Raw genomic sequence first — 55117 nt, 5'->3', positions numbered from 1 at the left:
GGGCACGACAGCGCAGCCGAGTGGACGATCCCGTCCGCCCGCCTTGTCGTTCATGACAGATTTTTCGACGGCAGGTTGCGCCCTGCCGCCATTGATGTTTGCGGCCAGGAGCCGCGTGAAAGAAGATTATTTTGACTAATGAAAACACCGCGGAACTGAACGGTTTCGCAGCACTTGGAATTTCGGGCGCGCTGCTCAAGGCGACCCATGCCGCGGGCTTCAGCGATCCGAAGCCAATCCAGGTCCAGGCAATCCCGCCGCAGCTGGAAGGCCGTGACATTTTCGGCATCGCCCAGACCGGCTCGGGCAAGACGGCGGCCTTCGCGCTGCCGATCCTGTCGAAGATCATCGCGCTCGGCACCAAGCGGCGCGCCAAGACGACCCGTGCGCTGATTCTGGCGCCGACGCGCGAACTTGCGGTGCAGATCGAGGACACCATCAAGATCCTTGCCAAGGGCGCGCATGTTTCGACCGCGCTGGTGCTCGGCGGCGTCTCCCGCTTCAGCCAGGTGAAGAAGGTTGCTCCCGGCGTCGACATCCTGATCGCCACGCCCGGCCGTCTGACCGACCTGGTGCGCGAGGGTGACCTCATTTTGTCCGACACCAAATGGCTGGTGCTCGACGAAGGCGACCGCATGCTCGACATGGGCTTCATCAACGACGTCAAGCGCATCGCCAAGGCGACCGCGCCGGATCGCCAGACGGCGCTGTTTTCGGCCACCATGCCGGACGAAATCGCCGAACTGGCCAAGGGCCTATTGAAGAACCCGGTTCGCATCGAGGTCTCGCCGCAGAGCACCGCGGCAGCTGAGATCGTGCAGGGCGTCGTCTTTGCCCGCACCAAGCAGAAGCGGCAGGTGCTGTCCAAGATGCTCGCCGACGAGGCGATGAAGTCCGTCATCATCTTTTCGCGCACCAAGCATGGCGCCGACAGGGTGACCAAGGATCTCGAGCGCGACGGCTTCAAGGCCGCCGTCATCCACGGCAACAAGTCGCAGAACGCCCGCCAGAAGGCGCTCAACGACTTCCGCGAGGGCTCGGTACGCATTCTGGTGGCGACCGATATCGCCGCGCGCGGCATCGACGTGCCAGGCATCAGCCATGTGGTGAATTTCGACCTGCCTGATGAAGCGGAAAGCTATGTCCATCGCATCGGCCGCACCGGCCGCAACGGCATGGACGGCATTGCCATCACGCTTTGCGATCCGTCAGAGAACAGCAAGCTTCGCCAAGTCGAGCGCATCATCCGCAGCAAGCTGCCGATCGTTGCCGACCATCTCGGCAGCCCCGATCCGCAGCGCAATCCTGCTGAAAAGAACGAGCGCTTCGAGCCGGCCAAGGACCGCGCCGACCACAATGGCCGTCGCGACGGCAGGCGGCCGGGCGGCAACAGCGGTTTCGGCAAGAAGCGGTTCGGCGACAAGCCGGCCGGCGATCGTCCCTTCGTGGCCAAGCCGCAAGGCGAGCGCCCGGAGGGCCGCAAGCCGTTCAAGGGCAACAACAAGCGCCGTTTCGGCGGCAAGCGGCCGGCTACCCGCGCCGCCTGAACCGGCGACGCGGTCGAGCCTGGGCCCGATCGCCGCTGATTGAAAACAAGGGCGATCGAAGCGATGCTTCGGTCGCCCTTTTCGTTTCGGGTCTATTCCGTGAGCGCCTTGACCCAGACGACGATGCGTTGTGCCAGGAAGGTCGTGGTCGATGGCGACAGCGCGTCGCCGGCAATGACGTGGTTGTCCTGGTCGCCGGTGTCGTCGACCGGCACCAGTTCGTGGGCGGCGCCCCAGCGTCCGGCGATCTCGCGCGTGCGGTCGGGCCGCACCACTTTGTCCGAGTCCGAAAAGATGAACAAAGCCGGGATGGCCGCCTTCTCCACCGGCGCGCCGTAGGCAAGCTCCACCAGCGCCTCCATCGGCAGCGTCGCCGCCATCGGATATTTGTAGGTCCAGAATTTTTCGTGCAACGCATTGCGCGTCGGGAAACTGCGCTCCTTGCCGCCGACGAGTTCGGCGATCTGCTTGCCCCACGGCATGGTCAGGATCTCGGCACCGGAAGCCTTGACGCCAAAGTTGGGCGAGATGAATGCGATCGCGGCAACGCCGTCCGAGGCATCCGGCTGCGTCGCCGCCCAGGCCGCCAGCGAGCCGCCGGTCGAGGTGGCAATGACGATCACCTTGTCGCCGATCGCCCGGCCGATGGCGAGCGCTTCCTCATAGTCGTTGATCCAGGCATTGACGCTGCCCTGCGCCATCGCGGCGCTGTCCTGACCATGGCCGGTGAGACGGGTGTAGAAGAGGTTGGCGTCGAGCTGGTCGGCCACGTCATCGGGCAGCGGACGGACCTCGCCCTTCGACGCCGAAAACCCATGGATGTAGACGATCGCCAGCTTTGTCCTGGCGTGAACCATCGGGTCGACCCAGATGATCTCCTTTTCCAGCCCGTCGCGGATATTGGGGACGGCGGCCTCTTCGCGCGCCAGATAGGCCTGCGGATCGTCGCCGATCCCCTTGGGATCGAAGCGGATCGTGGTGTCGACGGGAACGCGCGGGCCAAGCACGAAGGCCATGACAAGAACGACGGCGAGGCCCAACACCGCAAGCACGATCCGCCGCCCCATTAACAGACTCCACGCAATAATTCTCAACCTATGGGCGCGACTGCAAACAGGCAACGGGGAGCTGTGGACGACGCGGTCGCCACTAGTGGACGGCCAGCCGCCACTTGTGGACGACGCGGCCGCGCTGACGATCGCTATTCGCCGGGCGGCTTGCGGTCGAAATTGAGCGGTCGGGCCATCCAGGCGGTCGTCAGGCCGATCACCCAGCGCCCGACCGGCCGCGGCAGCAGACCGAGCAGTTTTAGAGGCCAGCTTATGTGGTAGGGAAAGGTGACTTCGAAGCCGCCGGATCTGATGCCACGCGCCATGCGGCGCGAAGCGCGATGTACAGGCATCAGACCAGGCATCGGCAGCATGTTCTTTTCCGTCAGCGGCGTGTCGACAAAGCCCGGGTTAATCACCTGGACGCGAATGTTCATCTTGTCGAAATCGTACTTCAGCGACTCGGCCAGGATGTTGATGGCTGCCTTGGTGCCGCCATAGGCGGCGGTGGTCGGCCAGCCGGAATAAGCCGTCACCGATCCGACAAGCACAACATGGCCGCGCGAACGCACGCGCATGTGTTCGACGACGGGCACCAGGCCGTTGAGGATGCCGAAATAGTTGACCTCGAAGGACCGCCGGAAATCCCGTACGATCAGGTCTTCGCCAGGGGTGGCGATGTAGTTCCCCGCGTTGAATACGGCCAGCACGATCGGGCCGAGATCCTTTTCGATTGCCGCGACCGTCGCTGCCATGCGCTGCTCGTCGGTGACGTCGCAAGGAAAGGAGGTGACGCGGCCTGGCATCTGCGCCGTTTCGACGAGCAGCGTGTCGACCGGATCGCAGTCCAGTGCGGTCACGGCAACGGCATAGCCTTGCGCCGCGAGGTCCTTGGCCAATGCGCGGCCGATGCCGCTGCTGCCGCCGGTGATCCAGGCGACACCGTGCTTCGGGTTGGCCCGATAGAGAGTCATGCTGCGCCCTGTGAATGTGTCGATAGTGCTCTAGCGGCGGATAAATCGAATGAAAAGAGCGCTTTTCGCGCGATGTGGAAATGAACATTTTGACAACACATCCGTTTTGAGACGCATCCTGGCAATTGCGGTGCCCGAAATGCCGCTAGTCCAGGCAAATTCTTGCCTTGAAACCGAAGCTTCGGGTTTCTAGGGTCTCGCCGCACCTACACAAGGAATCTCCATGCATCGTTCTGTGATCGAAGCGATTGGCAACACGCCCCTGATCCGCCTCAACAAGGCGTCGGAAGCAACCGGTTGCGAGATCCTGGGCAAGGCCGAATTCATGAATCCGGGTCAGTCGGTCAAGGACCGGGCCGGCCTGTTCATCATCCGCGACGCCGAACAGCGCGGGCTTCTGAAGCCGGGCGGCGTCATCGTCGAGGGAACGGCCGGCAACACCGGTATCGGCCTGACGCTGGTCGCCAAGGCGCTCGGTTATCGCACCGTGATCGTCATCCCGGACACGCAGAGCCAGGAGAAGAAGGACACGATCAAAATGCTCGGTGGCGAGCTGATCGAGGTGCCGGCAGTGCCTTACAAGAACCCCAACAATTACGTGAGGCTCTCGGGGCGCCTGGCCGAGCAGATGGCGCGTTCGGAGCCGAACGGCGCGATCTGGGCCAACCAGTTCGACAACGTCGCCAACCGCGACGGCCATATCCGCACCACAGCGCAGGAAATCTGGGCCCAGACCGGCGGCAAGGTCGATGGCTTTGTGTCGGCTGTCGGGTCCGGCGGGACGCTGGCCGGCGTTGGCCTGGGGCTGAAGGCCAAAAGCAACGACGTCAAGATCGTGCTCGCCGATCCGCTGGGCGCGGCACTCTACAGTTTCTACACCAGTGGCGAATTGAAGTCCGAGGGCAGCTCGATCACCGAAGGCATCGGCCAGGGGCGTATCACCGCCAACCTCGAAGGCTTCACGCCGGATTTCTCGTTCCAGATTCCGGATGAGGAAGCGTTGCCGATCGTCTTCGACCTGATCCAGGAAGAAGGCCTGTGTGTCGGCGGCTCGACCGGCATCAACATTGCCGGCGCCATCCGGCTGGCGCGCGAACTGGGTCCCGGCCATACCATCGTCACCCTCCTTTGCGACTACGGCACGCGCTACCAGTCGAAGCTGTTCAACCCTGAGTTCCTGCGCGGGAAAGGACTGCCGGCGCCGGGCTGGATGGACGACCAGAGCAAGATCTCGGTGCCGTTCGAAAAGGTCGCGTGATGGCACACCAGACCGAAGCGCTGTTTCGCGACGACGCCTATCTGAAGACGACTGATGCCACGGTCGTCGCTATCAACGAGCGCGGTGGCATCATCCTCGACCGGACGATCTTCTATGCGACGTCGGGCGGCCAGCCGGGCGACACCGGTGCGCTGGAGCGCGCCGACGGCAGCCGCATCGCCGTTGCCGCCACCATCACCGGCGAGACCAAGGACGAGATCATCCATGTACCGTCGCCCGAGCAGGCGGTTCCCGGTATCGGCGAGCGGCTGAAGCTCGCCATTGACTGGGAGCGACGGCACCTTCTGATGCGCATGCATGCCGCCTGCCATTTGCTCACCGTTGTCTGTCCGTACCCGATCACGGGTGCCGCGGTTTCCGAGGACGACAGCCGCGTCGACTTTGACATTCCGGATGCCGGTTTCACCAAGGAGGACGTGACGGCGGGGCTGATGGAGTTGGTGCGCGCCGACCATCCGATCTTCACCCGGCTGATCACCGACGAGGAACTGGCGGCCAATCCCGGCCTGGTGAAATCCAAGAATGTGCGGCCGCCCGTCGGCACCGGCAGGATCCGCCTGGTCTGCATCGGCGAGAATGCCTCGATCGACAGTCAGCCTTGTGGCGGCACGCATGTGAAGAGCACAGGCGAAGTCGGCGAGATCCATATCGGCAAGATCGAAAAGAAAGGCCGCGAGAACCGGCGCTTCCGTATACGCTTCGGGCCTATGCCGGCGATCTGAAGGTCAGGTGCCGCCACAGGCGAGCAGGAGAAAAAGAATGGCCGAGGATAGTCCTTTCATCGTCGACGCGGACTGGCTGCAGCAGCGCCTCGGGGAGCCGGGCCTGACGATCATCGATGCTTCGTGGTACCTGCCAGCGCAGAAGCGCGACCCGCGCGTCGAATATGAGGCGGCGCATATTCCGGGTGCACGGTTTCTCGACCAGGATGCGATCTCGGACCCGGAGTCCGGCCTGCCGCATACGCTGCCGTCGCCGCAGAATTTCGCGCAATATGTTGGCAGCATGGGCGTTTCGGCCGACGATACGATCGTGGTCTATGACGGCCCCGGCTATTTTTCGGCCCCACGCGGCTGGTGGATGTTCCGGGTCATGGGCGTGTTCCAGGTCTACGTCCTGAGCGGCGGCTTCGACCGCTGGAAGGCGGAGGGTCGCCCAGTGACGGCGGAGCAGACCAAGATCGCAGCTTGCATCTTCCACGCCGATTTCGACGCAAGCCGTGTCGTCAGCCTCGCCGAGATGCGCAGCATCGTCGACAAACGAGAAAGCCAGATCGCCGACGCGCGCTCCGCCGGCCGTTTCGCCGGTACCGAGCCTGAACCTCGTGCCGGCGTCCGTTCAGGCCATATGCCTGGCGCGCGCAATGTCCCGGTTGCAGCCCTTGCCGAGAACGGCGAATTGCTGCCCAGGGATCGCCTGCGCAAGGTGATCGAGGATGCCGGCATCGATCTGTCGAAGCCGGTCGTCACGTCGTGCGGCTCGGGCATCACGGCGGCGGCGATCACGCTGGCGCTGGAGACGCTTGGCCATACCGACAACAGGCTTTACGACGGCTCATGGACCGAATGGGGCGGGCTTGGCGATACGCCGGTGGTGACGGGCAAGGAATGACGGCGATGGAAAACGGAGCGCTGGAAGACATCGACGTCACGGTGACGTTTCTCGAAATGCATGTACCGCCGGCCTATTCGCCTCCGGTGCCGTACAACCGCCAGATCGCGCTGCTGAAGGTCAAGGATATTCCGCTGCATTTCTACCGCTATTTGATGGATCGGGTGGGGCGGAAATGGCACTGGGTCAACGTGCTGAGGCTGAACGATGAGGAGCTTTCGGCCGGCCTGCATCGCGAAGACCGCGACATCAGGGTGCTTTATCTCGACGGTGCGCCGGCCGGTTTCTTCGACCTCAAACCGCATCTGCCGGAAGAAGTCGAGCTCGCCTATTTCGGCATGATGGAGCACGCCACCGGCCAAGGCATCGGCCGCTGGTTCCTGGGCGCGGCGATCGCCGCTGCGTGGTCGCATGGGCCGAAGCGGGTGACGGTGCAGACCTGCACGCTCGACCATCCCGCGGCCCTGCCGCTCTACCAGAAACTCGGCTTTGCGCCGGTGGCGCAAAAGAAGGAGATCGTGCATCCGATGACCTTCGCCGAGCGTTCGGCCAGTGTCATGCGGCCTTAGCTTCTCCCTAAGCTGAACCTACCGTTCATCCGCGCTTCAGACTGTCTTTGCCATGGTGCCTTCAGCATCAATGCGCCCATCACAGAGCGGCGCCGAAGGAGAAGAGACATGCTGACCCGACGCACATTTGCCGTGGCGATGATTGCGGCATTTGCCATGCCGAGCCTGGCATCCGCTCAGGCGACGACACCGTCCGCCGCGACGATCGAACGCCAGCTTGAAGCGCCACCCAAGGTGAAGCTGCGCCCCAACCAGCGCGTCACCATCCGCGAGTTCAAGCGGCGGCCGGATCTCAGGCGCATGGCGCGCTCGATCGACATCCAGTCGATCAATTTCGCCTTCGGCTCGGCCGCCATTTCCAGTTCGCAATACGGCAAGATCGAAAACATCGCCAACGCGCTCGAGCGCATCCTGCGCCGCGATCCTCGCGCCCGGGTGCTGATCGAAGGCCATACCGACGCTGTCGGTTCCTTCCAGTCGAACCAGATCCTGTCCGAACAGCGTGCCGCCTCGCTGAAACGGACGCTGGTGCGCGAATTCGGCGTGCCGGGTCGTGCGCTGGATACCGTTGGTTATGGCGAGGAGTTCCTGCTGGTGCCGACGCAGAACGAGAACTGGCGCAATCGCCGGGTGACGCTGCGCCGCTTCGACGATTTCATCCGCTGAGCCTGACCAGAATTTTGGAGCAATACTGCAAAGAGCCCGGCTTGAACGAGCCGGGCTCTTTGCATAACGCTGATCGTCCAGGGGCCAATGGTGATGGCGAAAGGATCGGATGATGGCGATACGGGTGGTTTTGGCAGGCGCGACCGGCTGGGTCGGTAGGGCGTTGGTGCCGGCGATCGCGGCGCAGGCCGACATGGTGCTCTCCGGTGCGGTGTCGCGCAGCGGTGCGGGGCAAGATTCCGGCCTGCTGGTTGGCGTGCCAGCCAATGGCGTGATCGCGTCCGCCACGCTGGCGCAGGCGCTGCAGGCGCCATCCGACGTGCTGGTCGATTACACCAAGCCGGATGTGGTGAAGGACCACGTGCTGCTCGCCATCGAGAAGGGACGGCATGTGGTGATCGGCACGTCCGGGCTCGGAGCCGCCGACTATGCCGACATCGATGCGGCGGCGCGTGCCAACCGGGTCGGCGTCATCGCGGCCGGCAATTTTTCGATCACCGCCACGCTGATGAAGCGTTTTGCGCTGATGGCGGCGAAATATGTGCCTGATGTCGAGGTCATCGACTATGCCAGCGCCAGGAAGCCGGATGCGCCGTCGGGCACGGCGCGCGAACTGGCGGAAGCGCTGGCTGATGTCCGCAAGGCATCCACCGCGCGGCCGGTGTCGGAGGTCTCTGGCATGCCGGGAACACGCGGTGCTGCTGTCGGCGTGGGCGAGGGGGGTGCAGGTGCATGCGCCGCGTCTGCCGTCCTACATACTGTCCTGCGAGGCGCTGTTCGGCCTGCCCGACGAGCGGCTGACCATCCGCCATGATGCGGGTTCGTCCGCAGCGCCCTATGTCGCCGGTACGCTGCTTGCTGTCCGGCGGGTGCAGGAAGTCACCGGGCTGGTGCGTGGCCTCGATGCGCTGATGGACTGATCCGCCTTGGCAGGAATCGGGTGGGAAGCGGTTTCTCGGCAGCATAATTTCCGGTCAACGACACCGGAGATTTTGCCATGACCATCCAGTTCAAAGCTCTGCCGACGGAAGATGTGAGAGCCCTGCAGCGCGGTGGACCTGACGCTTACGGCCACACGCCAGAGCGGAGCATCTCCGACGGCGACGGCGTGCCGTGCCGGCATTGCCTGAAGAACGTCGCCGCCGGCGATGCCTATCTGATCCTGGCCTACCGGCCGTTTCCGGAACTGCAGCCTTACGCCGAGACCGGGCCGATCTTCCTGCATGCGCAGGAATGCGAGCGTGCCGACGAGGCCGAGGCACTCCCCGATATGCTCGAAAGCAGCGACTATATCGTGCGCGGCTATGGCAGCGACGACCGCATCGTCTATGGCAGCGGCGGCGTCATCCCGACGACCGCCATCGCGGCACGCGCCGAGGCGCTGTTCGAGCGCCACGACATCGCTTACGTCCACGTCCGCTCGGCGCGCAACAATTGCTACCAGTGCCGGATCGATCGCGGCTGACGGTGCGCAAAAAGATGCCCGCCGATAGTCTGGCGGGCAGTTGGGAAAAATAGTCGCGACAGAAGCTGTGGCCGAAGCCGCCGGCAAGCTTGGTATTCGCCGGCGTCTGGGAGCGGCTCGAGCCGTCAGGGAACGACACCTGTGTAGGCATAGTTTTCGAACGCCGAATGTGAAGTGCTTCACACAGGGCGTATTTGATCATGGCGGGGCGAAAGATGGTGACGACTGTCGCACTCCCGTCGCATAAGAGCGCTAAAAGGTAGTCGTCGATCGATTGCCGACCGCGGATGAACCGGCGGCATATCTCGACATCGAGGAAGCGGGGCTTTGGCTCCGCTTTTTTGTTATTTGAATTCCACGCAAAGAAAAAACCCGCCGGGATGAGCCGGCGGGCGACAGGAGGAATTCTTTGCCCGGGTATCAGGCGGCGAGCACGGCCTTCGGCTCGACCAGTTCGTAGCCGAGCGCTTCGGCGACGGCACGGTTGGTGATCTTGCCCTTGTGGACGTTGAGGCCATTGCGCAGATGGTGGTCGTCGACCAGCGCCTTCAAGCCCTTGTCGGCGAGCTGCAGGCCATAGTGCAGCGTGGCGTTGTTGAGCGCGTGCGCCGAGGTGACCGGCACCGCGCCCGGCATGTTGGCGACGCAGTAATGGATGACGCCGTCGACCTCGTAGGTCGGCTCGGCATGGGTGGTGGCGTGCGAGGTCTCGAAGCAGCCGCCCTGGTCGATGGCGACGTCGACCAGCACCGAACCCTTCTGCATGCCGGAGAGCATTTCACGCGTCACCAGCTTGGGCGCGGCGGCACCCGGGATCAGCACGGCGCCGACGACGATGTCGGCCGAGAAGCATTCTTCTTCCAGCGCCTCGACGGTCGAGTAGCGGGTATGGACGCGGCCGGCGAACAGGTCGTCGAGCTGGCGCAGGCGCGGGATGGAGCGGTCGATGATGGTGACGTCCGCGCCAAGGCCGACCGCCATCCTGGCGGCATGCAGGCCGACGACGCCGCCGCCAAGCACGGTGACCTTGCCGGGCAGAACGCCGGGCACGCCGCCGAGCAGCACGCCGCGGCCGCCATTGGCCTTCTGCAGCGCTGTGGCGCCGGCCTGGATCGACAGGCGGCCGGCGACTTCCGACATCGGCGCCAGCAGCGGCAGGCCGCCGCGGTCGTCGGTCACGGTCTCGTAGGCGATTGCCGTGACGCCGGAGCCGAGCAGGCCCTTGGTCTGCTCCGGATCCGGAGCCAGGTGGAGATAGGTGTAGAGGATCTGGCCGTCGCGCAGCTGGACCCACTCGTTGGGTTGCGGCTCCTTGACCTTGACGATCATGTCCGACTTGGCGAACACGTCGGCCGCCGTCTTGGCGATTGTAGCGCCGGCGGCGCGGTAGGCGTTATCGTCGGCGCCGATACCGGCACCGGCGCCGGTCTCGACCAGCACTTCATGGCCATGCGCGACATATTCGCGGACCGAGCCCGGCGTCAGGCCGACGCGGTACTCGTGGTTCTTGATTTCCTTGGGGCAGCCGACGCGCATTTTCTTCTCCTGATCCGGCCCTTTTGAGGGCGCGTTCCCTGTATGAAGTGAGTGAACCACGAATCGTTGCGCAGGTGTTTGCGAATGCGCTTGCGCTGACCTGCGCGTTTCGATAATCGTTGCGCTAAATATCAGGATCTTCGAAGGAATCCCGAAGAATGCCGCTCGACAGGATTGATATCGCCATTCTGGAGACTTTGCAGAAGGATGGCCGGATACCCAACGCCGCGCTTGCCGAGAAGGTCGGCCTGTCGCAGTCGGCCTGTTCGCGGCGGCTGGACAATCTGGAGAAATCCGGAACCATCCGCGGCTACCACGCGCGGCTCTCCAATGCCGCACTGGGCCACCAGATGACGGCGATCGTGCATATATCGCTGTCGGGGCAATTCGAGAAGACGCTGTCGGATTTCGAAGCCGCGATCAAGCGCTGCCCGAACGTGCTTTCCTGCCACCTGATGTCAGGCGAGTACGACTACATCCTGCGCATCGCAGCCAAGGATCTCGTCGACTATGAGCGCATCCACAAGGAATGGCTGTCGGCCATGCCGCATGTGACGAAGATCAATTCATCCTTCGCCCTGCGCGAGATCGTCGACAGGACGACAGTGGGGCTGAGACCGGAAATGGCTTAGGCTGTATTGATATTCAGGTGATGCCGGCCTGCAAATGCTGGTTTCCTGCGCTTCCGGTGCTCACGTACTTTAAGTACGCTCCGCTCCGGTTCTCGGAAACCACCATTTTCGACTCGGCCTGACCTGAATCTCAACACATCCTAGCTAGCCTTGAAAGCCTCCGTCACCACCCGGTCCATCGGGATGTCATGCGGTTGCGGGTAGATGGTGGCGATGCGCTGCAGTTCGTAGCCGACGCCGATGACCAAAGGCTTGAACGGCATCGCGGCAAGCGTGCGGTCGAAGAAGCCGCCGCCGTAGCCCAGGCGATAGTTTTGGGGATCGATGCCGACGATCGGCGAGATGACGATGTCCGGCAGCACCGGATCGCCTTCGGCCGGGATCGGGATGTTCCAGACACCTTTCTCCAGCCGGTCGCCAGGGACATAGGCGCGAAAGACCAGCGGCTGTCCCTTCTCGATCACGACGGGCAGCGCCGTGCGGCCGCCGCGCTCGTTGATGGACGCCATCCATGGGCGCAAATCCGGCTCGCCGCGAAACGGCCAGTATAGGCTGACCAGACGGCCGGCAATGTCGCCGATCATGGCGTCGAGGCCTTCGGCGATGCGCTGCGACATCGCCATGCGTGTGTCTGCGGAAACCGCCAGCCGGGCCGCGATCAGCCGCTCGCGCTCGGCCTTGCGCCAGCGCCGCACATCGGTCCAGTCGGTGAGAGGAGCGCGGAATTCCGGATCGAGTTCGTGCATGAAGCAGGGCGGCGAGGAATACTGCGCCGGACCTTCGCCGTCACGATCGTTAGCCATGCTTCACTTCACTCCCCGTCATCCAGTCCGGTGAGGCTATACCCGGCATGAGCCGGCCGGCATGTGCATTCACGACATCGAGCGGCGGCTCCCGGGCAGGCTAGGCATTGTTGCAGTGCACAAAAATCCCTATATCCAAGCCGGTGAATTTACGCGCTCATGGGGGTGAATGAGATGAACGAAGCCAGCCATCATGTCGTCGTTGTCGGCGCGGGGTTCGGCGGCCTCGAATTCACCCGCGCGCTGTCAGGTGTGCCGGTGCGCCTCACCATGATCGACAAGCGCAACCACCATCTTTTCCAGCCCTTGCTCTATCAGGTGGCGACCACGGCGCTGGCGACTTCGGAGGTTGCCTGGCCGATCCGCCATCTCTTGCGCAAGCGCAAGGACGTGACGACGCTGCTCGCCAATGTCAGTGGCGTCGACCGCGCCGGCAAGCGCGTGATGCTCGACGACGGCAGCGCGGTCGCCTACGACACGCTGGTACTCGCCACCGGCGCCCGCCACGCCTATTTCGGCCATGACGAATGGGAGCCTTTTGCGCCTGGGCTGAAGACGCTCGAGGACGCAACCACCATTCGGCGGCGCATCCTTCTGGCCTTCGAGCAGGCCGAGCGGGAAACCGATCCGGAGAAGCGCAAGGCGTTTTTGACGCTGGCGATCGTCGGTGGCGGGCCGACCGGCGTGGAACTGGAACCGGCACCATTGCCGAGCTCGCGCGCGACACGCTGCGCGGCGAGTTCCGCAACATCGACACGCGCCAGACGCGCGTGGTGCTGATCGAGGCCGGCGACCGCATCCTTGCCAATTTCGCGCCTGAACTTTCCGACTATGCCAGGAAGGCGCTCGAGCGCCTTGGCGTCGAGGTGGAACTTGGCCGCGCGGTGACACGCTGCGACGCCGAGGGCGTCGTCTTCGGCGACACAGTCCTGCCGGCCCGGACAATCCTGTGGGCGGCAGGCGTTGCCGCTTCGCCGGTCGCCGAATGGCTGGGGGCGGCTGCGGACCGGGCGGGCAGGGTGCTCGTCGAGCCCGACCTGACGGTGCCGGGCAGCCCGGAGATCTTCGTCATCGGCGACGCAGCGCATGTGTTGCGGCCGGATGGTAAGCCGGTGCCGGGCGTGGCGCCGGCCGCCAAGCAGGCAGGCTGGCATGTCGCCGCGACGATCAAGGCACGGCTTGCCGGCAACGCGACGCCGCGGCCGTTCCGCTACAAGCATGACGGCGATCTGGCGACGATCGGCAAGCGTGCCGCGGCGATCGATTTCGGCTGGATCAAGCTTACCGGCCGGCCCGCCTGGTGGCTGTGGGGCATCGCCCACATCTATTTCCTGATCGGCTTTCGCAACCGGCTGGCGGTTTCGCTTAGCTGGCTATGGATTTATGCGACCGGCCAGCGCAGTGCGCGGCTGATCACCCAGGGCGACGACGACAAGGGCTGACCTTGCCTGGTGGGAAGGCCGTTTCATCCGCCCGTCACCTTTTGCTGATCGACTGGATTCCAGATGGACATAGGCGGATTTCGGGGCGAAGCTTTCGCTTCGGGGGTAGGGCTTGTCGCACTGTCGAAACAGGAAAAAACAATGTCCCAACTGCTTCACCCTGTCTCCCGCCGTTCGCTGTTGGCGGGCGCCGCCGCAACCGGGGCGCTGATCATGCTGCACCCGTTCTCAGCCCGCGCTCAGGCCAACCAGGCGCATCTCAGGATCATGGAGACGACCGACATCCATGTGAACGTGCTGCCCTATGATTACTACGCCGACAAAGCAAACGACACGATGGGCCTGTCACGCACGGCTTCTCTGATCGATGCCGTGCGCAAGGAAGCGGTCAACTCGATGCTGATCGACAATGGCGACCTGCTGCAGGGCAACCCGATGGGCGACTACATCGCCTATGAGAAGGGCATGCAGGACGGCGACCTGCATCCGATCATGAAAGGCATGAACCTGCTCGGTTACGAATGCTCGACGCTCGGCAACCACGAGTTCAACTACGGCCTGTCGTTCCTGGACAAAGTGCTGGCCGGCGCCAATTTCCCGTTCGTCTGCGCCAACCTGATCCGCGGCACCCAGCTCGCCACCAATCCGCGCGACGACAAGCTCTACCTCAAGCCGTACGTGATCCTCGACAGGAAGATCAAGGATGGCTCCGGCGCCGAACAGCCGATCAAGATCGGCATCATCGGCTTCGTGCCGCCGCAGATCATGGTCTGGGATCTGAAAAACCTCGAAGGCAACGTCAAGACGCGCGATATCGTCGACGCGGCCAGGGCCTGGGTGCCTGAAATCAAGGAGCAGGGCGCCGACATCGTGATTGCGCTTTCGCATTCCGGCATCGATGTCAAGCAAGGCGACATGATGGAAAACGCTTCCTTCTTCGTCGCCGGCGTCGAAGGTATCGACGCCGTGTTCACCGGCCACCAGCATCTCGTCTTCCCCGGCAAGAAGGACTTTCAATCGCTCGAGGCCGTCGACACCGAAAAGGGCACGCTGCAGGGCAAGCCTGCCGTGATGGGCGGGTTCTGGGGTTCGCATATGGGCCTGATCGATCTTTTGCTGGAGCGCGACGGCTCGAAATGGCGGGTCGTTTCGGCGACGTCGGAGGCGCGGCCGATCTACGAGCGGGTCGACAACAAGAACAAGGCGACAGTCAGCGACGACAAGCGCATCATCGCGGCGCTGGAGCAGGATCATGAGGCGACGCTCGCCTATGTGCGCCGTCCGGTCGGCAAGACGTCGGCGCCGCTCTATTCCTATTTCGCTTTAGTCGCCGACGATCCGTCGGTGCAGATCGTCAACCAGGCGCAGAGCTGGTATCTCAAGGACATATTGAAGAGCACGCAGTGGAAGGACGTGCCGTTGCTGTCGGCCGCGGCTCCCTTCAAGGCCGGTGGGCGCAGCGGCGCCGACTACTATACCGACGTTCCCGTGGGCGACATCGCCATCAAGAATGTCGCCGACCTCTATCTCTACCCGAACACCGTGCGAGCCGTCGAAATCACCGGCGCGCAAGTCAAGGAATGGCTGGAGATGTCGGCCGGCATCTTCAACCGGATCGAGGCGGGCAAAGCGGACGAGCCGCTGATCAATACCGATTTCCCGTCCTACAATTTCGACGTGATCGACGGCGTCAGCTACAAGATCGACCTGTCACAGCCGCCGAAATACGATGCCAAGGGTGGTCTGGCGAATGCCGGATCGAACCGCATCGTCGATCTGATGTTCGACGGCAAGCCAATTGATCCCGCAGCGAAATTCGTCGTTGCGACCAACAATTACCGCGCCGGCGGCGGTGGCAATTTCCCCGGCATCAATGCCTCGAAGATCATCTATGAGGCGCCGGACACCAACCGCGACGTGATCGTGCGCTACATCATCAGCGAAGGCACGATAAACCCATCCGCCGACGACAACTGGTCGTTCGCGCCGCTGACTGGAACCAGCGTCGTGTTCGAGACCGGACCCAAGGCGAAGGATTTTATCGCTGAAGTGAAGTCGCTGAAGATCGAGCCCGCAGCCGAGGGCGAGGCAGGTTTTGCCAAATACCGCATCGCACTTTGAAGCAGCGCTCAGCCGGCGGCCAGTCTAGGGCGAGCCGGTCGCGGGAGCGGTGACCGGTCCAGGGAACGCGGGCTCGATGGAAGCGCCCAGCGGATCGTTGGGAACGGTCAAGGCCGTCATCCCTTTTGGGTGATGGATCGCCGGGATGGACGATGTCGGCGTGTTGTTGATGAGGTCGCTGATTCCAGGTGTGAGGGTCGCGGTCGTGTTCGCACCCAACGGGTCGTTGGTGACTGTGGGGATGGATGATTTCGCCTGAGCTGCGGTTGCCGATATCACGGCAAGCAACAGCCCGGCGGCGGTCTGGGTTCGGTTCAAGGAAGCCTCCTGTTGCCAAGGATGCTCCGCGCTCGTTTGACATGATGCAGTGCCGAGCGGCGGACAGCAGGAAACGCCCGGCGTCCGATCGCGGTTTCATCACCTTCGCATGAGCAATCCGTGCTCATGCGACCACCGCCCTCCTAGAGCGGTTCACCGTTTCACGGAAACGCAGAACCGCTCTATCCTATTGTTTTAACGCAGTTCCGGACGGAAAACCGCTAACGCACTTTTCCTGGAATTGCTCTAGCCGCATCAGGCTTTGTAGACCACCTGGCGGACGTCGATGTAGCTGGCGCGGAAGCCGGCTTCGCAATAGTGCAGGTAGAATTCCCAGAGCTTCTTGAAGCGGTCGTCGAAACCGAGCGGGACGATCTTTTCCCAGGATCCCCAGAAACGCTGGCGCCATTCGGCGAGCGTGCGGGCATAGTCGTCCGGGAAGACGCGCTCGCGCAGATGGGCGAGGCCATGATCTCTCCCCAGCGATTTCAGGATCGACGGCGTCGGCAGCATGCCGCCCGGAAACACATAGCGCTGGATGAAGTCCGGGCGGGCGCGATAGGTGTCGTAGGCATCCTCGTTGATGGTGATGATCTGCAGGCCCGCCGTGCCGCAGGGTCTCAGGCAGGCCTTCATCTTGGCGAAGAACACCGGCCAGTATTTTTCGCCGACCGCCTCGAACATCTCGATCGAGGCAATGCGGTCATAGGTGCCGATCTCGTCGCGATAGTCCTGCAGCTTGATGTCGACCTTGTCGGCAAGCCCGGCCTTGTGGATGCGCGCCCTGGCGAAATCGTGCTGCTCGCGGCTGATGGTCAGGCCGGTGACGCGGCAGCCGATCTCGCGCGCGGCGAATTCGGCAAAGCCGCCCCAGCCGCAGCCTATTTCGAGCACATGGTCCTTTTTGCCGATGCCGGTGTCCTTGGCCAGCGCGCGGTATTTGGCGGCTTGCGCGCTTTCCAAATCGTTGGCGCCGGTCGCGTAAAGCGCCGACGAATAGGTCATGCTCGGGTCCAGCCATTGCTTGTAAAAGGCATTGCCGAGATCGTAATGCGCCGAAATGTTGCGCTTCGAGCCGGTGCGGGTGTTGTCGTTGAACCAGTGACGGATGCGCTGGACGGTGTTGATCAGCCAGCTGGCGCCGCCGGCGACACGTTCGCCGATGGCCGAGTTGACCACGAACAGTTCCAGGAAACTGGTGACGTCAGGGCTTTCCCAATCGCCGTCCATGTAGGATTCGGCGACGCCGATCGTGCCGCCGGAAAAGGCGCGGCCGGGCAGGCGCCAGTTCTTCAGCACCAGTTCGGCGTCGGGGCCGGGCGCCTTGCCGCCGACGAGCACAGCGCGGCCGTCCGGCATCCTGACCTTGAGCGAGCCGCGCGGCAGGTTCATGGCGGCCGACAGGACCATGCGTGCCTTGGCCGGCAGCCCCTTGACGATCTCGGCGAAGTTAAGCTCGTCGAGCTTTACCGCCTCGCCGAAAGCCATGCCGCTCAGGCCACCGCTCTTGTGTTCGCTGCAGGTCATGTCACGCCCCTGAACTTCCGCAGAGCTGGCGCAATATGCCGGCTCCCACCCTCTTGCGGTTCCTTCGCCAGGCTCGAACTCCGCTCCCCGATCTCGGCAGCTGGCCGATTCGGCAGCGGGCGGGCTCGAATGAAAACGCGCCCCTCAAGGGTTTTCGCGCTTCCCTGTGAATTCCCACGACAATCTTCCACGTCATCAACGGGAACTTCAAGAGGCAAGCGGCAAGCACCGCAGTGCCAGGCAACCGAATCCGGCGTTGCGAAAATCCGCTGGAGAGTGTCCGTGGCGATCGGAATCGCTATGGTTGCGCCTACCCATATGCGTTAGTTTTAGCCATGCGCTATGTAATCGTGATCATCACCTTCACCTTCTTCCTAATCTGGGACGGCCTCTACAATCAAGGCGCCTACCTCGACTATACGGTCAGGGAGATGTCGCGCATCGTGCGCTACGTCACCGGCGCGGCCTAATTCCGCCCGCATTCCAAAGGATCTGGCGCGACATCGTTGCCGGTTGACGCGACGGCTGCGCTCGCACAAAACACCCGCGCATACCGATCAGGAGGTTTTGTTGATCCGGCATATCGTTTTCTTCAGCGCCCGGCGCAAAGAGGATGTGGAAGCCGTGCGCGACGGATTGATGGCGCTGGGCAAGATCCCGCATTCCAGCCTCTTCGAAGTGACCCTCAACACCAAGGTCGATCCGCTGTCGGATGCGATCGACGTGGTCGTCTATGCCGAATTCGAAGATGATGCCGCACTCGCCGCCTACAAGGCGCATCCGCTCTACGCCGAGACGACCAGCCGGGTCAAACCATTGCGCGAATTGCGTTATTCGGCCGACGTCGTGGCGGCCTGAGCGAATTTCGGCTGCAGGCAATGCCCTCGAGGGCAAGGGATGAACGGTTTCATTCCGTCTGGACGGCGGAAGTCTCGGCCGGGTCGACGCCCGGCCTCGTGCTCAGCACCAGCGCGGCGACAACCACGATCGCCGCAACCGCCATTGCCGTAAGGACGATTCTCTTCATGGTTGTGAGCTAGGGTTGCTTCCCGGTGACTGCAAGTGCGATCAAGGACGGCAACCGATGCCGAGGCGGCACAAGGTGAGGCTCTTGAACCAGCCTTGGGAATGATGCACACCGCACCCGCATGACCAAAACGCCCGCGGCTCACCCGCTCGATCACCTTGTGCTGCCGACCGCAAGCCTCGATGTCGCGCGGGCGCGGCTTGTCTCGCTCGGCTTTGTCGTGGCGCCGACCGGCATCCATCCGTTCGGCACGGAAAATTGCTGCGTCTTCTTCGCCGACGGCACCTATCTGGAGCCGCTCGCGATCGGCAATGGACAGACTGCGGCGAGCGCGATCGCCGAGGGCAATGTGTTCGTCGCGCGCGACCGTCTCTATCGCGACAGCCTTGGCAATGAAGGGTTCAGCGCCTTGGTCTTCGGAACGACAGACGCCGATGCGGATCACGCACGCTACGTCGAAGCCGGCCTGTCGGCGGGAGACGAGCTGAGCTTTTCGCGGGCCTTCACCGATGCGAGCGGCAAGAGCGATACCGCGTCCTTCAAGCTGGCCTTCGCTGCACGCGACGTGGCCACGAACGCGTTCCTGTTCGCCTGCGAACGGATCAATGCGCCGAAAATCGATCGCACTGCGCTGCAAGCCCATGCCAATGGCGTCACCGGTATTGTCGAGATTGTGGCGGTCAGCGATCGGCCCGCCGGGCAACGCCGGCTGATCTCGATCGCCGCCGGCTCGGCGAACAAGAATGACGATGTGTTCGAGTTGCCGAATGCAACGCTGACCATCCTGCACCCTGCCACGTTTGCCACCCGCTTCGGAATTCCGGCCAGCGCGCCGTCGCAACTTCGGTTTGCGGCGATCGTCCTTTCGGTCGGCAGTGCCGACACCGTGGCAAGGCTGCTTGCAGCCGGGTCTGTCGAACACAACATACGCGGCAATGAAATTGTCGTGCCGCCGGCGCCCGGGCAGGGCGCGGCCTTTATTTTCCGGGAGACCCCATGAGCAAGCCCAATTCGTCGGTAACCGTCGGCAAGGTCGTGTTCGCCAACACAGCGCCGCTGTCGCTGATCGCCGGACCGTGCCAGCTTGAATCGCGCCAGCATGCTTTCGACATGGCCGGGGCGCTCAAGGAACTGACGCAAAAGCTCGGCATCGGGCTCGTCTACAAGACCAGCTACGACAAGGCCAACCGCACGTCGCTCGGCGGCACGCGCGGCGCTGGGCTCGAGGCTGCGCTGCCGGTGTTCGACGATCTGCGCAAGGAATTCTCGCTGCCAATTCTGACCGACATCCATACCGAGGAGCAGTGCGCGCTAGTCGCGCCGCATGTCGACATCCTGCAGATACCGGCCTTCCTGTCGCGGCAGACCGATCTGCTGATCGCCGCAGCCAAGACCGGCAAGGTGGTCAATGTGAAGAAGGGCCAGTTCCTGGCGCCATGGGACATGAAGAACGTCGTCGCCAAGGTGACGGGATCCGGCAACGCCAATGTGCTGGTCACCGAGCGCGGCGCCTCGTTCGGCTACAACACGCTGGTGTCCGACATGCGCGCCTTGCCGATCATGGCCGAGATCGGCGCGCCGGTGATTTTCGACGCTACGCATTCGGTGCAGCAGCCGGGCGGGCAGGGCGGCTCCAGCGGTGGCGACCGCCGCTTCGTCGAGACCTTGGCGCGCGCGGCGGTCGCGGTCGGTGTTGCCGGTGTGTTCATCGAGACGCATCGGGATCCCGACAATGCTCCGTCGGACGGCCCCAACATGGTGCCGCTCAAGGATCTGCCGGCGCTGCTCGAAAGGTTGATGGCGTTCGACCGAGTCGCCAAGGGCTAGCACCCGCGCTTGTCGTCTGCTGGGGTCAGTTGTAGGCTTGCCCTGCAACTGAGCGTCTTGGCAGGAGGAAGCCATGTCCGTCGCCCGCGTTACCGAGATCACATCGTCGTCCAAGAAGAGCTTTCAGGACGCTATCGAAATGGGGATTGCGCGCGCCGCAAAGACCCTCAAGAACGTCGAGGGCGCCTGGATCCAGGACCAGAAGATCGACGTCGTCGACGGCAAGATCGCCGCTTACCGGGTCAATATGAAGGTCACGTTCATTCTCGCCGATTAGCCTTCCATCGCCGAAGAAAAGTCTGGAACCTTCGTTAGCGCCCCTCATTGTCAATGCATAGTGGCAGAGACAGAAGAGGAGCACATCATGACAACCCAGACGGGACACACTGAAGCCATTGCCGCTTCGCGGGTCATCGGCACGTCGGTCTACAACACCGAAGGCACGAACATCGGCAGCATTGAGGACGTCATGCTCGACAAGACCTCGAACGGCATCATGTTCGCGGTCATCGGCTTTGGCGGATTTCTCGGCATCGGCGAGAAATATCACGCCATCCCATGGGCAAGCCTCGACTATGACGAGGACAAGGGCGGCTATGTCGTGCCGTTCTCCAAGGAACAGCTGAAATCCGCACCTGCCTATTCGATCAACGAACTGACGGGCAGTGACGGCGAACTGGCGCGCGATGCGTCATACGACTACTACAAGGTCGCCCCCTACTGGCACTGACCGGCTGGTCAGCCCAGCTGGAATCGAAAGGGCCCCCGCATGGCGGGGGCCCTTTTCTGCGGAGAAAGCTACTCCGCTGCGTTGAGGGTCGACAATTGCACCGCGCCCTGCGGTGGCTTCTGACTGTCGCACGATGTCAGGAACGCCGCCGCGATCAGGAACAAACTCACGATACCGCTCAACTGGGACATGGCGAAACTCCTCCTGTTTCGCCCCGCGCGGGAGAATCATAGACCAGAAACCGGTTTGCCGCGCATGACTTATGATGACAGAAATTTGCGCTTCGTGAATCGACGCAGCGGCACTATTTGCGAGCCGCCCGATTGCCTTTTGCAGCGCTTTGGCTAAGAGGGGCGCGACGCTTCAATCGATCAATCGGGGACATCGCAAATGACCGCCATCATCGACATTGTCGGGCGTGAAATCCTGGACAGCCGTGGAAATCCGACCGTCGAGGTCGACGTGGTGCTGGAAGATGGCTCGATGGGCCGCGCTGCCGTGCCGTCTGGCGCTTCGACCGGCGCCCATGAGGCGGTCGAGTTGCGCGACGGCGGCCCCCGTTATCTCGGCAAGGGCGTGCTCAAGGCGGTCGAGGCCGTCAACGGCGAGCTGTTCGAGGCGATCGGCGGCATGGAAGCCGAAAACCAGATCCATATCGACCAGACCATGATCGAGCTCGACGGCACGCCCAACAAGAGCCGGCTTGGCGCCAACGCCATACTCGGCGTGTCGCTGGCGGTCGCCAAGGCTGCGGCCGAAGCGGCCGGCCTGCCGCTCTACCGCTATGTCGGCGGCGCCAAGGCGCATGTGCTGCCGGTGCCGATGATGAACATCATCAATGGCGGCGCCCATGCCGACAATCCGATCGACTTCCAGGAATTCATGATCCTGCCGATCGGCGCGCCGACGCTACGCGACGGCGTGCGCTGGGGTTCGGAGATCTTCCACACGCTGCGCAAGAAGCTGAAGGATGCCGGCCACAATACCAATGTCGGCGACGAGGGCGGCTTTGCCCCGAACCTGAAGAGCGCGCCGTCGGCGCTCGATTTCATCATGGAATCGATCGAGCAGGCCGGCTTCAAACCGGGCGAGGACGTGGCGCTTGGCCTCGACTGCGCGGCGACCGAATTCTTCAAGGACGGCAACTACGTCTATGAAGGCGAGAAGAAGACCCGCGATCCGAAGGCGCAGGCCAAGTACCTGGCCAAACTCGCCGCCGACTATCCGATCATCTCGATCGAGGACGGCCTGGCCGAGGACGACTGGGAAGGCTGGAAGATACTGACCGACCTCATCGGCAAAAAGACCCAGCTGGTCGGCGACGATCTGTTCGTTACCAACACGGCGCGGTTGCGCGACGGCATCCGCATGGGCGTCGCCAATTCGATCCTGGTCAAGGTCAATCAGATCGGCTCGCTGACCGAGACGCTCGATGCGGTCGAGACCGCGCACAAGGCCGCCTACACCGCCGTCATGTCGCACCGCTCGGGCGAAACCGAGGACTCGACCATCGCTGACCTCGCGGTCGCCACCAATTGCGGGCAGATCAAGACCGGCTCGCTGTCGCGCTCCGACCGCATGGCCAAATACAACCAGCTGATCCGCATCGAGGAAGAACTCGGCAAGCAGGCGCGCTATGCCGGCAAGTCGATCGTGAAAAGCTGATCCGGGACCATATCCGGGACGACGAGGGCGGGAACTTTCCCGCCCTTTTGTTTTTCGCGGCTGCCGAATCCGGCCGCCCGTAACCGTCCATTAAGCACAATCGGCGAGAAAGAGGCGTTGAGAGGACGAGCGCCATGTGGACACGCCAGCACAAGCAGAGAAACACCGGCCGGCTGATCATCCCCTCGCTCTGCGTGCTGTTCCTGGCCTATTTCGGCTTCCACGCCTATCACGGCGAATTCGGCATCTACTCCAAGTACCAGCTCGCGGCCCAGGCGGTCGATCTGCAGGGCAAGCTCGACGCGATCAAGGCGCGGCGGGTCGATCTCGAGCGCCGTGTCCAGCTGATGCATGAAGGTACGCTGGAGAAGGACATGCTTGACGAGCAGGCGCGCAAGGCGCTCAATGTCTCCCATGCCGACGAAATCACCATCATGCTGCCGGCTTCAGCGAAATAACTGAAACTCAGTTAATCGCTGTTATTTTCAATGATTTTAATCGCTTAGACGCATGACAGCCATGCATTTTTCTGCATGGCGAAACGCTTTCCCGCATGTTAGCCTTGCTCAAATCGGTGGGGAGAGCTGATCTCCCTCAGAGCAGATTTCATCCTGCTCTAATGTCCGCAAAGAGACGCCAACAGGGAGTGATGCATGGCCACCGCCGCCAGAAAAGCGCCTGCCAAATCCGTAAAATCATCGGGACTTTCCGCCCCCAAGCCAGCCGACTTTACCAAGGACGAGGAGCTTGCCGCCTACCGGCACATGCTGCTCATCCGCCGCTTCGAGGAAAAGGCCGGCCAGCTTTACGGCATGGGCTTCATCGGCGGCTTCTGCCACCTCTATATCGGCCAGGAAGCGGTCGTCACCGGCATGAAGATGGCGCTGATCGACGGCGACCAGATGATCACCGCCTATCGCGACCACGGCCACATGCTGGCGATGGAGCTGTCGCCGCGCGGCGTCATGGCCGAGTTGACCGGGCGCCGCGGCGGCCTGTCGAAGGGCAAGGGCGGCTCCATGCACATGTTCTCCAAGGAGAAGCATTTCTATGGCGGCCACGGCATCGTCGGCGCGCAGGTGTCGCTCGGCACCGGGCTCGCCTTCGCCAACCGCTATCGCGAAAACAAGAACGTCGCGCTGACCTATTTCGGCGACGGCGCGGCCAACCAGGGCCAGGTATATGAAAGCTTCAACATGGCCTCGCTGTGGAAGCTGCCGGTGATCTTCATCATCGAGAACAACCGCTACGCCATGGGCACCTCGGTGTCGCGTTCGTCGGCCGAGACCGACTTCTCGCATCGCGGCGCCTCGTTCAAGATCCCCGGCATTCAGGTCGACGGCATGGATGTGCGCGCGGTGAAGGCCGCCGCCGACGTCGCCACCGAATGGTGCCGTGCCGGCAACGGTCCGCTGATCCTCGAAATGCAGACCTATCGCTACCGCGGCCATTCGATGTCCGACCCGGCGAAGTATCGTTCCAAGGAAGAAGTGCAGAAGATGCGCTCCGAGCATGACCCGATCGAGCAGGTCAAGGCGCGGCTGATCGACAAGAAATGGGCAAGCGAGGACGAGCTCAAGACCATCGACAAGGAAGTCCGCGACATCGTCGCCGACGCCGCCGATTTTGCCCAGAACGACGCAGAGCCGGATCCGTCCGAGCTCTGGACCGACATCGTACTGTAAGGGAGGGCAAGGACATGCCGATTGAAATTCTCATGCCCGCTCTCTCGCCGACCATGGAAGAGGGCAATCTTTCCAAGTGGTTGAAGAACGAAGGCGACAAGGTTGTCGCCGGTGACGTAATCGCCGAGATCGAGACCGACAAGGCGACGATGGAGGTCGAGGCCGTCGATGAAGGCACGATTGCCAAGATCGTGGTTCCTGCCGGCACCGAAGGCGTCAAGGTCAACGCGGTGATCGCCGTGCTTGCGGTCGACGGCGAAGACGTCGACAAGGCCGGCGAAGGAATCGGCGAGGAGCCTGCCAAGGCTCAAGCAGCGCCTGCGCCGGCTGCGGCCAAGAGCGAGGCCGCGGCGCCTGTCGCTGCGGCGCCGAAGACCGAAATCGCAGCCGATCCGGACATCCCGGCCGGCACCGAGATGGTGTCGACCACGGTGCGCGAAGCGCTGCGCGATGCCATGGCCGAGGAAATGCGCCGCGACGGCGACGTCTTCGTCATGGGCGAGGAGGTTGCCGAGTACCAGGGCGCCTACAAGATCACGCAAGGGCTGTTGCAGGAGTTCGGACCGCGCCGCGTCGTCGACACGCCGATCACCGAGCATGGTTTCGCCGGCGTCGGCGTCGGAGCGGCGATGGCCGGCCTGAAGCCGATCGTCGAGTTCATGACCTTCAACTTCGCCATGCAGGCGATCGACCAGATCATCAACTCCGCCGCCAAGACGCTCTATATGTCCGGCGGCCAGATGGGTGCGCCGATCGTCTTCCGCGGACCGAACGGTGCGGCTGCCCGCGTCGCGGCACAGCACTCGCAGTGCTATGCCGCCTGGTACAGCCATATTCCGGGCCTTAAGGTGGTGATGCCGTACACGGCCGCCGACGCCAAGGGCCTGCTCAAGGCGGCGATCCGCGATCCGAACCCGGTCATCTTCCTCGAAAACGAAATCCTCTACGGCCAGTCCTTCGACGTGCCGAAGTTCGACGATTTCGTGCTGCCGATCGGCAAGGCGCGCATCCATAAGCAAGGCAAGGACGTCACCATCGTCTCGTTCGGCATCGGCATGACCTATGCGATCAAGGCAGAGGCCGAGTTGCGCGGCATGGGCATCGATGCCGAGATCATCGATCTGAGGTCGATCCGTCCGCTCGATTTCGACACGATCATCGCCTCGGTGAAGAAGACCAACCGCCTGATCGTGGTCGAGGAAGGTTTCCCGCAGAGCTCGGTTGGCGACCACATCGCCAACCAGGTGTCGCAGCGCGCCTTCGACTTCCTCGACGCGCCGGTCATCACCGTCGCCGGCAAGGACGTACCGATGCCTTACGCGGCGAACCTCGAAAAGCTGGCATTGCCGAATATCGGCGAGGTCGTCGAAGCGGTCAAAGCCGTCACGTATCGCTGATGATTAGGGGGAGGTTGCGGTGGCGACTGCGAAAGAGACACGACGGATTGCCTGGGCTATTTTCTGGCGCGCAGGGCTGACAGGCATTCTTCTCGGCTTTATCTGTGGTTTTGTGTTCGGATTTGTAGTCAGTTTTATTGGAGCGATGGCCGGCGTTGATCGGCAACTTCTTCAGCAAATAAGTGGGTGGGGTGGCGGCATTCTAGGACTGGTCGCCTCTTTCCTAGCACTCAACTATTTCCTCGCTTGGTCGATCGGCAGACCGATTGGGGGGAGGACTCTTTCGCTGTCTGTATAAGCGCTGCTTGCCGTTGATACGGTGAACGCATTTCGCTTGGGAGAAGAATACCTATGCCAATCAACATCACCATGCCGGCGCTCTCGCCCACGATGGAAGAGGGCAATCTTTCCAAGTGGCTTGTGAAAGAGGGCGACAAGGTTTCGCCGGGCGACGTGATCGCCGAGATCGAGACCGACAAGGCGACTATGGAGGTCGAGGCCGTCGATGAAGGCACGGTTGCCAAGCTGGTCGTTCCGGCCGGCACCGAGGGCGTCAAGGTCAACGCGCTGATCGCGGTGCTTGCCGCTGAAGGCGAGGATGCAGGAGCCGCTGCCAAGAGCGGTGGTGCAGCCGCGCCAGCCAAGGCCGAGGCACCCAAGGCTGAAGCTGCCAGGGCCGAGGCACCCAAGGCTGAAGCTGCCAAGGCTGAGGCGCCGAAGCCGGAACCCGCTGCAGCGCCGGCGCCCAAGGCAGAAGCGGCGCCGGTTGCCAATGGCCACGCGGCTGGCGAGCGTACCTTCGCTTCGCCGCTTGCCCGGCGCATCGCCAAGGATGCCGGCGTCGATGTCTCGGCGGTGACGGGTACCGGCCCGCATGGTCGCGTCGTCAGGGCCGATGTCGAGGCGGCGATTGCCGGTGGTGGCGCCAAGGCAGCCGCGGCAGCGAAGGCGGCTCCCGGTGCACCGGCACCCGCGGCCGCAGCACCCAAGGCGATGTCGGACGACCAGGTGCTAAAACTGTTCGCCGAAGGCTCCTACGAACTCATGCCGCACGACAATATGCGCAAGACCATCGCGCGGCGGCTGGTCGAGGCCAAGAGCACGATCCCGCATTTCTACCTGACGCTCGACTGCGAACTCGATGCGCTGCTGGCGCTGCGCACGCAGCTCAATGCGGCGGCACCGGTGAAGAAGACCGACAAGGGCGAGGCGCCGGCCTACAAGCTCTCGGTCAACGACATGGTCATCAAGGCGATGGCCATGGCGCTGAAGGCGGTGCCGGATGCCAACGCGTCGTGGACCGACAGCGCCATGGTCAAGCACAAGCATGCCGATGTCGGTGTCGCGGTGTCGATCCCCGGCGGCCTGATCACGCCGATCATCCGCCACGCCGAGGAAAAGACGCTGTCCACCATCTCCAACGAGATGAAGGATCTGGCCAGCCGCGCCCGCAGCCGCAAGCTGAAGCCGGAAGAGTATCAGGGCGGCACCACCGCGGTGTCCAATCTCGGCATGTTCGGCGTCAAGGATTTTGCCGCCGTCATCAACCCGCCGCATGCGACGATCCTGGCGGTCGGCGCCGGCAAGGAGCGGGCGGTGGTGAAGAACGGCGAAATCAAGATCGCGACCGTCATGTCGGTGACACTGTCGACCGACCACCGGGCCGTCGACGGCGCGCTGGGTGCGGAACTGCTCGGCGCCTTCAGGCGCATGATCGAAAACCCGATGGGTATGCTGGTCTAGGAAAGGAAAAGGCGGTGCGGAAATTCTTCACCAGCCTTTTCGCCTTCATCCTTTCCGGTCTGGCTGGCGGGCTGGTGGTGCAGGAACTGGCCGTCCTCACCGGCGCGACGGAAGAGTACATACTGGTCTTTGCGGCGACGGCCCTGATCGTCATCGTCGTGACGGTCATCTTCTTTCTGGTCCAGTTCCGCGCCGAGCCGGTTCGAGCGGTCGACCGGATGTTGCGGTGGCTGCTTGGGATTTTCGCACTGACGCTGCTGGCGCTGGCCGGCTGGACGTTTTCCGTGCCGGCCGAGAACCGTGCGACCGCAAGCGATCTTTCCATCGTTGCCGGGCTGATCCTGCCCGGCGTCGTGGCGATCATCGTGCAATGGCTGTTCGTGCGCTGGCGCCTCAAAGGCTCGGCGGCGGGGTTCGGCAGGGGTGGGACAAACGCATGAAGACAATTCTCTGCTTTGGCGATTCGCTGACCTGGGGCTATGACGCCGCCAGCCTCGGCCGCCATGCGCTGGAAGACCGCTGGCCAAGCGTGCTGCGCGCAACTTTGGGCGGCAACATCGAGGTCATCGCCGACGGCCTGAACGGTCGCACCACGGCCTTCGACGACCACCTGGCCGGCGCCGACCGCAACGGCGCAAGACTGTTGCCGACGGTGCTGATGACGCATGCGCCGCTCGACCTGATCATCATCATGCTCGGCGCCAACGACATGAAGCCGTGGATCCACGGCAATCCGGTCGCCGCCAAGCAAGGCATGCAGCGGCTGATCGATATCGTGCGCGGCCACGACTACCCGTTCGACTGGCCGGCGCCGCAGATCCTGCTCGTCGCGCCGCCGGCGGTCAGCCGCACCGACAATGCCGAATTCAAGGAAATGTTTGCCGGCGGCGATGAAGCCTCGAAGCGGCTGGCGCCGCAATATTCGGCGCTTGCCGACGAGGCAGGCTGCGGCTTCTTCGATGCCGGCACGGTGGCGACGACCACGCCGCTCGACGGCGTCCATCTCGATGCCGAAAACACGCGAAACATCGGCAAGGCACTGGCACCGCTGGTGCGCGTGATGCTGGAACTCTAGAAAATCAGGGAGAAAACCCGTGGCTGAATCCTACGACGTCATCATCATCGGCTCCGGCCCCGGCGGCTATGTCACGGCGGTGCGCTCCGCCCAGCTCGGCTTCAAGACGGCGATCGTCGAGCGCGAGCACCTCGGCGGCATCTGCCTCAACTGGGGCTGCATCCCGACCAAGGCGCTGCTGCGCTCGGCCGAGATCATGCATTATTCGGATCATCTCAAGGACTATGGGCTGAAGCTCGATGGCGGCAAGGTCAGCGCCGATACGGCCGCTGTCGTCGACCGTTCGCGCAAGGTCTCGCTCAGGCTCAACGGCGGCGTCGCCTTCCTGATGAAGAAGAACAAGGTCGACGTCATCTGGGGCGAGGCGAAGCTGTCGAAGCCGGGTGAGATCATCGTCTCCAAGACGGCCAAGAAGCCGATGGAGCCGCAGCCGCCGGCGCCGAAAGGCGTCAAGGGCGAGGGCACCTATACCGCCAAGCACATCATCCTGGCGACCGGCGCCCGGCCGCGTGCGCTGCCCGGCATCGAGCCGGACGGCAAGCTGATCTGGACCTATTTCGAGGCCATGGTGCCGAAGGAGATGCCGAAGTCGTTGCTGGTGATGGGCTCCGGCGCCATCGGCATCGAATTCGCTTCCTTCTACCGCACCATGGGCGCCGAGGTGACGGTGGTCGAGCTGTTGCCGGCGGTTATGCCGGTCGAGGATGCCGAGGTTTCCAAGTTCGCGCAGAAGCAGTTCGAGAAGCAGGGGATGAAGATCATCCTCGAGGCCAAGGTGACCAAGGTCGAGAAATCAGCCAATTCGGTCACCGCGCATGTCGAGATGAAGGACGGCAAGGTCGAGAAGATCACCGCCGACCGCATGATCTCGGCCGTCGGCGTGCAAGGCAATATCGAGAATCTCGGTCTCGAGACGCTTGGCGTGAAGGCCGATCGCGGCTGCGTCGTCGTCGACGGTTATGGCAAGACCAACGTGCCTGGCATCTACGCCATCGGCGATGTCGCCGGACCGCCGATGCTGGCCCACAAGGCGGAGCATGAAGGCGTGGTTTGCATCGAGAAGATCGCCAATTTCCCCGGCGTGCATGCCACCGACAAGCTGAAGATCCCGGGCTGCACCTATTGCAACCCGCAGGTCGCTTCGGTCGGCCTGACCGAAGCCAAGGCGAAGGCCGAAGGCAAGGACATCCGCGTCGGCCGCTTCCAGTTCGGCGCTAACGGCAAGGCGATCGCGCTCGGCGAGGACCAGGGTTTTATCAAGACCATCTTCGACAAGAAGACCGGGCAACTGCTCGGCGCGCATATGGTCGGCGCCGAAGTCACCGAACTGATCCAGGGTTTTGTCGTGGCGATGAACCTCGAGACCACCGAGGAAGAACTGATGCACACCATCTTCCCGCATCCGACGCTGTCGGAGATGATGAAGGAGAGCGTGCTCGACGCCTATGGCCGGGCGCTCAACGCATGATAAGTTGGCCGTGCGGAACTCACGCGCAAAGCTCGGAGGAACGCGACGGCAAGGCAGTTCGTTTGCCGATGCATTTTCCCCCATCATACGAGGAGTGGGCATATGGACGTGAATGGCGTGGGCTGGATTGCAGCCATCATCATCGGAGGTCTGGCCGGCTGGCTGGCCGAGATTGTGATGAAGAGCAACACCGGCATCTTCATGAACATCATCATGGGCATCGTCGGCGCGGTGGTGCTGAACGCAATCCTCAGAGCCCTCAGCATCGAGCCCTTCGGCGTCGGCTGGTTCGCCTATCTGATCACCGGCTTCATCGGTGCCTGCCTGCTGATCTTTGTAGGACGGTTGGTGCGCCGTTAGCCGGCATCGATATCTGCTATGCGAAAAAGGCCCTGCCGTCATGCGCCGGCATGACCTTTTTCTTTGCGCCGAAAAGCCTTAGATGACGTTGGAACGCGAGCGCCGGACAGGGGCTCGCCAAGGAACCGGGTTTGAGATGGTCACTGTTCTCGACACGATCGCCAATGCGCCGCGGCTGCGGCACCCCGAAAAGGCGCACAAGCCGGACCAGGAAGTGCTGCGCAAGCCCGACTGGATCCGCGTCAAGGCGCCGGTCTCGAAGGGCTATGCCGAGACGCGCGAGATCGTGAAGTCGCACAAGCTGGTGACGGTTTGCGAAGAGGCCGGCTGCCCGAATATCGGCGAGTGCTGGGAGAAGAAGCACGCCACCTTCATGATCATGGGCGAGATCTGCACGCGCGCCTGCGCCTTCTGCAATGTCGCCACCGGCATACCGACCGCGCTCGATCCCGACGAGCCGGCGCGCGTCGCCCATGCCGTCAAGCAGATGGGCCTCAGCCACGTCGTCATCACCTCGGTCGACCGCGACGATCTCGCCGATGGCGGTGCGCAGCATTTCGCCGAGGTCATCCGTGCGATCCGGGCGGCGACGCCATCGACGACGATCGAGATCCTGACGCCGGACTTCCTGCGCAAGGATGGGGCGCTGGAGATCGTGGTGGCGGCCAAGCCCGACGTGTTCAACCACAACCTCGAGACGGTGCCGTCGAACTACCTGACGGTGCGTCCGGGTGCGCGCTATTTCCACTCAATCCGGCTGCTGCAGCGGGTCAAGGAGCTCGACCCGTCGATCTTCACCAAGTCCGGCATCATGGTGGGCCTGGGCGAAGAGCGGAACGAAATCTTGCAGCTGATGGACGATCTGCGTTCTGCCAATGTCGACTTCATGACCATCGGCCAGTATCTGCAGCCGTCGAAGAAGCACCATCCGGTGATCCGCTTCGTCACGCCGGAGGAGTTCAAATCCTTCGAGACGATCGGCCGGACCAAGGGTTTCCTGCTGATGGCGTCGAGCCCGCTGACGCGCTCCTCGCACCATGCCGGCGACGATTTCGCCAGGCTGCGCGCGGCGCGCGAAACGCAGCTCAGAAAAACCGCCTGATATCCTGTCTTCATGCCGAAATTCGAAGCCACCCGCCGCGTCGCCCATACGCCGGAAGAGATGTTCAGGCTGGTCGCCGATGTCGAGGCTTATCCGCAGTTCCTGCCGCTCTGCGAGGCGCTGACCGTGCGCTCACGCAAGGAGCGCGATGGCCGCACCATTCTCGTCGCCGACATGAGCATCGGCTACAAGGCGATCCGCGAGACCTTCACCACGCAGGTGCTGCTGAAGCCGGACGAGAACACCATCGACGTCAAATACATCGACGGCCCGTTCAAATACTTAAGCAATATCTGGCGTTTCGACCCGGCCGATGGCGGCGGCTGCGAGGTCCACTTCTTCATCGACTACGAGTTCAAGAGCCGCATTCTCGGCGCGCTGATGGGCACGATGTTCGACCGTGGCTTCCGCATGTTTTCCGAGGCGTTCGAGAAGCGTGCCAACGTGATTTACGGCGCCAGAGCCTGATCCTCTCCAAGCGCGCGCAAGCCGAGTTCCAGCGCGTGCCTGACTGTCTCGCTGCGGATGAAGGCACGGCCGTTGTCGGCAAACAGCCGGTGCTCGGCGACAACAGGGCGGCCGGCCAGGGCAACGCCGAACCAAACCAGGCCGACAGGCTTTTCCGCCGAGCCGCCGCCCGGGCCGGCAACGCCGGTGACGGCGAGCGTCAGCCCGGCACGCGAATGGGCCAGCGCACCTTCGGCCATCTCCAGCGCCGTTTCTCGTGACACGGCACCATGCGCCTTGAGCGTGGCAGCCGAAACGCCGAGCATCTCCATCTTGGCCTCATTGGAGTAGGTGATGAAGCCGCGGTCGACCACGGCGGAAGAGCCGGCGATGTCCGTCAGCGCGGCGATGATCATCCCACCGGTGCAGCTCTCGGCCGTCGCCAGCATGATGCCGCGGCGCTGGCAGGCCTGGAGCAAGGCGTTTGCGAGATCGCCGTTGCTCATGCGGGAACGTCGCCCGGAAACACGACGCTGGCGGTGGCGATCGCGGCAATGCCTTCCTCGCGGCCGACAAAGCCAAGTTTTTCGTTGGTCGTCGCCTTGATCGAGATTCGTTCCGACGCAATGCCCAGCATCGAAGCAAGGGCTGCCGTCATCGCTTCGCGGTGCGGGCCGACGCGCGGCGCCTCGCAGATCAGCGTGATGTCTGCGTTGGCGATGCGTCCGCCGCGTTCGCGCACCAGCTTAGCCGCATGCTCGACGAAGATGCGCGAGGCAGCACCCTTCCATTGCGGATCGGAAGGCGGGAAATGCGTGCCGATGTCGCCGGCGCCGCAGGTGGCGAGCAGCGCATCGGTCAGGGCATGAAGGCCGACATCGGCATCCGAATGGCCGGACAGTTTTTTGTCGTGCGGAATGGCAACGCCGCACAGGGTGACATGGTCGCCAGGCTCGAAGGCGTGGACGTCATAGCCATTGCCGGTGCGGATGTCCGGAAAGCGCGGCCGTTCGCCGGAGAGCCGCTGATCGGCCATAGCAATATCCCTTGCCCAGGTGAGTTTCACATTGTCCGGCGAGCCCGGGACGATTTTCACCGGAATATGCGCCCATTCGGCGATCGCGGCATCGTCGGTGAAATCCGCCTTGCCCAGCTGATGCGCCTTTTCATGCGCTGCCAGGATTGGCCAGAACGGAAACCCTTGCGGTGTCTGGGCGGCGTGAAGCCCGTTCCTCGACACGGTCTCTTCGATCATGCCGGCGGCCGACTCGCGTTTGAGCGTATCGGCGAGGGGCAGCGTTGGCAGTGCCCCCTGGCGTTCGCCGATGGCCTCGATGGTGCGTTCGATCAAGCCACCGTCGACGAAGGGACGCACCGCATCATGGATGAGGACCCGGCCCGGCGCGTGGTCCCGCAAGGCGAGAAGCCCAAGCCGTACCGAGGCCTGGCGCGAATCGCCGCCCGTAATAGTGATGACCCGGTCGGCATTGGCGCCGGCCGCCTTACGGAAGAGATCGCGGTCGTCGGCATGGATGGCGACGACGATTTGGCCAATCCTCGGATGCGCCAGGAACGTGTCCAGCGTGCGCGTTATGACGGCGCGGCCGCCGATGCTCTGATACTGCTTCGGACCGTCGACCTGTCCGGCCCGCGCGCCGCGGCCGGCGGCGACGATCACCACCGCGACTCTGTCCGAAACTTGATTTTCACTTGCGTTCGTCATGCCGATTGGTCCTAGCGCACGATCCCGAAAAGTGTAATCGGTTTTCGGAAAAGATCGTGCGCCAATTATGAAGTTCCAAAGCGTCCTTTGCGCGTCCAAGGACGCGCGGCGCTTTGGTCGCGGCCAAAGCCGAAGGCCAGCATTTTCCCAAATGCGCCTTAATGTGGCGTCATTCCGCGTTGCACATTGTCGCCGTTCTGGCTAGAGAATGTGCAGCAATCGAACATGCTTGGTTTTTGTGCATGCCTGAATTCACCAAATTGACTGTGCCGCTCGACGTCGGCGGCGTGACGATCCGCAATCGCGTCTTCCTCGCGCCGATGTCCGGGATAACCGACGAGCCGTTTCGGCAGCGCGCCCATGCGCATGGCGCCGGGCTGGTCGTTTCGGAAATGGTGGCGAGCGGTGAACTGGCCAAGGGCAGGGCGGGGTGCGATCTGCGCATCCGCCATTCCGGATTGCCTGTGCATATGGTTCAGCTCGCCGGCCGCGAGGCCGTGCACATGGCAGAGGGCGCGCGCATAGCCGAGGGCGAGGGCGCCGACATCATCGACATCAACATGGGCTGCCCGGCCAAGAAGGTGACCGGCGGCTATGCCGGTTCGGCGCTGATGCGCGACCTCGACCACGCGCTGTCGCTGATCGAGGCGGTGATCGGCGCCGTCGAAGTGCCGGTCACGGTCAAGATGCGGCTCGGCTGGGACGAGGGCGCGCTGAATGCGCCGATGCTGGCGCGCCGCGCCGAGCAGGCGGGCGTGCGCATGGTGACCGTGCACGGTCGCACGCGCTGCCAGTTCTATCAGGGCAAGGCCGACTGGCGCGCCATCGCCCGCGTCAAGGAAGCGGTGTCGATCCCGGTCGTTGCCAATGGCGATGTCGGTTCGGCCGCCGAGGCGGCCGATGTTCTGGAACAGTCCGGCGCCGACGCGGTCATGGTCGGCCGCGCGCATTATGGTGCGCCGTGGATTGCCGGCAGCATCGCGGCGGCAGGCGGGGCGGCGGCAGGCATTCCGGAGAGCCCGCGGGCTCTCGCCGACTACATCATCGCCCATTATGAGGACATGCTGACGCTCCATGGCAGCGAAAGCGGGCTGCGCCAGGCGCGCAAGCATCTTGGCTGGTATCTCGACCGCCACGCCGCCGGCGTCGGTGCCGACCAGCGCAAGACCATTCTGACGTCCTTCGAGCCAGCCAGGGTCATTGCCGAACTGCGCGACGCGTTCTCGACCATCGGCGCGCCAGTGACCTTGCGGAGCGCGGCATGAAGGCCACAGCCGCTCAAGGACTGGACATGGTGGATGCCGCCCAGATCGTGCTGAACACCATCCGCCGCCCGGTGATCATGGTCGATGGCGAAGGCTTCATCACCTACGCCAATGCCGATGCCGAGGATTTCTTTCGCTCCAGCGCCACCATGCTGGCCCGCAACACGCTGTCCAAGCTGGTGCCTTTCGGCAGTCCGCTGCTGACGCTGGTCGACCAGGTGCGCGAACGCCTGGCGCCCGTCAACGAATACCGCGTCGATGTCTCGTCGCCACGTCTCGGCATCGAGAAGGTCGTCGACCTCTATGTCGCGCCGGTGCCGGAGTTTCCAGGCTCGGTCGTGGTGATGTTCCAGGAACGCTCGATGGCCGACAAGATCGACCGGCAGATGACGCATCGCGGCGCGGCGCGCTCGGTCACCGGCCTCGCCGCCATGCTTGCCCATGAGATCAAGAACCCGCTGTCGGGTATTCGGGGTGCTGCCCAATTGCTCGAACTCTCCGCCTCCGACGAGGATCGGGCGCTGACCCGCCTGATCACCGACGAGACCGACCGCATCGTATCGCTGGTCGATCGCATGGAGGTGTTTTCCGACGAGCGGCCGATCGACCGCTATCCGGTCAACATCCATGTCGTGCTCGACCATGTGAAGGCAATTGCCAAGAACGGTTTTGCAAAGCGGATCAAGATTTTGGAGGAATACGATCCATCGTTGCCTCCGGTTTTCGCCAATCGCGACCAGCTGATCCAAATATTCCTCAACCTGGTCAAGAACGCCGCCGAGGCGATCGGCAGCGACCCGCAGGGCGAGATCGTGCTGTCCACCGCCTTCCGGCCGGGCATCCGCGTTTCTGTTCCGGGAACGCAGGACCGTGTCTCGTTGCCGCTGGAGTTCTGCGTGCGCGACAATGGGCCCGGTGTCTCGGAAGATATCCTGCCGATCTTGTTCGATCCCTTCATCACCACCAAGCCGAACGGCTCGGGCCTCGGCCTGGCGCTGGTGGCGAAGTTGGTCGGCGAGCATGGCGGCATCATCGAATGCGATTCAACGCCGCGCGCAACCACATTCCGCATACTGATGCCGGCCTGGAAGCAAACCTCGTTCGGCACCGACGATGACAATGAAGGAGACCGCAAATGACCGTTCGCGGCAATATTCTGGTCGCCGACGACGACGCGGCCATCCGCACGGTCCTCAACCAGGCGCTGTCGCGCGTCGGCCATGAGGTGCGGGTGACCTCCAACGCCTCGACACTGTGGCGCTGGGTGGCGGCGGGCGAGGGCGATCTGGTGATCACCGATGTGGTGATGCCCGACGAGAACGCCTTCGACATGCTGCCGCGCATCAAAAAAGCGCGGCCGGAGCTGCCGGTCATCGTCATGAGTGCGCAAAACACCTTCATGACCGCGATCCGGGCCTCCGAAACCGGCGCCTATGAATATCTGCCGAAGCCGTTCGACCTGACCGAGCTGCTCAGCATCGTCAACCGGGCGCTGGCAGAGCCCAGGCGTCCGAAAATCGACGCGCGCGCCGACGAGCAACCGGAGACGATGCCGCTGGTCGGCCGCTCGGCGGCCATGCAGGACATCTACCGCATGCTGGCGCGCATGATGCAGACTGACCTGACGGTGATGATTTCAGGCGAGTCGGGCACCGGCAAGGAACTGGTGGCGCGGGCGCTGCACGAATATGGCCGTCGCCGCGGCGGGCCGTTCGTGGCCATCAACATGGCGGCGATCCCCCGCGACCTGATCGAATCGGAACTTTTCGGCCACGAGAAGGGGGCCTTCACCGGCGCGCAGAACCGCTCGACCGGCCGCTTCGAGCAGGCGGAAGGCGGCACGCTGTTCCTTGACGAGATCGGCGACATGCCGATGGAGGCGCAGACGCGCCTGCTGCGCGTGCTGCAACAGGGCGAATACACCACGGTCGGCGGGCGCACGCCGATCAAGACCGACGTGCGCATCGTCGCCGCCACCAACAAGGATCTGCGCACGCTGATCAACCAGGGGCTGTTCCGCGAGGATCTGTTCTATCGCCTGAATGTCGTGCCGCTGAGGCTGCCGGCACTGCGCGAGCGCTCCGAGGACGTTCCGGACCTGGTGCGGCATTTCTTCAAGCTCGGCGCCAGCGAAGGCCTGCAGACCAAGCGTATCTCGACCGGCGGCATCGAATTGATGAAGCGCTATCCATGGCCGGGCAACGTGCGCGAACTGGAAAACCTGGTGCGCAGGCTGGCCGCGCTCTATTCGCAGGACGAGATCTCCGCCGAGATCATCGAGGCCGAGCTTAAGACTGGCGAGAGGCCCGTCGTCCCAGGCGGCGGCAATCTCATTCCGGACGACCTCTCGATCGGCCAGGCGGTGGAGCATTTCCTGCAGCGCTATTTCGCATCCTTTGCCGGCGACCTGCCGCCGGCAGGTCTTTACCAGCGCATTCTGTCCGAAGTCGAATATCCGCTGGTTCTGGCCTCGATGACGGCGACGCGCGGCAATCAGATCAAGGCTGCCGAACTTTTGGGGCTCAACCGCAACACGCTGCGCAAGAAAATCCGCGAGCTCGGCGTCAACGTCTACAAGTCCTCGAGGCCGGCTTAGAGCGTGTTTGAGAAGGGGATTCCCGAACGCTTTTAGGGGCGCTCGACGCCCTTTGCCGCCAAGATGTCATCAACGGCTGTCGACATCAGAAATTCCGACAACTGCCTGGCCGCTTCCGCGTCCGTTGAATCGGCGCTGATGCCAATGGCGAAGTCAACGTAACTTTGGAGTTCTGCCGGAAACTGACCGACAAGCATGACCTCGGGAGCGGCGGCGAGAATCGAAGTCATGGGAACGACCCCCAACTCGGCTTCCCGACGGCCTACGGCCGGCGCTGTCTGCCGCCCTTCGGGTCAAACCCGACGTTCGGTTCGGGATCATCTCTAGCGCCTGTGGACAAAAAGGTCCTGGAGACGGCGTTTAGGCGAATGAGCCGGGGAAAGATTTCCGTCCCGGCCACACTTGTTGCATAATCGCCACAATGCGTTGCATAGATCCGACGCAATCACTGGCTCTCGACGGCGACATGGCGACTCAGGCCCCTACACTGAACGAACCGATTTTCAGCAGGCACGGTGTCGAAGACAGGCGCCGGCTGCTGGCGCTGCCTGGGGTGGTGGCAATTGCCGGTGCGCTGGTCACGGCGGCGATTTCCTTCGCCATCCTGGTCGGCGCCACGCCGATCGTGCCGAACGAGAGGACGACTCTGGCGCTGATCGCGCTCAATGCCGTCTTCGTCCTGTTCCTGATCGCGCTGGTCAGCCGTGAAGTTCACCGCATCGTGATGGCGCGCCGGCACGGCAAGGCGGCGTCGCGGCTGCATGTGCGCATCGTGGCGATGTTTGCGCTGGTCGCCGCCATCCCGGCCATCATGGTGGCGATCATCGCCTCGATCACGCTCGATATCGGCCTCGACCGCTGGTTCGAGATCCGCACCAAGACGATCGTCAATTCGTCGCTGTCGATAGCGGACGCCTATGTCCAGGAAAACGCCCGCAATCTTCAGGGAACGACGCTGTCGATGGCTTACGATCTCGACGCGTCGCGTACGCTCTACGGCCTCGACCGGACCGGTTTTCTCGACCTGATGAACAAGGAAGCGGTTGGCCGGTCGCTGGCGCATGCGGCGCTGATCAAGCCCGACGGCTCCTTCGTCATGAGCGCCAAGACCGATGCGGATTTCGCCATGCCGGAGCCGCCGGAAGGTGCCGTGACCAGCGCCGCCGACGGCAAGCCGGTGCTGATCGAGCCGAAGACGCGCAACATCATGGGCGCCATCGTCAAGCTGCGCCAAATCGAAGGGCTCTACCTCTACACGATCCGCCTGGTCGATCCCGAAGTGATCAAGGCACGTCAGATTGTCCGATCCAACACCGACGAATATCGCGGGCTGGAAGACAACCGCCGCACCTCGCAAGTGGCCTTCGCGCTGCCCTATCTGTCGCTGACACTGATCATCATCCTGTCGGCGATCTGGACCGGCATCGCCGTCGCCGACCGGCTGGTGCGGCCGATCCGCCAGCTTATCGGTGCTGCCGACGAGGTCGCCACCGGCAATCTCGACGTTGCGGTGCCAGTCAGGCCTTCCGACGGCGACGTCGCCTCGCTGGGCGACACGTTCAACAAGATGCTGCTGGAGCTGAAATCGCAGCGCAACGAGATCTTGTCGGCCAAGGACTTGATCGACGAGCGGCGGCGCTTTTCGGAAGCGGTGCTGGCGGGCGTCACCGCCGGCGTCATCGGCGTCGACCCCTATGGCATCGTCACCATCGTCAACCGCTCGGCCGAGACGATGCTGGCCATTTCGGCCACCGCAGCACTCGGGCAGAACCTTTCGGCGGTGTTGCCTCATGTCGGCCGTGTCTTCGAGATCGGCCGCAAGTCGGGCAAACCGGTCTATCGCGAGCAGGTGACGTTCTACCGCGCCGGCACGGAGCGGACCTTCAACGTGCAGATCACCATTGAGGCGGGCGACGATGGGGCGGAGGAGAAATCCTATGTCGTGACCGTCGACGACATCACCGACCTCGTCCAGGCGCAGCGTTCGTCGGCCTGGGCCGACGTGGCGCGGCGCATTGCGCACGAGATCAAGAACCCGCTGACGCCGATCCAGCTGTCGGCCGAGCGCATCAAGCGCCGCTATGGCAAGGTCATCACCGAAGATCGCGAGGTCTTCGATCAATGCACCGACACCATCATCCGCCAGGTCGAGGATATCGGCCGCATGGTCGATGAGTTCTCGGCCTTCGCGCGCATGCCGAAACCCGAGATGAAGGCCATCGATCTGCGCGAATCGCTGCGCGAGGCCTCGTTCCTGGTCGAGGTCAGCCGTTCAGACATCACCTTCGAGCGGATTTTCGGCAACGACCCGCTCAAGGGCACCTTCGACAGCCGCCTGATGGCGCAGGCGTTCGGGAACGTCATCAAGAACGCTGCCGAGGCCATTGACGGACTTGATGCAAAAGATCGTTCGGACGGCACAATTCGGATTCAAGCCGGACGGCAGAATGGCGCCATCAGAATCGACGTCATCGACAATGGCAAAGGTTTGCCGCGCGAGAATCGCCAAAGGCTGCTCGAGCCCTATATGACGACACGCGAGAAGGGGACCGGTCTCGGCCTCGCTATCGTCAAGAAGATCGTGGAGGACCATGGCGGCCGGCTTGAACTGCACGACGCGCCGGCGGATTTCCACGGCGGGCGGGGTGCAATGATCAGCATCATCCTGCCGCCTTCTGCTGCTGCCGCGCCGTCGCGCGGCGAGAGCAAGGCGGAAAACGAAAGAGAAACTGAAAAGGTCGGTAATGGCGTCTGACATTCTCATCGTCGATGACGAGGAAGATATCCGCGAACTCGTCGCCGGTATCCTGAGCGACGAAGGTCACGAAACCCGCACGGCATTCGATGCCGACAGTGCGCTGGCGGCGATCGCCGATCGAGCGCCGCGGCTGATTTTCCTCGACATCTGGCTGCAGGGCTCGCGTCTGGATGGTCTCGCATTGCTGGACGAGATCAAGACGATGCACCCAACACTCCCGGTGGTGATGATCTCCGGCCATGGCAACATCGAAACAGCGGTGTCGGCCATCCGTCGCGGCGCCTATGATTTCATCGAGAAGCCGTTCAAGGCAGACCGGCTCATTCTCATCGCCGAACGGGCGCTGGAAACCTCGAAGCTGCGGCGCGAAGTCTCGGACCTCAAGCAGCGCAGCGGCGAGACCTTCGACCTGATCGGCATGTCGTCGGCGATGAGTCAGTTGCGCCAAACGATCGAACGGGTCGCGCCGACCAACAGCCGTGTCATGATCATCGGCCCTTCCGGTTCGGGCAAGGAACTGGCGGCGCGTGCCATTCATGCGCTGTCGACGCGCAAGGGTGCGCCGTTCGTGACGCTGAGCGCCGCCAACATCACGCCCGAGCGTATGGAGATCGAGCTGTTCGGCACCGAATCGAACGGCACTGAGCGCAAGGTCGGTGCGCTGGAGGAAGCGCATCGCGGCATCCTCTATATCGACGAAGTGGCCGACATGCCGCGCGAGACGCAAAACAAGATCCTGCGCGTGCTGGTCGAGCAGCAGTTCGAACGGGTAGGGGGCACCAAACGGGTCAAGGTCGACGTCCGCATCATCTCGTCGACCTCGCAGAATCTGGAAGCGATGATTGCCGACGGCCGCTTCCGCGAGGACCTTTACCATCGCCTGGCGGTGGTTCCGGTCATGGTGCCGGGGCTGGCCGAGCGGCGCGAGGACATTCCCTATCTGGTCGACAATTTCATGAAGCAGATCGCGCGCCAGGCCGGCATCAAGCCGCGCCGCATCGGCGACGACGCGCTGGCGGTGCTGCAGGCGCACAACTGGCCGGGGAACGTGCGCCAGCTGCGCAACAATGTCGAGCGGCTGATGATCCTGGCGCGCGGCGACAATGTCGATGCGCCGATCACCGCCGACCTGTTGCCGTCCGAGATCGGCGACGTCATGCCGCGCACGCCGAACCAGTCCGACCAGCACATCATGGCGCTGCCGCTGCGCGAGGCGCGCGAACAGTTCGAGAAGGACTATCTGATCGCCCAGATCAACCGCTTCGGCGGCAACATCTCGAAGACGGCCGAATTCATCGGCATGGAGCGCTCGGCACTTCACCGCAAGTTGAAGTCGCTCGGCGTCTGACCGCGGGGCACGCGTGAGACCGGCCGGTCTGGACCACGCAATTGCCGGTTACGGCCACAGCGGAATCGCCTAAGAAGGCCGGGACGTTTCTCGAGGGTTTCTCATGCCGCGTATTGCCTATGTGAACGGGCGCTATGTCGCCCATGCCGATGCTGTCGTGCATATCGAGGATCGCGGATATCAATTCGCCGACGGCGTCTACGAGGTTTGCGAGGTGGCGCGCGGCTTCATCGTCGACATGCCGCGCCATCTGGCACGGCTGGACCGTTCGTTGAACGAGCTGTCGATCGAGTGGCCCGTCACGCGCGGTGTGCTGCCGCTCATCCTGCGCGAGGTGGTGCGCCGCAACCAAGTCGTCAACGGCCTGGTCTATGTCCAGGTGACGCGCGGCGTCGCCAGCCGCGACTTTCTGTTTCCGGCGGCGGGTACCAAGCGGTCCCTGGTGGTGACCGCCAGGAAAGCCGATCCGGCCGCTGCGGCAAAAAGGGCGGAGACCGGCATCAAGGTGATCACCGTGCCGGAGAACCGTTGGGACCGGGTCGACATCAAGACCGTCGGCCTGCTGCCCAACGTGCTGGCCAAGCAGAAGGCCAAGGAGGCCGGTGCCCAAGAAGCCTGGTTCATCGACACCGACGGCACGGTCAAGGAAGGCGGCTCGTCCAACGCCTGGATCGTCACCAGAGATGGGGTGCTGGTGACGCGGCCGGCCGAGCACGGCATCCTGCGCGGCATTACCCGCACGACGCTGTTCGAGGTCGCCGCCAAGCTCGACCTGAAGGTCGAGGAGCGGGGCTTTTCGGTGGCTGAAGCCAAGGCGGCGCGGGAGGCTTTCATTAGTTCGGCCACCACGATCGCCATGCCGGTCGTGGCGATTGACGGTGCTCCCATCGCCAACGGCCACCCCGGCTCAATAACACTTTCGTTGCGCCAAGCCTTTTTTGACATTGCGGAAAAAAGTCCAGCCTGATAACCGCACAGGTGGAATGAACATCAATTTATCTCGTTCTGCTTGTCGTTACTGACGGCAAGAGGGTGTTTGCGCGCTTGACATGCGCCCGGTAATTTGGCGCATTGGCTGCAAACCGAAGGGGATCGGCGAAAGACAAGAACAATGGCGGAACGATCGCAAAACCTTCAGGACCTGTTCCTGAATTCAGTTCGCAAGAGCAAAAATCCACTCACCATCTTCCTCATCAACGGCGTGAAGCTGACCGGCGTCGTCACTTCGTTCGACAATTTTTGTGTGTTGCTACGTCGAGACGGCCATTCCCAGCTTGTCTACAAGCACGCCATTTCCACGATCATGCCGAGCCAGCCGGTTCAGATGTTCGATGGCGAGGAAAGCCAGGGCGCCTGATTGGCTCGTGAGAAAGACGCGGACCGCAGCGTCCGCGGAAAATTGGCACATCAGCCGGGGACGGAAGCCAAAGGCCCGACCCGGGCTGTTGTCATCGTGCCTGTGCTTACCCGCCATCAGCGCAGCGACGATGAGTCGAACCGTCCGCGGCTGACGCGTTCGGCCGAGGCCCGCCACGACGAAGCGGTCGGGCTTGCCCGCGCCATCAACCTCGATCTGATCCACACGGCGGTGGCCACCGTCAACGATCCACGCCCGGCAACCTTGCTGGGCAGCGGAAAGGTCGAGGAGTTCGCCGAGATCGTCAAAGAGGGTCACGCTGAAGTGGTCATCGTCGACCACCCGTTGACGCCGGTGCAGCAGCGCAATCTCGAGAAGGAACTGAACGCCAAGGTGCTGGATCGCACCGGGTTGATCCTGGAGATCTTTGGCGAGCGTGCGCGGACCAAGGAAGGCACGCTGCAGGTCGAACTCGCCCATCTCAATTACCAGAAGGGCCGCCTGGTGCGCAGCTGGACCCACCTCGAACGGCAGCGCGGTGGTGCCGGCTTCCTCGGTGGTCCCGGCGAAACGCAGATCGAATCCGACCGGCGCATCCTGCAGGACAAGATCATCAAGCTGAAGCACGAACTGGAAACGGTGCGCCGCACTCGCGACCTGCACCGCGCCAAGCGCAAGAAGGTGCCGTTCCCGGTGGTAGCGATCGTCGGCTACACCAATGCCGGCAAATCGACACTATTCAACAAGCTGACCGGGGCAGGGGTGCTGGCCGAGGACATGCTGTTCGCCACGCTCGATCCGACGCTGCGCCGCGTGCGCCTGCCGCACGGCACGCCGATCATTCTTTCGGATACGGTCGGCTTCATCTCAGACCTGCCGACGCATCTGGTCGCGGCCTTCCGGGCAACGTTGGAAGAGGTGGTCGAGGCCGATCTGGTCATCCATCTGCGCGATATCTCCGACCCCGACACGGCCGCGCAGGCCGAGGATGTCGAGCGCATCCTGGCCGACCTCGGCGTCGACGCCGGCGATGCCAAGCGCGTCATCGAAGTCTGGAACAAGATCGATCTGCTCGACGAAGGCAACCGCGCCAGGCTGCTGGCCGATGGTAATGACGGCAGCAAGGCGCCGCCGATTGCAATTTCCGCCATCACCGGCGAAGGCCTCGACGCGCTGAAGGCGCTGATCGAGACCAGGATGGCGGGCGAACTGGAGGAGCTCACGGTGACGATCGAGCCGGCGCAGTTCGGCCTCGTCGACTGGCTCTACCGCAATGGCGACATCGTCTCGCGGACCGACAATGAGGATGGCAGCGCGACCATCTCGCTCAAAGCCACGCACTTCGCCCGGCAAGAGATCGACAGCCGATTGCACCGTAAAAACAACGGATAAGTCTGATTATTTCGTGCTCTTGGCCTGTTGCCAGAGCGCTTCCATTTCCTCCAGCGTCGCTTTTTCCAGTGTGTTGCCGGAGGCTTCCAGCGCCCGCTCGACATAGTGGAAGCGCGAGCGGAATTTCTCGTTGGTGCCGCTGAGTGCCGCTTCGGCGTCAAGCTTGAGGTGGCGGCCCAGATTGACGATGGCAAACAGCATGTCGCCGAACTCGTCCTTGATGGGTGCCGCGTCGCCCTTGGCGAGAGCCTCGCGCAGCTCGGCGATCTCCTCCTCGATCTTGTCGAGGATAGGCGCCGCTTCGCTCCAGTCGAAGCCGACACGGGCCGCTTTCTCCTGAAGCTTCAAGGCGCGCGTCAAGCCGGGCAGGGCGACCGGCACACTGTCCAGAAACCCCTTGCCGTGGTCTTCCGGATCGTGGCCGCGCGCGATGAGGGCAGCTCGCTTCTCGGCTTTCTCCTGCGATTTGATCTTCTCCCACATGCCCTTGGCCATGCCGGCGCTGCGCGCTTCTTCGTCGCCGAAGACATGCGGATGGCGGCGGATCATTTTCGTGGTGATGGCCTGGACGACGTCGCCGAAGGCGAATTCGCCTGATTCTTCCGCCATTTGCGCATGATAGACGACCTGCAGCAGGAGATCGCCGAGCTCTTCGCGCAGATCGTCCAGGTCGCCGCGCGCAATGGCGTCCGCCACCTCGTAGGCTTCCTCGATCGTGTAGGGTGCAATGGTCGAAAAGTCCTGCTCGATATCCCACGGGCAGCCGGTTTTCGGCGCCCTGAGCGCCGCCATGATCTCGATCAGCCGGGAAATGTCTTGCGAGGGTTTCATCAGCCGGATGCTATCGTGCATGCGGCCGGCCGGCCAATGCCGTCGGTCGGCAAGGGGGCATTGTCCACAGGTGCCGGTGCGGAACCAGCCGATCCCGAGAGGTCGACTGGGCTAGTCGAGCACCGAGACGATCGCCTTGGCGAGCTTGTCCATGCCGTCTTCCGGCAGGCCGGCGACATTGATGCGGCTGTCGCCGACCATGTAGACGCCATACTCGGCGCGCAGGCGCTCGACCTGCGCCTCGGTCAGGCCAAGCCGCGAAAACATGCCGCGATGGCTGGCGACGAAATCGAAGCGGTCGGAATTGGACTGCCGGTGCAGCGCCTCGGCGAACGCGACGCGCAGCCTCAGCATGCGCAGGCGCATCTCCTCGAGCTCCGCTTCCCAGTCGGCGCGCAGCGCGGCATCTTCCAGAACCATCCGCACCGCCGCGGCGCCATGGTCCGGCGGCATCGAATAGATGGCGCGCGCCGCCGACAGCATCTGGCTCATCGCCACATCGGCCTGGGCGCCATCCTTGGCCAGGATCATCGCCGCGCCGACGCGGTCGCGGTAGACGGCAAAGTTTTTCGAACAGCTCGAGGCGACGACCATTTCAGGGACTTTTGCGGCGAGCAGGCGCAGACCGCCGGCGTCGGCGTCGAGCCCTTCGCCAAAGCCCTGATAGGCAATGTCGACAAAGGGCAACAGGCCGCGCTTGACGACAAGTTCGGTCACTCCGGCCCATTGCGCCGCATCGAGATTGGCACCGGTAGGATTGTGGCAGCAGCCATGCAGCAGCACCACGTCGCCGCTCTTGGCGGTCCGCAATGCCGCCAGCATGTCATCGAAGCGAACCGCGCCCGAGGCGGCGTCGAAATAGGGGTATTCGCGGATCTGCAGGCCGGCGGCACGCATCACCGGCATGTGGTTCGGCCAGGTCGGGTCCGACAGCCAGATGGTGGCGTCGGCGCGGGTGCGCTTCAAAAGTTCGGCCACAAGCCGCAGCGCGCCGGACCCGCCGGGCGCTTGCGCGGCGCGAATGCGCGAGAAGTCGACTGCCTCGCCAAAGGCCAGCCTGGCCATCGCCGTGTTGAACCCGGTGTCGCCGGCAAGGCCGAGATAGGTCTTGGTGTCCTGGCTGTTGAGCAGCCGCTTTTCGGCCTCGCGCACGGCGCGCATGACCGGCGTCTTGCCGTCGCGGTCCTTGTAGACACCAACGCCGAGGTCGACCTTGTCCGGGCGCGGGTCGGCGCGATAGAGGCCGATCAGGGCAAGTATCTTGTCGGCAGGGGCGGGCTGCAGGGTTTCGAACATCGACATGGCTCCAATGGCGGCGGAGTGATACGCAAATCGGCCGGGCTTCGCCAGCGGTTTCCTATGCGGCAGGCTGAAAAGCCTCGGCGCCAAGATGCGAAACGTGCCCTACACGTTCCTGTCACATCGACGTAGTTTGAATAGCCATTTCCGGGACAAGCGCGAGAATGACGGCGTGAGACGATGATGAGCCGGCAACAAAAATTCGACCTCGCCATTGTCGGCGCCGGCATTGTCGGCCTGGCGCATGCGCTCGCCGCCGTTCGCCGTGGCCTTTCGGTCGTCGTCATCGATCGCGACGCGCGGGCCAATGGCGCCTCGGTGCGCAATTTAGGTTTTATCACCGTCAGCGGCCAGGAGCGCGGCCAGGTCTGGCGGCGGGCGATGCGGTCCCGCGATATCTGGCTGGAGGTGGCAGGACCTGCCGGCATCGACATCATCCAGCGCGGCGCCGTCGTCGTTGCCCGCCGTCCGGAAGCGCGAGCGGTGGTCGAGTCCTTCCTGCAAACAGAGATGGGCGAAGGCTGCAAGCTGCTCGAAGCCGATGCGCTCAACCGCGACTATCCCGGTTTAGCCGGACAGGAATTTGCCGGCGCCCTGTGGAGCCCGCACGAGGTGCGTGTCGAATCGCGCCAGGCGATCCCGCTTCTCGCGGCCTTTCTCGCCGAACGGCACGGCGTCGAGTTCCGCCGCGAAACGGCGGTTCGCCGGGTCGAGCCGCCTTATATCGAAACCAGCCGCGGCATCGTGCAGGCCGGCAAGGTGATCGTTTGTCCGGGCGACGACCTGGCGACGCTCTATCCCGACCGCATCGCACACTATGCCGTCACGCGCTGCAAGCTGCAGATGATGCGGCTTGCCGATCCCGGTTTCAGGCTGCCGGTATCGGTGATGTCCGACCTCGGGCTTGCGCGCTATGCCGGCTATGCCGCCTTGCCGGAGGCGGTCGCCTTGCGGCGCCGGTTGGAAGCCGACCAGCGCGATGCGCTCGACAATGGCGTGCATCTGATCGTGGTGCAGGGCGCCGACGGCACGCTGGTGGTCGGCGATTCCCATCACTATGCGACAACGCCCGATCCGTTCGCTTCGGAGCGGGTCGACGAGATCATCCTCGAGGAGTTCAGAGCCGTGTTCGGCGGACCGGTTCCGTGCGTGCTCGAGCGCTGGACCGGCATCTATTCCTCGGCGTCCGACCGTACCATGTTCGCCGACGCGCCGCATGAGGATGTGCGGCTGGTGATGATCACCAGCGGCACAGGCGCCAGCACCTCTTTTGCCATTGCCGAAGAGGTGATCGACGAGCTGTTCGGCGCAACCACGTCCCAGACAATGAAGATCGCATGATGGGAAGATCGTATGATGGCCACTGAGGGCCTGCTCCGCGCCGTGGTGTTCGACTGGGCCGGCACCGTCGTCGACCACGGGTCGCTGGCGCCGATGGGCGTGTTCGTCGAGGCTTTTGCAGAGTTCGGCGTGGCGATCAGCGTCGATGAGGCACGCGGGCCGATGGGCGTGGCCAAGCGCCCGCATATCGCGGCGCTGATGGCGCTGCCCAGAGTCGCGGCGGCCTGGGCGAAACAGCGCGGCCATGCGCCGACGGACGCCGACATCGATGCGGTCTATGATGTGTTCGTGCCGAAGAGCCGGGCGGTCGCGGCGCGGTTTTCGGATGTCATCCCCGGCGTTGCCGATGTCGTGTCGGCGTTGCGGGCGCGCGGTCTCAAGATCGGCTCGACCACCGGCTATACGCGGCGACATCATGGCCGAGATCCTGCCGGTGGCGGCCGGGCAGGGGTTCTCGCCCGATTGCCTGGTCTGCACCGGCGATACGCCCGACGGCAGGCCGACGCCGTTCATGCTGTGGAAGGCGCTGACCGAGCTTGGCGTCTATCCGCCATGGCTGAGTGTCAAGGTCGACGACACCGAAGTCGGCATCGCCGAAGGGACCAACGCCGGTGCCTGGACGGTCGGCGTCGCCGTGACCGGCAATGTCTTCGGCCACACGCTGGCGGAGACGCAGGCGCTGGCGCCGGACGTGTTCAGGAAAAAACGTGTCGAGGCAATCGCCAGACTCAGCGCCGCCGGCGCGCACTATGTCGTCAATGGCGTCGCCGACCTCTTGCCGGTCATCGCCATGATCGAGGGCAGGCTGCGGCGCGGCGAAAGGCCTTGAGCGAAGCCTGAGCGCTTTCAGCAGGCTTCATCGGTAGTCCCGTCCGAAAGGCGACGGCAAAAAAATTCGACACAGGCGGGATTAAAACCTTACCGTGCTCCGTAAACAGGGCATGAAACGGTCGATGCCACGCTTCGATATCGTAGGGCAGCTGGGTTCCCTGCGTCGCTACGCGCACTCGCTGAGCCGCGACAGCACTGAGGCCGAGGATCTGGTGCATGACGCGCTGGTGCGGGCCTATGAGCGGCGCGGCACTTTCCGCGCCGGCGGCAATTTGCGCGCGTGGCTGCTGTCGATCGTCCACAATGCCTTCATCGACCGCTTGCGGTCGCGCCGGTCCGAAGCGGCGAGGCTCGGGCAGGCGGGGCAGCTTGCCGACAGAAGCACACAGGCTCCGCAGGAGCATTCCGTTCGCCTGGCGCAGATACGTGAAGCCTTTTTCACGCTGCCGGACGAGCAGCGCTCGGCGCTGCATCTCGTCGCCATCGAGGGGCTTACCTACGAGCAGGCGGCCAAGGCCAGCGGCGTGCCGCTGGGAACGCTGATGTCACGCATCGGCCGGGCACGCGCGACGCTGCGCGAGATGGAAGACAATGCGCCGGCGCGCGCCAAAAATCATCTCCGGATCGTGAGAGGCGAGCCATGACCACAGTGCTGGATCCCGTGACCGACGCCGAGCTTGACGCTTATGTCGACGACCAGCTGGACGTTGCCCGTCGCATCGAGGTCGAGGCGTTTCTGTCCGCGCGTCCCGAAACGGCGGCGCGGGTGATGTCCGACCTCAGGACACGCGACGAACTGCGGGTGGCGCTTGCCGGTTCAAAAGGCATGGCGCGGCCGGCAACGGCCGATGCCGCCCGGCGGCTGGAGAGGGGACTCGCACGGGGCCGTGTGCTCGGCGTGCTGCAGCGGGCGGCGGCGGTCGCCGTCTTCGTCGCCGCGGGCTGGCTGGCGAACGGCATGCTCGGGCCGGTGACCAAGGTCGTCGCCTCGACCCAGCCGCCAGCCTATCTCGAGGAGGCGATCCGGGCGCATCGGACGACGCTGATGCGCGAAGCCATGGCATCCCAGACCGAGGCGCCGAATTACGACAGCGACGAGATCCGCGCCGCCACGGCGATCGTCATGCCGTCGCTGCCGAAGGAATGGAAGGTCCGCGACGTACAGGTCTATCCGTCACAGTTCGGCCCGAGCGTCGAAATGATCGTCGAAGCCGGGGAGCTTGGGCTGATCTCGCTCTTTGCCATCAGGCCGGGAACGTTCGACGTGGTCAGGCCTGCCGTCGCACCCTCGGGCGATATCTCGTCAGCCTATTTCCAGATCGGCGATGTCGCCTACGCAATCGTCGCCCGAAGCGATGTCCGCGACCTCGACCGCGCCGCCGAGACACTCGCCAAGACGCTTTACTGATCCGATCCAGCCAAGGAGAACCAGCATGAATACCCCCGATCTTGGATATCGCGTAGGCGCCGGCGCCCGAGCCGGCGCCGTGTACGACGAGGGCCTGCGCCAGCATATGCTGCGCGTCTACAACTATATGGGCCTTGGCCTGGTCGTCACTGGCCTCATCGCCTTCGCCGTGGCCTCGACGCCCGCTCTCTACGTGCCGATCTTCTCCACCCCGCTGAAATGGGTGGTGATGCTGGCGCCGCTCGCCTTCGTGCTGTTGTTCTCGTTCAAGATGCAGACGATGTCGGCAGCAAGCGCCCAGGCCATGTTCTGGGCCTTCTGCGCCGTCATGGGCCTGTCGCTGGCTTCCGTGTTCCTGGTCTTCACCGGGACCAGCATCGCGCGCACCTTCTTCATCGCCGCCACCATGTTCGGCGCCACCAGCCTCTACGGCTACACGACCAAACGCGACCTGACCCAGTTCTCGTCCTTCCTGATCATGGGCCTGATCGGCGTGGTGATCGCCAGCGTGGTGAACCTCTTCCTCGGCTCGACGGCGCTGCAGTTCGCGATTTCGGTGATCGGCATCGCCGTGTTCATCGGCCTGACCGCCTGGGACACGCAGACGATCAAGGAGCAGTATGCGGAAAACTTCGACGCGGAATCGCGGCAAAAGCTCGCCGTGTTCGGCGCCTTCTCGCTTTATCTGAACTTTATCAACATCTTCCAGCTGTTGCTGAACTTCACCGGCGAGCGCGAATAGTCCGGAACCGTAGCAGGCAACGCTGCGTATCTTGCCGTGGCCGGAGGGAAATCTCCGGCCACGGTTTTTCATTTGAAGCGGGCGCGATCTCGCCCGTAGCGTGAAAGCGCTCGTCGCGGCTGTAAGTATGAGTTGCGGCGCAGCCCGCCGCTCTTGAGTTCACGCTGGGCCTTTTGCTAGCCTGCGGGCCACACCAGCCACCCGCGAGGACGTATGGAACAGGTGACGCTTCACGGTGACGGCATCTCGGCGACCATCGTCGGGCAGGGGGCCGAACTGGTCTCCTTGCGCGATGCGGAGGGAACCGAGCTTCTTTGGCAGGCCGGTTCTGCCTGGCGGCGTCATTCACCGGTTCTGTTTCCGATCGTCGGCCGACTGAAGGACGACCGGTTGTGCCATCAGGGGCGCAAATATCCGATGACACAGCATGGATTCGCCCGCGACAGACGCTTCACGTGGGCGGAGCAGGGGCCTCGGTCATGCACGCTGGTTTTGACCGACGATGCCGATACCCGTGCCCACTACCCGTTCGCCTTTCGCCTCGCGGTCAGCTACAGCCTGGGCCAGCGGCAAGTCGGCGTTGCGTTTGAGATCACCAACACCGGCGACGAGACGCTGCCAGCATCGATCGGGGCGCACCCGGCATTCAATTGGCCGTTGCTGCCGGGTCTGTCGAAGGAAGCCTACCAGTTGGCCTTTGCCGACAATGAGCCGGCGCCGATCCGCCGGCTGAAGGATGGCCTTCTGCTGCCAAAGCCGCAGCCCACGCCCATCGAAGGCAAGAGCCTCGCCCTGTCGGAACGGCTGTTTGAAGACGACGCCGTCATCCTGGATCGGCCTGCCAGCACCAGCGTGCGCTACGCCGCCGACCGCGGGCCGGCGATCGAGATGTCGTGGCAAGGGTTTCGGGAATTAGGTATCTGGTCCAAACCCGGCGGCGCGCCGTTCCTTTGCATCGAACCCTGGCATGGCCTTGCGAGCCCGGTGGATTTCGATGGTGAATTCACCGACAAACCCGGCGTGATGCTGATCGAGCCTGCCGCGAAGCGTGTTCTGAGCTACCAGGTACGTCTGCTGTAGCGTCGCGCACAACGGCTGGTCGGAGTGAGCCCAATGAATTCCAAAACGATCGAGATCTACCGTCCACGTGGTGTTTCAAATTTGGGCCAATGGGACATTGGCGGCCTCAAGCTCAAAGTCTATGGCCTCGTCGCAGACAACAAGGAAGTCGACGGGCCCATGGCGACCCTGGCGCAGTCATTCGTGCGACAGGACGTTCTGCCGCGTGTGGCGGACGAGGGCGATGACAATGGCATGGGCTTTGTGATCATTCATCCTGGCGAGCTGGGCGTTTCCATCTCGGCTCACTGGTGGATACAAGGTTCGGTGCTTTGTCAGCATATCTATCGGAAGCTGTATTCCGCCACCGAACCGATGGATACGGTAACGAGACCTGTTGTGGCCTGTGTTTGGGAATTGGCTCTGATAAACGCCGAGCAGGAGACCTGGCGAGAAACGATGATGAAAAGCGAGCCCAGTCCGTCAGCATACATGGACGCTCGAGCAGGCTTCAAAGCGGCATAGAGGCGAGGTAAGCCGGGTTTCAAACCTGCCGGACGATGGTGCCGATCGCATTGACGAGAAGCCGCGCGGCGGTCAGGGCCGACAGGCCGTCAATGTCGGCGGGCGGATAAAGCTCGACAAGGTCGAATCCTGCGATCCTGGCCCGTTTGCCGAGGCCCGCGATCAGGTCGATCACCTGCGTGTAGGTGAGGCCGCCAGGTGTTCGCGCCGCCACGCCCGGCATGATGCCGGGATCGAGGCCGTCGCAGTCGAGGGTGACGACGACCCGCGCTCCTTCCGGAATATGCTTGAGAGTGGCTTCGACGCCCTGGGCGTGAACCTCGCGGGCGGTCACGAAACGGCTGCCATAGCGCCGCGCCGCTTCGATTTCGGCGAGGCGCGCGCTGCCGACGCTACGCAGGCCCACCTGGACGATCCCGGCGACATGCGCCATCTCACTCGCCCGGCGCATCGGGCTCGAATAGCCATAACGTTCGCCATGCACCTCGTCGCGCCAGTCGATATGGGCGTCGACCTGCAGGATCCAGACCGGCCCGTGATCCGCAAAGCCGGCAAGGAAGGGAATGACCACGGAATCATCGCCGCCGAGCAGGATCGGCACGGCCGGCAATGCCAGGATATCGCGCGTGTTCGCCTCGATCCGGGCCCGGTTGCCGGCATTGTCATGCATGGTGGTCGCGATGTCGCCGGCGTCGACGCAACAGACCGGCTGGCCCTCGAACAGCGGGCCGCCGAGATCGAAATCCCAGTGCTCGACGAGCGCGGCATCGTCCTGGCTCGCAGCGCGGATGGCGTCGGCGGCCAAGGCATGGCCGCTGCTGTCCTTGCCGGGATAGGTGCTACCATGACCGGCTCCAAAGATCACCGCACGGGGCGTGCGACCATCGGCGAGGCGATCGGGGAAGCCGAGAAAGGGAGGCGAGGCGGTCATTTCTGGATGGCCTTGATGATGGTTCAGCTGAAATTTCGGTGTTGAGGGCGCAGGATAGGGTCGTTTGCGGGAGAGGGCTTATCTGATGTTGCAACCAAGTTCTTATCTTGGAGCGAGGCCATCGAGCAGGAAGTCGAGACCTTTCCGGAAAGCGCCGTCCCAATCGTCATCCAACAGCAGGCGGGAGCGTTCGATCGTCGGGTAGCGTTCGCTGGTAAGGCGCTGCTGCGCGGCGGCCCTGTCGTCGTCCGAGAGGTCGAAGCTCCCCCGAGTGATGGTGGCGCCCATCACATAGTTCCAGAGCGACCATATCGCGACGTTCAGATCTGCGTCCGCTACACCGGCTGTCGACAAGGTCTTGCTCAGCAATTCCAGGCGACCGAGGATGTTCGGGCCGAGGGCCCGGCGCGGCAACAGCGATGCCGACCAAGGGTGGCGCAGCATGCTGGTGCGCCAGTCTTCGAGCATATGAACGACATCTGCGCGCCAGTCTTGAGACTCAACCATTTGCGGTGGTCCGCGATATTCGAGCACCGAGTCGAGCGCCAGATCAAAGACCTCCTCCTTGTTGTCGACGTGCCAATACAGGCTCATCGCGCCCGAGCCGAGGCGATCGGCCAGCCGGCGCATCGTCAATCCGTCGAGGCCTTCGGCGTCCAGAAGTTCCAGCGCGGTCGCTACGATACGGTCCCGGGAGAGAGGCGATTCAGCAGGCACCTCCTGCGCGGGTTGGGGCGCCGCCCTTGGCCGCTTGCTCCCGGCGTCGCTGCGTTTGGCTGCCATCATTTTCCTCTCTCGCCGAACTTCGATTTTGGCAGTCACCGTCAGGAATGTCGATGCTGAGCACTTGACTAGTACGTTGTACCATACGATGACTCGTACATCGTATGAGTCACCCTATGGCTGATATGGTTAAAGTGCAATCATTCCGGTCGCGAGGGTCGCTCGCAGCCCGGAGGCCAAGAGAAAATCATGTCACGCAAGCATCTGCTTATCGGAGGGCTAATCATCATGAACATATCAATCCCCACAGCAGCGACGGCGACTGAGAACAAGCTGACCATCGTCAATCCGAAGACCCTCTACGACCCATCGCCGAATGGCTACAGCACGGCGGTGATTACGCCGCCCGGCGCCAGGGTGGCCTACATTTCCGGGCAGGGCGGCCAGGACGCCACGGGAGGCCTGTCGCCCGACTTCGCTGTCCAGGTGAAACAGGCCTATGCGAACCTGAGCGCCGCGCTCGAGGGTATCGGCGCGAAACCCAATCAGGTCGCCAAGCTCACGGTCTTCGTTGTCGATCACGACATGTCCAAGCTTGAGGTGCTGACCAAGAGCGTCAAGGAAATGTTCGGTGAGGCGCTGCCGGCGCAGACTCTGGTTCCCGTTCCCAAGCTTGCAATCGACCCGATGCTGTTCGAGGTGGAAGCCGTGGTCGTGCTCGACTGACGGTGCGAGCTTCTCGATCTGATCGCGCACTGGCTGCTCTACGAGCGCACTAGGCTGAATCGACATTCACCGCATCCATAGCATTGCGCAAGCGAGTTGGACGAAACTGAGGAAGCATAGGGCACGCCGGTCGTATCGAGTGGCTATGCGTCTGAAGTGCTTGAGCTTGTTGAAGCAGCGTTCGATCAGGTTGCGCG

Annotated in this window: 58 protein-coding genes and 4 pseudogenes (1 of these 62 cut by a window edge); 47 read left to right on the top strand and 15 right to left on the bottom strand. The window is 63.3% G+C overall.

The genetic code is table 11. The annotated features are described in order from the left end of the window. A protein-coding gene (locus AC04SI_RS23340; protein ID WP_404282622.1) for a hypothetical protein crosses the window boundary here: on the top strand, positions 1-139 show its 3' end. It extends 245 nt beyond the left edge of the window; 139 of the gene's 384 nt are visible here — the last part of the coding sequence; its start codon lies off the left edge, out of view; its stop codon occupies positions 137-139. Next, positions 132-1547, top strand: a complete 1416-nt coding sequence (locus tag AC04SI_RS23335; RefSeq protein WP_404282624.1) for a DEAD/DEAH box helicase — start codon at positions 132-134, stop codon at positions 1545-1547. The genes AC04SI_RS23340 and AC04SI_RS23335 overlap by 8 nt, the downstream gene beginning before the upstream one ends. Before the next feature lie 92 nt (positions 1548-1639). Here the strand turns inward: AC04SI_RS23335 and AC04SI_RS23330 are convergent, their stop codons facing one another. Both AC04SI_RS23330 and AC04SI_RS23325 read right to left on the bottom strand, forming a co-directional pair. Beyond that, complete coding sequence (locus AC04SI_RS23330) at positions 1640-2614, bottom strand: alpha/beta hydrolase (RefSeq protein ID WP_404282626.1); 975 nt, start codon at positions 2612-2614, stop codon at positions 1640-1642. A gap of 134 nt (positions 2615-2748) precedes the next feature. Next, positions 2749-3570: an SDR family oxidoreductase gene (locus AC04SI_RS23325; RefSeq protein ID WP_192181192.1), complete on the bottom strand. Its 822-nt coding sequence runs from the start codon at positions 3568-3570 to the stop codon at positions 2749-2751. Positions 3571-3793: 223 nt separating this feature from the next. Here AC04SI_RS23325 and AC04SI_RS23320 point away from each other — a divergent pair, with 223 nt between their 5' ends. The 8 genes from AC04SI_RS23320 to AC04SI_RS23285 all read left to right on the top strand — a co-directional run bounded on the left by AC04SI_RS23320 (position 3794) and on the right by AC04SI_RS23285 (position 9160). Beyond that, entirely contained in the window at positions 3794-4828 is a 1035-nt protein-coding gene (locus AC04SI_RS23320; RefSeq protein WP_488474956.1) for a cysteine synthase A, read from the top strand. Then, the gene (locus AC04SI_RS23315; RefSeq protein ID WP_404282629.1) at positions 4828-5571 is read left to right on the top strand and encodes an alanyl-tRNA editing protein; all 744 of its coding nucleotides are present in this window, start codon (positions 4828-4830) and stop codon (positions 5569-5571) included. The genes AC04SI_RS23320 and AC04SI_RS23315 overlap by 1 nt, the downstream gene beginning before the upstream one ends. A 37-nt stretch (positions 5572-5608) precedes the next feature. Continuing rightward, positions 5609-6460 carry a 3-mercaptopyruvate sulfurtransferase gene (sseA, locus tag AC04SI_RS23310; protein WP_404282630.1) on the top strand — a complete coding sequence of 284 codons (852 nt, stop codon included), beginning with the start codon at positions 5609-5611 and terminating at the stop codon, positions 6458-6460. A gap of 5 nt (positions 6461-6465) precedes the next feature. After that, on the top strand, positions 6466-7029 hold the full coding sequence (locus AC04SI_RS23305) for a GNAT family N-acetyltransferase (protein ID WP_404282632.1): 564 nt from the start codon (positions 6466-6468) through the stop codon (positions 7027-7029). 108 nt (positions 7030-7137) lie between these two features. Continuing rightward, complete coding sequence (locus AC04SI_RS23300; RefSeq protein WP_404282634.1) at positions 7138-7695, top strand: OmpA family protein; 558 nt, start codon at positions 7138-7140, stop codon at positions 7693-7695. Positions 7696-7807: 112 nt separating this feature from the next. Then, positions 7808-8509 carry a 4-hydroxy-tetrahydrodipicolinate reductase gene (gene dapB / locus AC04SI_RS23295; protein WP_404282636.1) on the top strand — a complete coding sequence of 234 codons (702 nt, stop codon included), beginning with the start codon at positions 7808-7810 and terminating at the stop codon, positions 8507-8509. Beyond that, positions 8424-8615: a hypothetical protein gene (locus AC04SI_RS23290; protein ID WP_488474955.1), complete on the top strand. Its 192-nt coding sequence runs from the start codon at positions 8424-8426 to the stop codon at positions 8613-8615. The genes dapB and AC04SI_RS23290 overlap by 86 nt, the downstream gene beginning before the upstream one ends. A 77-nt stretch (positions 8616-8692) precedes the next feature. After that, positions 8693-9160, top strand: coding sequence for a DUF1203 domain-containing protein (locus AC04SI_RS23285; RefSeq protein WP_488474954.1), 468 nt, complete (start codon positions 8693-8695; stop codon positions 9158-9160). Between the two features lie 420 nt (positions 9161-9580). Here the strand turns inward: AC04SI_RS23285 and ald are convergent, their stop codons facing one another. Then, positions 9581-10696: an alanine dehydrogenase gene (gene ald / locus AC04SI_RS23280; protein ID WP_404282641.1), complete on the bottom strand. Its 1116-nt coding sequence runs from the start codon at positions 10694-10696 to the stop codon at positions 9581-9583. A 158-nt stretch (positions 10697-10854) separates the two neighbouring features. On the opposite strand from ald, the gene AC04SI_RS23275 reads away from it, so the two are divergent. Next, positions 10855-11328 (top strand): Lrp/AsnC family transcriptional regulator, encoded by a 474-nt coding sequence (locus tag AC04SI_RS23275; RefSeq protein WP_006205413.1) that lies wholly within the window; start codon positions 10855-10857, stop codon positions 11326-11328. A gap of 140 nt (positions 11329-11468) precedes the next feature. Here AC04SI_RS23275 and AC04SI_RS23270 read toward each other — a convergent pair whose 3' ends face one another. After that, positions 11469-12131, bottom strand: a complete 663-nt coding sequence (locus AC04SI_RS23270; protein ID WP_404282644.1) for a 5-formyltetrahydrofolate cyclo-ligase — start codon at positions 12129-12131, stop codon at positions 11469-11471. Between the two features lie 174 nt (positions 12132-12305). Between AC04SI_RS23270 and AC04SI_RS23265 the strand changes: the two are divergent. Together AC04SI_RS23265 and AC04SI_RS23260 are read left to right on the top strand one after the other, a co-directional pair. Next, positions 12306-13573: pseudogene (locus AC04SI_RS23265) on the top strand (NAD(P)/FAD-dependent oxidoreductase). A 141-nt stretch (positions 13574-13714) separates the two neighbouring features. Then, positions 13715-15694, top strand: a complete 1980-nt coding sequence (locus AC04SI_RS23260) for a bifunctional 2',3'-cyclic-nucleotide 2'-phosphodiesterase/3'-nucleotidase (protein ID WP_404282649.1) — start codon at positions 13715-13717, stop codon at positions 15692-15694. Positions 15695-15718: 24 nt separating this feature from the next. On the opposite strand, the gene AC04SI_RS23255 is transcribed toward AC04SI_RS23260, so the two are convergent. Both AC04SI_RS23255 and AC04SI_RS23250 read right to left on the bottom strand, forming a co-directional pair. Continuing rightward, the gene (locus tag AC04SI_RS23255) at positions 15719-16012 is read right to left on the bottom strand and encodes a hypothetical protein (protein ID WP_404282651.1); all 294 of its coding nucleotides are present in this window, start codon (positions 16010-16012) and stop codon (positions 15719-15721) included. 255 nt (positions 16013-16267) lie between these two features. Continuing rightward, positions 16268-17539: a class I SAM-dependent methyltransferase gene (locus tag AC04SI_RS23250; protein ID WP_404282653.1), complete on the bottom strand. Its 1272-nt coding sequence runs from the start codon at positions 17537-17539 to the stop codon at positions 16268-16270. A gap of 335 nt (positions 17540-17874) precedes the next feature. On the opposite strand from AC04SI_RS23250, the gene AC04SI_RS23245 reads away from it, so the two are divergent. From AC04SI_RS23245 to AC04SI_RS23220, 6 genes are all read left to right on the top strand, one after another. Further along, positions 17875-18009, top strand: coding sequence for a hypothetical protein (locus AC04SI_RS23245; RefSeq protein WP_404282655.1), 135 nt, complete (start codon positions 17875-17877; stop codon positions 18007-18009). Between the two features lie 100 nt (positions 18010-18109). Then, positions 18110-18397, top strand: a complete 288-nt coding sequence (locus AC04SI_RS23240) for a Dabb family protein (RefSeq protein ID WP_404282657.1) — start codon at positions 18110-18112, stop codon at positions 18395-18397. A gap of 290 nt (positions 18398-18687) precedes the next feature. Further along, the gene (locus tag AC04SI_RS23235) at positions 18688-19566 is read left to right on the top strand and encodes a VOC family protein (protein ID WP_404282659.1); all 879 of its coding nucleotides are present in this window, start codon (positions 18688-18690) and stop codon (positions 19564-19566) included. Then, entirely contained in the window at positions 19563-20393 is an 831-nt protein-coding gene (gene kdsA, locus AC04SI_RS23230; protein ID WP_404282661.1) for a 3-deoxy-8-phosphooctulonate synthase, read from the top strand. The genes AC04SI_RS23235 and kdsA overlap by 4 nt, the downstream gene beginning before the upstream one ends. Before the next feature lie 73 nt (positions 20394-20466). Further along, positions 20467-20670, top strand: a complete 204-nt coding sequence (locus AC04SI_RS23225) for a dodecin family protein (protein WP_404282663.1) — start codon at positions 20467-20469, stop codon at positions 20668-20670. Between the two features lie 87 nt (positions 20671-20757). Beyond that, positions 20758-21123, top strand: a complete 366-nt coding sequence (locus AC04SI_RS23220) for a PRC-barrel domain-containing protein (RefSeq protein ID WP_404282665.1) — start codon at positions 20758-20760, stop codon at positions 21121-21123. Between the two features lie 68 nt (positions 21124-21191). On the opposite strand, the gene AC04SI_RS23215 is transcribed toward AC04SI_RS23220, so the two are convergent. Beyond that, positions 21192-21314 (bottom strand): hypothetical protein, encoded by a 123-nt coding sequence (locus tag AC04SI_RS23215; RefSeq protein ID WP_281034914.1) that lies wholly within the window; start codon positions 21312-21314, stop codon positions 21192-21194. 199 nt (positions 21315-21513) lie between these two features. Here AC04SI_RS23215 and eno point away from each other — a divergent pair, with 199 nt between their 5' ends. The 12 genes from eno (at position 21514) to AC04SI_RS23155 (ending at position 32086) form a co-directional block, all read left to right on the top strand. Next, positions 21514-22788: a phosphopyruvate hydratase gene (gene eno, locus AC04SI_RS23210; RefSeq protein ID WP_404282667.1), complete on the top strand. Its 1275-nt coding sequence runs from the start codon at positions 21514-21516 to the stop codon at positions 22786-22788. Between the two features lie 134 nt (positions 22789-22922). After that, on the top strand, positions 22923-23246 hold the full coding sequence (locus AC04SI_RS23205) for an FtsB family cell division protein (RefSeq protein ID WP_006205398.1): 324 nt from the start codon (positions 22923-22925) through the stop codon (positions 23244-23246). Positions 23247-23441: 195 nt separating this feature from the next. Further along, complete coding sequence (gene pdhA, locus AC04SI_RS23200; protein ID WP_404282669.1) at positions 23442-24473, top strand: pyruvate dehydrogenase (acetyl-transferring) E1 component subunit alpha; 1032 nt, start codon at positions 23442-23444, stop codon at positions 24471-24473. Between the two features lie 14 nt (positions 24474-24487). Then, positions 24488-25870, top strand: coding sequence for a pyruvate dehydrogenase complex E1 component subunit beta (locus tag AC04SI_RS23195; protein ID WP_488474953.1), 1383 nt, complete (start codon positions 24488-24490; stop codon positions 25868-25870). 19 nt (positions 25871-25889) lie between these two features. After that, a complete protein-coding gene (locus tag AC04SI_RS23190) occupies positions 25890-26168 on the top strand; it encodes a hypothetical protein (RefSeq protein WP_404282673.1) in 279 nt (92 codons plus the stop codon). A gap of 53 nt (positions 26169-26221) precedes the next feature. Then, entirely contained in the window at positions 26222-27613 is a 1392-nt protein-coding gene (locus tag AC04SI_RS23185) for a pyruvate dehydrogenase complex dihydrolipoamide acetyltransferase (protein WP_488474952.1), read from the top strand. A gap of 14 nt (positions 27614-27627) precedes the next feature. After that, entirely contained in the window at positions 27628-28053 is a 426-nt protein-coding gene (locus AC04SI_RS23180; RefSeq protein ID WP_404282676.1) for a hypothetical protein, read from the top strand. Next, positions 28050-28688, top strand: coding sequence for an SGNH/GDSL hydrolase family protein (locus tag AC04SI_RS23175; protein ID WP_120015286.1), 639 nt, complete (start codon positions 28050-28052; stop codon positions 28686-28688). Before AC04SI_RS23180 ends, AC04SI_RS23175 begins: the two co-directional genes overlap by 4 nt. A gap of 19 nt (positions 28689-28707) precedes the next feature. Beyond that, positions 28708-30156: a dihydrolipoyl dehydrogenase gene (gene lpdA, locus AC04SI_RS23170; RefSeq protein WP_404282677.1), complete on the top strand. Its 1449-nt coding sequence runs from the start codon at positions 28708-28710 to the stop codon at positions 30154-30156. Between the two features lie 102 nt (positions 30157-30258). Next, positions 30259-30516: a GlsB/YeaQ/YmgE family stress response membrane protein gene (locus tag AC04SI_RS23165; RefSeq protein ID WP_404282679.1), complete on the top strand. Its 258-nt coding sequence runs from the start codon at positions 30259-30261 to the stop codon at positions 30514-30516. Between the two features lie 136 nt (positions 30517-30652). After that, complete coding sequence (gene lipA / locus AC04SI_RS23160) at positions 30653-31618, top strand: lipoyl synthase (RefSeq protein WP_404282681.1); 966 nt, start codon at positions 30653-30655, stop codon at positions 31616-31618. Between the two features lie 12 nt (positions 31619-31630). Then, complete coding sequence (locus AC04SI_RS23155; RefSeq protein WP_404282683.1) at positions 31631-32086, top strand: type II toxin-antitoxin system RatA family toxin; 456 nt, start codon at positions 31631-31633, stop codon at positions 32084-32086. Here AC04SI_RS23155 and AC04SI_RS23150 read toward each other — a convergent pair. Together AC04SI_RS23150 and AC04SI_RS23145 are read right to left on the bottom strand one after the other, a co-directional pair. Beyond that, on the bottom strand, positions 32068-32571 hold the full coding sequence (locus AC04SI_RS23150; RefSeq protein ID WP_404282685.1) for a CinA family protein: 504 nt from the start codon (positions 32569-32571) through the stop codon (positions 32068-32070). The two genes, AC04SI_RS23155 and AC04SI_RS23150, sit on opposite strands and share 19 nt — an antisense overlap. Further along, on the bottom strand, positions 32568-33788 hold the full coding sequence (locus tag AC04SI_RS23145) for a bifunctional 2-C-methyl-D-erythritol 4-phosphate cytidylyltransferase/2-C-methyl-D-erythritol 2,4-cyclodiphosphate synthase (RefSeq protein ID WP_404282686.1): 1221 nt from the start codon (positions 33786-33788) through the stop codon (positions 32568-32570). Before AC04SI_RS23145 ends, AC04SI_RS23150 begins: the two co-directional genes overlap by 4 nt. 242 nt (positions 33789-34030) lie before the next feature. On the opposite strand from AC04SI_RS23145, the gene dusB reads away from it, so the two are divergent. The 3 genes from dusB to ntrC are packed head-to-tail and all read left to right on the top strand — an operon-like array spanning position 34031 to position 37649. Beyond that, positions 34031-35053, top strand: a complete 1023-nt coding sequence (dusB, locus tag AC04SI_RS23140; RefSeq protein ID WP_488474951.1) for a tRNA dihydrouridine synthase DusB — start codon at positions 34031-34033, stop codon at positions 35051-35053. Continuing rightward, positions 35050-36192 carry a two-component system sensor histidine kinase NtrB gene (locus tag AC04SI_RS23135; protein WP_404282690.1) on the top strand — a complete coding sequence of 381 codons (1143 nt, stop codon included), beginning with the start codon at positions 35050-35052 and terminating at the stop codon, positions 36190-36192. Before dusB ends, AC04SI_RS23135 begins: the two co-directional genes overlap by 4 nt. Next, positions 36189-37649 (top strand): nitrogen regulation protein NR(I), encoded by a 1461-nt coding sequence (gene ntrC, locus AC04SI_RS23130; protein WP_192181160.1) that lies wholly within the window; start codon positions 36189-36191, stop codon positions 37647-37649. Before AC04SI_RS23135 ends, ntrC begins: the two co-directional genes overlap by 4 nt. Positions 37650-37681: 32 nt before the next feature. On the opposite strand, the pseudogene AC04SI_RS23125 reads toward ntrC, so the two are convergent. Further along, positions 37682-37936: pseudogene (locus AC04SI_RS23125) on the bottom strand (molybdate ABC transporter substrate-binding protein); the annotation flags it as partial. 134 nt (positions 37937-38070) lie between these two features. Here AC04SI_RS23125 and AC04SI_RS23120 point away from each other — a divergent pair. From AC04SI_RS23120 to hflX, 5 genes are all read left to right on the top strand, one after another. Beyond that, positions 38071-40404 (top strand): sensor histidine kinase NtrY-like, encoded by a 2334-nt coding sequence (locus tag AC04SI_RS23120; protein WP_404282692.1) that lies wholly within the window; start codon positions 38071-38073, stop codon positions 40402-40404. Continuing rightward, on the top strand, positions 40394-41755 hold the full coding sequence (ntrX, locus tag AC04SI_RS23115; protein ID WP_006202174.1) for a nitrogen assimilation response regulator NtrX: 1362 nt from the start codon (positions 40394-40396) through the stop codon (positions 41753-41755). The genes AC04SI_RS23120 and ntrX overlap by 11 nt, the downstream gene beginning before the upstream one ends. A 103-nt stretch (positions 41756-41858) precedes the next feature. Further along, positions 41859-42722 carry a D-amino-acid transaminase gene (locus tag AC04SI_RS23110; RefSeq protein ID WP_404282693.1) on the top strand — a complete coding sequence of 288 codons (864 nt, stop codon included), beginning with the start codon at positions 41859-41861 and terminating at the stop codon, positions 42720-42722. A gap of 144 nt (positions 42723-42866) precedes the next feature. Then, positions 42867-43112, top strand: a complete 246-nt coding sequence (gene hfq, locus AC04SI_RS23105) for an RNA chaperone Hfq (protein WP_006202172.1) — start codon at positions 42867-42869, stop codon at positions 43110-43112. Beyond that, positions 43113-44504: a GTPase HflX gene (gene hflX, locus AC04SI_RS23100; protein WP_404282694.1), complete on the top strand. Its 1392-nt coding sequence runs from the start codon at positions 43113-43115 to the stop codon at positions 44502-44504. Between the two features lie 6 nt (positions 44505-44510). Here hflX and mazG read toward each other — a convergent pair whose 3' ends face one another. Continuing rightward, positions 44511-45335 carry a nucleoside triphosphate pyrophosphohydrolase gene (mazG, locus tag AC04SI_RS23095; protein WP_404282706.1) on the bottom strand — a complete coding sequence of 275 codons (825 nt, stop codon included), beginning with the start codon at positions 45333-45335 and terminating at the stop codon, positions 44511-44513. A gap of 111 nt (positions 45336-45446) precedes the next feature. Then, a complete protein-coding gene (locus AC04SI_RS23090) occupies positions 45447-46631 on the bottom strand; it encodes an amino acid aminotransferase (RefSeq protein WP_404282695.1) in 1185 nt (394 codons plus the stop codon). Positions 46632-46814: 183 nt separating this feature from the next. Here AC04SI_RS23090 and AC04SI_RS23085 point away from each other — a divergent pair, with 183 nt between their 5' ends. From AC04SI_RS23085 to AC04SI_RS23055, 7 genes and pseudogenes are all read left to right on the top strand, one after another. Further along, positions 46815-47975, top strand: coding sequence for a TIGR03364 family FAD-dependent oxidoreductase (locus AC04SI_RS23085; protein WP_404282696.1), 1161 nt, complete (start codon positions 46815-46817; stop codon positions 47973-47975). Positions 47976-47987: 12 nt separating this feature from the next. Then, positions 47988-48804 (top strand): annotated as a pseudogene (gene phnX / locus AC04SI_RS23080) (phosphonoacetaldehyde hydrolase). Positions 48805-48916: 112 nt separating this feature from the next. Beyond that, positions 48917-49450: a sigma-70 family RNA polymerase sigma factor gene (locus AC04SI_RS23075; RefSeq protein WP_404282698.1), complete on the top strand. Its 534-nt coding sequence runs from the start codon at positions 48917-48919 to the stop codon at positions 49448-49450. Beyond that, positions 49447-50214 carry an anti-sigma factor family protein gene (locus tag AC04SI_RS23070; RefSeq protein WP_404282699.1) on the top strand — a complete coding sequence of 256 codons (768 nt, stop codon included), beginning with the start codon at positions 49447-49449 and terminating at the stop codon, positions 50212-50214. The genes AC04SI_RS23075 and AC04SI_RS23070 overlap by 4 nt, the downstream gene beginning before the upstream one ends. Before the next feature lie 25 nt (positions 50215-50239). Then, the gene (locus AC04SI_RS23065; RefSeq protein ID WP_404282700.1) at positions 50240-50956 is read left to right on the top strand and encodes a Bax inhibitor-1/YccA family protein; all 717 of its coding nucleotides are present in this window, start codon (positions 50240-50242) and stop codon (positions 50954-50956) included. Positions 50957-51169: 213 nt separating this feature from the next. Beyond that, positions 51170-52036, top strand: a complete 867-nt coding sequence (locus tag AC04SI_RS23060) for an aldose 1-epimerase family protein (protein WP_404282701.1) — start codon at positions 51170-51172, stop codon at positions 52034-52036. Between the two features lie 33 nt (positions 52037-52069). After that, on the top strand, positions 52070-52540 hold the full coding sequence (locus AC04SI_RS23055) for a hypothetical protein (protein ID WP_404282702.1): 471 nt from the start codon (positions 52070-52072) through the stop codon (positions 52538-52540). 19 nt (positions 52541-52559) lie between these two features. Here AC04SI_RS23055 and AC04SI_RS23050 read toward each other — a convergent pair whose 3' ends face one another. After that, positions 52560-53471, bottom strand: coding sequence for an agmatinase (locus AC04SI_RS23050; RefSeq protein ID WP_404282703.1), 912 nt, complete (start codon positions 53469-53471; stop codon positions 52560-52562). Positions 53472-53573: 102 nt separating this feature from the next. Beyond that, positions 53574-54254, bottom strand: a complete 681-nt coding sequence (locus AC04SI_RS23045; RefSeq protein WP_404282707.1) for a TetR/AcrR family transcriptional regulator — start codon at positions 54252-54254, stop codon at positions 53574-53576. A 189-nt stretch (positions 54255-54443) separates the two neighbouring features. On the opposite strand from AC04SI_RS23045, the gene AC04SI_RS23040 reads away from it, so the two are divergent. Then, a complete protein-coding gene (locus tag AC04SI_RS23040; RefSeq protein WP_404282704.1) occupies positions 54444-54920 on the top strand; it encodes a RidA family protein in 477 nt (158 codons plus the stop codon). 66 nt (positions 54921-54986) lie between these two features. On the opposite strand, the pseudogene AC04SI_RS23035 reads toward AC04SI_RS23040, so the two are convergent. Next, a pseudogene (locus tag AC04SI_RS23035) lies at positions 54987-55117 on the bottom strand (IS5/IS1182 family transposase); the annotation flags it as partial.

It is taken from the genome of Mesorhizobium sp. CNPSo 4689 (genome assembly GCF_057784325.1).
The sequence above is the reverse complement of the archived record's forward strand: the minus strand, read 5'-3'. Positions and strand labels throughout refer to the sequence as shown.

Coding starts and splice junctions, on each gene's coding strand:
- AC04SI_RS23330 (WP_404282626.1), bottom strand. CDS start 2,614: ATGGGGCGGCGGATCGTGCTTGCGGTGTTGGGCCTCGCCGTCGTTCTT.
- AC04SI_RS23325 (WP_192181192.1), bottom strand. CDS start 3,570: ATGACTCTCTATCGGGCCAACCCGAAGCACGGTGTCGCCTGGATCACC.
- AC04SI_RS23320 (WP_488474956.1), top strand. CDS start 3,794: ATGCATCGTTCTGTGATCGAAGCGATTGGCAACACGCCCCTGATCCGC.
- AC04SI_RS23315 (WP_404282629.1), top strand. CDS start 4,828: ATGGCACACCAGACCGAAGCGCTGTTTCGCGACGACGCCTATCTGAAG.
- sseA (WP_404282630.1), top strand. CDS start 5,609: ATGGCCGAGGATAGTCCTTTCATCGTCGACGCGGACTGGCTGCAGCAG.
- AC04SI_RS23305 (WP_404282632.1), top strand. CDS start 6,466: ATGGAAAACGGAGCGCTGGAAGACATCGACGTCACGGTGACGTTTCTC.
- AC04SI_RS23300 (WP_404282634.1), top strand. CDS start 7,138: ATGCTGACCCGACGCACATTTGCCGTGGCGATGATTGCGGCATTTGCC.
- dapB (WP_404282636.1), top strand. CDS start 7,808: ATGGCGATACGGGTGGTTTTGGCAGGCGCGACCGGCTGGGTCGGTAGG.
- AC04SI_RS23285 (WP_488474954.1), top strand. CDS start 8,693: ATGACCATCCAGTTCAAAGCTCTGCCGACGGAAGATGTGAGAGCCCTG.
- ald (WP_404282641.1), bottom strand. CDS start 10,696: ATGCGCGTCGGCTGCCCCAAGGAAATCAAGAACCACGAGTACCGCGTC.
- AC04SI_RS23275 (WP_006205413.1), top strand. CDS start 10,855: ATGCCGCTCGACAGGATTGATATCGCCATTCTGGAGACTTTGCAGAAG.
- AC04SI_RS23270 (WP_404282644.1), bottom strand. CDS start 12,131: ATGGCTAACGATCGTGACGGCGAAGGTCCGGCGCAGTATTCCTCGCCG.
- AC04SI_RS23260 (WP_404282649.1), top strand. CDS start 13,715: ATGTCCCAACTGCTTCACCCTGTCTCCCGCCGTTCGCTGTTGGCGGGC.
- AC04SI_RS23250 (WP_404282653.1), bottom strand. CDS start 17,539: ATGACCTGCAGCGAACACAAGAGCGGTGGCCTGAGCGGCATGGCTTTC.
- AC04SI_RS23245 (WP_404282655.1), top strand. CDS start 17,875: ATGCGCTATGTAATCGTGATCATCACCTTCACCTTCTTCCTAATCTGG.
- AC04SI_RS23235 (WP_404282659.1), top strand. CDS start 18,688: ATGACCAAAACGCCCGCGGCTCACCCGCTCGATCACCTTGTGCTGCCG.
- kdsA (WP_404282661.1), top strand. CDS start 19,563: ATGAGCAAGCCCAATTCGTCGGTAACCGTCGGCAAGGTCGTGTTCGCC.
- AC04SI_RS23225 (WP_404282663.1), top strand. CDS start 20,467: ATGTCCGTCGCCCGCGTTACCGAGATCACATCGTCGTCCAAGAAGAGC.
- AC04SI_RS23220 (WP_404282665.1), top strand. CDS start 20,758: ATGACAACCCAGACGGGACACACTGAAGCCATTGCCGCTTCGCGGGTC.
- AC04SI_RS23215 (WP_281034914.1), bottom strand. CDS start 21,314: ATGTCCCAGTTGAGCGGTATCGTGAGTTTGTTCCTGATCGCGGCGGCG.
- eno (WP_404282667.1), top strand. CDS start 21,514: ATGACCGCCATCATCGACATTGTCGGGCGTGAAATCCTGGACAGCCGT.
- AC04SI_RS23205 (WP_006205398.1), top strand. CDS start 22,923: ATGTGGACACGCCAGCACAAGCAGAGAAACACCGGCCGGCTGATCATC.
- pdhA (WP_404282669.1), top strand. CDS start 23,442: ATGGCCACCGCCGCCAGAAAAGCGCCTGCCAAATCCGTAAAATCATCG.
- AC04SI_RS23195 (WP_488474953.1), top strand. CDS start 24,488: ATGCCGATTGAAATTCTCATGCCCGCTCTCTCGCCGACCATGGAAGAG.
- AC04SI_RS23185 (WP_488474952.1), top strand. CDS start 26,222: ATGCCAATCAACATCACCATGCCGGCGCTCTCGCCCACGATGGAAGAG.
- AC04SI_RS23175 (WP_120015286.1), top strand. CDS start 28,050: ATGAAGACAATTCTCTGCTTTGGCGATTCGCTGACCTGGGGCTATGAC.
- AC04SI_RS23165 (WP_404282679.1), top strand. CDS start 30,259: ATGGACGTGAATGGCGTGGGCTGGATTGCAGCCATCATCATCGGAGGT.
- lipA (WP_404282681.1), top strand. CDS start 30,653: ATGGTCACTGTTCTCGACACGATCGCCAATGCGCCGCGGCTGCGGCAC.
- AC04SI_RS23155 (WP_404282683.1), top strand. CDS start 31,631: ATGCCGAAATTCGAAGCCACCCGCCGCGTCGCCCATACGCCGGAAGAG.
- AC04SI_RS23150 (WP_404282685.1), bottom strand. CDS start 32,571: ATGAGCAACGGCGATCTCGCAAACGCCTTGCTCCAGGCCTGCCAGCGC.
- AC04SI_RS23145 (WP_404282686.1), bottom strand. CDS start 33,788: ATGACGAACGCAAGTGAAAATCAAGTTTCGGACAGAGTCGCGGTGGTG.
- dusB (WP_488474951.1), top strand. CDS start 34,031: ATGCCTGAATTCACCAAATTGACTGTGCCGCTCGACGTCGGCGGCGTG.
- AC04SI_RS23135 (WP_404282690.1), top strand. CDS start 35,050: ATGAAGGCCACAGCCGCTCAAGGACTGGACATGGTGGATGCCGCCCAG.
- ntrC (WP_192181160.1), top strand. CDS start 36,189: ATGACCGTTCGCGGCAATATTCTGGTCGCCGACGACGACGCGGCCATC.
- AC04SI_RS23120 (WP_404282692.1), top strand. CDS start 38,071: ATGCGTTGCATAGATCCGACGCAATCACTGGCTCTCGACGGCGACATG.
- ntrX (WP_006202174.1), top strand. CDS start 40,394: ATGGCGTCTGACATTCTCATCGTCGATGACGAGGAAGATATCCGCGAA.
- AC04SI_RS23110 (WP_404282693.1), top strand. CDS start 41,859: ATGCCGCGTATTGCCTATGTGAACGGGCGCTATGTCGCCCATGCCGAT.
- hfq (WP_006202172.1), top strand. CDS start 42,867: ATGGCGGAACGATCGCAAAACCTTCAGGACCTGTTCCTGAATTCAGTT.
- mazG (WP_404282706.1), bottom strand. CDS start 45,335: ATGAAACCCTCGCAAGACATTTCCCGGCTGATCGAGATCATGGCGGCG.
- AC04SI_RS23090 (WP_404282695.1), bottom strand. CDS start 46,631: ATGTTCGAAACCCTGCAGCCCGCCCCTGCCGACAAGATACTTGCCCTG.
- AC04SI_RS23085 (WP_404282696.1), top strand. CDS start 46,815: ATGATGAGCCGGCAACAAAAATTCGACCTCGCCATTGTCGGCGCCGGC.
- AC04SI_RS23075 (WP_404282698.1), top strand. CDS start 48,917: ATGAAACGGTCGATGCCACGCTTCGATATCGTAGGGCAGCTGGGTTCC.
- AC04SI_RS23070 (WP_404282699.1), top strand. CDS start 49,447: ATGACCACAGTGCTGGATCCCGTGACCGACGCCGAGCTTGACGCTTAT.
- AC04SI_RS23065 (WP_404282700.1), top strand. CDS start 50,240: ATGAATACCCCCGATCTTGGATATCGCGTAGGCGCCGGCGCCCGAGCC.
- AC04SI_RS23060 (WP_404282701.1), top strand. CDS start 51,170: ATGGAACAGGTGACGCTTCACGGTGACGGCATCTCGGCGACCATCGTC.
- AC04SI_RS23055 (WP_404282702.1), top strand. CDS start 52,070: ATGAATTCCAAAACGATCGAGATCTACCGTCCACGTGGTGTTTCAAAT.
- AC04SI_RS23050 (WP_404282703.1), bottom strand. CDS start 53,471: ATGACCGCCTCGCCTCCCTTTCTCGGCTTCCCCGATCGCCTCGCCGAT.
- AC04SI_RS23045 (WP_404282707.1), bottom strand. CDS start 54,254: ATGGCAGCCAAACGCAGCGACGCCGGGAGCAAGCGGCCAAGGGCGGCG.
- AC04SI_RS23040 (WP_404282704.1), top strand. CDS start 54,444: ATGTCACGCAAGCATCTGCTTATCGGAGGGCTAATCATCATGAACATA.